The organism is Bradyrhizobium sp. WSM2254 (assembly GCF_000472645.1).
Classification (GTDB): domain Bacteria; phylum Pseudomonadota; class Alphaproteobacteria; order Rhizobiales; family Xanthobacteraceae; genus Bradyrhizobium; species Bradyrhizobium niftali.
Window position 1 is genome coordinate 1 of record NZ_AXAB01000017.1, and the last position, 56,283, is coordinate 56,283.

General features: G+C 65.4%; 52 protein-coding genes, 1 other RNA gene and 1 pseudogene (1 of these 54 only partly in view). 26 read left to right on the top strand and 28 right to left on the bottom strand.

Annotation, left to right across the window (positions count from 1 at the left end; genetic code table 11):
- The coding region (locus tag A3M7_RS0112000) for a transposase (RefSeq protein WP_027544172.1) at positions 1 to 182 on the top strand (182 nt) is incomplete at its 5' end.
- Between the two features lie 143 nt (positions 183 to 325).
- On the opposite strand, the gene A3M7_RS0112005 is transcribed toward A3M7_RS0112000, so the two are convergent.
- The 5 genes from A3M7_RS0112005 to A3M7_RS0112020 form a co-directional block, all read right to left on the bottom strand.
- Entirely contained in the window at positions 326 to 1,150 is an 825-nt protein-coding gene (locus tag A3M7_RS0112005) for a TIGR00282 family metallophosphoesterase (RefSeq protein WP_027544173.1), read from the bottom strand.
- The gene (locus A3M7_RS0112010; protein WP_027544174.1) at positions 1,128 to 1,724 is read right to left on the bottom strand and encodes a 5-formyltetrahydrofolate cyclo-ligase; all 597 of its coding nucleotides are present in this window, start codon (positions 1,722 to 1,724) and stop codon (positions 1,128 to 1,130) included. Before A3M7_RS0112010 ends, A3M7_RS0112005 begins: the two co-directional genes overlap by 23 nt.
- A gap of 171 nt (positions 1,725 to 1,895) precedes the next feature.
- Positions 1,896 to 2,056, bottom strand: a non-coding RNA gene (gene ssrS, locus A3M7_RS45855) — 6S RNA.
- 214 nt (positions 2,057 to 2,270) lie between these two features.
- Complete coding sequence (locus A3M7_RS0112015) at positions 2,271 to 2,654, bottom strand: cell division protein ZapA (RefSeq protein ID WP_027544175.1); 384 nt, start codon at positions 2,652 to 2,654, stop codon at positions 2,271 to 2,273.
- On the bottom strand, positions 2,651 to 2,971 hold the full coding sequence (locus A3M7_RS0112020; protein WP_020608063.1) for a DUF4164 domain-containing protein: 321 nt from the start codon (positions 2,969 to 2,971) through the stop codon (positions 2,651 to 2,653). The genes A3M7_RS0112015 and A3M7_RS0112020 overlap by 4 nt, the downstream gene beginning before the upstream one ends.
- A 366-nt stretch (positions 2,972 to 3,337) precedes the next feature.
- On the opposite strand from A3M7_RS0112020, the gene tkt reads away from it, so the two are divergent.
- The 9 genes from tkt to A3M7_RS0112065 all read left to right on the top strand — a co-directional run bounded on the left by tkt (position 3,338) and on the right by A3M7_RS0112065 (position 12,941).
- Entirely contained in the window at positions 3,338 to 5,353 is a 2,016-nt protein-coding gene (tkt, locus tag A3M7_RS0112025; protein WP_084302058.1) for a transketolase, read from the top strand.
- 149 nt (positions 5,354 to 5,502) lie between these two features.
- Positions 5,503 to 6,510: a type I glyceraldehyde-3-phosphate dehydrogenase gene (gap, locus tag A3M7_RS0112030; protein ID WP_027544177.1), complete on the top strand. Its 1,008-nt coding sequence runs from the start codon at positions 5,503 to 5,505 to the stop codon at positions 6,508 to 6,510.
- Between the two features lie 10 nt (positions 6,511 to 6,520).
- On the top strand, positions 6,521 to 6,649 hold the full coding sequence (locus A3M7_RS51030; protein ID WP_256374866.1) for a hypothetical protein: 129 nt from the start codon (positions 6,521 to 6,523) through the stop codon (positions 6,647 to 6,649).
- Positions 6,650 to 6,676: 27 nt separating this feature from the next.
- Complete coding sequence (gene pgk, locus A3M7_RS0112040; RefSeq protein ID WP_027544178.1) at positions 6,677 to 7,870, top strand: phosphoglycerate kinase; 1,194 nt, start codon at positions 6,677 to 6,679, stop codon at positions 7,868 to 7,870.
- Between the two features lie 55 nt (positions 7,871 to 7,925).
- A complete protein-coding gene (fba, locus tag A3M7_RS0112045) occupies positions 7,926 to 8,993 on the top strand; it encodes a class II fructose-bisphosphate aldolase (protein ID WP_027544179.1) in 1,068 nt (355 codons plus the stop codon).
- A gap of 263 nt (positions 8,994 to 9,256) precedes the next feature.
- The gene (locus A3M7_RS0112050) at positions 9,257 to 10,297 is read left to right on the top strand and encodes a class I fructose-bisphosphate aldolase (protein ID WP_027544180.1); all 1,041 of its coding nucleotides are present in this window, start codon (positions 9,257 to 9,259) and stop codon (positions 10,295 to 10,297) included.
- 3 nt (positions 10,298 to 10,300) lie between these two features.
- A complete protein-coding gene (locus tag A3M7_RS0112055; protein ID WP_027544181.1) occupies positions 10,301 to 10,984 on the top strand; it encodes a thiamine phosphate synthase in 684 nt (227 codons plus the stop codon).
- Between the two features lie 8 nt (positions 10,985 to 10,992).
- On the top strand, positions 10,993 to 12,057 hold the full coding sequence (locus tag A3M7_RS0112060) for a tetratricopeptide repeat protein (RefSeq protein WP_027544182.1): 1,065 nt from the start codon (positions 10,993 to 10,995) through the stop codon (positions 12,055 to 12,057).
- 98 nt (positions 12,058 to 12,155) lie between these two features.
- Positions 12,156 to 12,941: an inositol monophosphatase family protein gene (locus A3M7_RS0112065; protein ID WP_027544183.1), complete on the top strand. Its 786-nt coding sequence runs from the start codon at positions 12,156 to 12,158 to the stop codon at positions 12,939 to 12,941.
- Between the two features lie 139 nt (positions 12,942 to 13,080).
- Here A3M7_RS0112065 and A3M7_RS0112070 read toward each other — a convergent pair whose 3' ends face one another.
- The 3 genes from A3M7_RS0112070 to A3M7_RS0112080 form a co-directional block, all read right to left on the bottom strand.
- Positions 13,081 to 16,236 (bottom strand): multidrug efflux RND transporter permease subunit, encoded by a 3,156-nt coding sequence (locus A3M7_RS0112070; protein ID WP_027544184.1) that lies wholly within the window; start codon positions 16,234 to 16,236, stop codon positions 13,081 to 13,083.
- A gap of 156 nt (positions 16,237 to 16,392) precedes the next feature.
- The gene (locus tag A3M7_RS0112075) at positions 16,393 to 17,586 is read right to left on the bottom strand and encodes an efflux RND transporter periplasmic adaptor subunit (RefSeq protein WP_084302095.1); all 1,194 of its coding nucleotides are present in this window, start codon (positions 17,584 to 17,586) and stop codon (positions 16,393 to 16,395) included.
- A gap of 261 nt (positions 17,587 to 17,847) precedes the next feature.
- Positions 17,848 to 18,759 (bottom strand): LysR family transcriptional regulator, encoded by a 912-nt coding sequence (locus A3M7_RS0112080; protein ID WP_027544186.1) that lies wholly within the window; start codon positions 18,757 to 18,759, stop codon positions 17,848 to 17,850.
- 102 nt (positions 18,760 to 18,861) lie between these two features.
- On the opposite strand from A3M7_RS0112080, the gene A3M7_RS0112085 reads away from it, so the two are divergent.
- On the top strand, positions 18,862 to 19,512 hold the full coding sequence (locus A3M7_RS0112085) for an SRPBCC family protein (RefSeq protein ID WP_084302060.1): 651 nt from the start codon (positions 18,862 to 18,864) through the stop codon (positions 19,510 to 19,512).
- Between the two features lie 42 nt (positions 19,513 to 19,554).
- Here the strand turns inward: A3M7_RS0112085 and A3M7_RS0112090 are convergent, their stop codons facing one another.
- The gene (locus tag A3M7_RS0112090; protein ID WP_027544188.1) at positions 19,555 to 20,583 is read right to left on the bottom strand and encodes a cyclopropane-fatty-acyl-phospholipid synthase family protein; all 1,029 of its coding nucleotides are present in this window, start codon (positions 20,581 to 20,583) and stop codon (positions 19,555 to 19,557) included.
- Positions 20,584 to 20,915: 332 nt separating this feature from the next.
- Between A3M7_RS0112090 and A3M7_RS0112100 the strand changes: the two genes are divergently transcribed.
- From A3M7_RS0112100 to A3M7_RS0112110, 3 genes are all read left to right on the top strand, one after another.
- Positions 20,916 to 21,932, top strand: a complete 1,017-nt coding sequence (locus A3M7_RS0112100; RefSeq protein ID WP_027544189.1) for a hypothetical protein — start codon at positions 20,916 to 20,918, stop codon at positions 21,930 to 21,932.
- Positions 21,933 to 21,936: 4 nt separating this feature from the next.
- Entirely contained in the window at positions 21,937 to 22,965 is a 1,029-nt protein-coding gene (locus A3M7_RS0112105; RefSeq protein WP_027544190.1) for a peptidoglycan -binding protein, read from the top strand.
- 117 nt (positions 22,966 to 23,082) lie between these two features.
- Positions 23,083 to 23,523 (top strand): GNAT family N-acetyltransferase, encoded by a 441-nt coding sequence (locus tag A3M7_RS0112110; protein ID WP_027544191.1) that lies wholly within the window; start codon positions 23,083 to 23,085, stop codon positions 23,521 to 23,523.
- Positions 23,524 to 23,722: 199 nt separating this feature from the next.
- On the opposite strand, the gene A3M7_RS0112115 is transcribed toward A3M7_RS0112110, so the two are convergent.
- Complete coding sequence (locus A3M7_RS0112115) at positions 23,723 to 25,573, bottom strand: ABC transporter ATP-binding protein/permease (protein WP_027544192.1); 1,851 nt, start codon at positions 25,571 to 25,573, stop codon at positions 23,723 to 23,725.
- Between the two features lie 202 nt (positions 25,574 to 25,775).
- Here A3M7_RS0112115 and rpmE point away from each other — a divergent pair, with 202 nt between their 5' ends.
- Positions 25,776 to 26,003, top strand: a complete 228-nt coding sequence (rpmE, locus tag A3M7_RS0112120; protein ID WP_025034016.1) for a 50S ribosomal protein L31 — start codon at positions 25,776 to 25,778, stop codon at positions 26,001 to 26,003.
- 310 nt (positions 26,004 to 26,313) lie between these two features.
- On the opposite strand, the gene A3M7_RS0112125 is transcribed toward rpmE, so the two are convergent.
- Positions 26,314 to 26,823 (bottom strand): DUF1465 family protein, encoded by a 510-nt coding sequence (locus A3M7_RS0112125; RefSeq protein WP_027544193.1) that lies wholly within the window; start codon positions 26,821 to 26,823, stop codon positions 26,314 to 26,316.
- Between the two features lie 502 nt (positions 26,824 to 27,325).
- Positions 27,326 to 27,517 (bottom strand): DUF1192 domain-containing protein, encoded by a 192-nt coding sequence (locus A3M7_RS0112130; RefSeq protein ID WP_027544194.1) that lies wholly within the window; start codon positions 27,515 to 27,517, stop codon positions 27,326 to 27,328.
- 113 nt (positions 27,518 to 27,630) lie between these two features.
- Between A3M7_RS0112130 and A3M7_RS0112135 the strand changes: the two genes are divergently transcribed.
- From A3M7_RS0112135 to A3M7_RS0112145, 3 genes are all read left to right on the top strand, one after another.
- Positions 27,631 to 28,629, top strand: coding sequence for an NAD(P)H-quinone oxidoreductase (locus A3M7_RS0112135; protein WP_027544195.1), 999 nt, complete (start codon positions 27,631 to 27,633; stop codon positions 28,627 to 28,629).
- 139 nt (positions 28,630 to 28,768) lie between these two features.
- The gene (locus tag A3M7_RS0112140; RefSeq protein WP_027544196.1) at positions 28,769 to 31,645 is read left to right on the top strand and encodes an EAL domain-containing protein; all 2,877 of its coding nucleotides are present in this window, start codon (positions 28,769 to 28,771) and stop codon (positions 31,643 to 31,645) included.
- An 80-nt stretch (positions 31,646 to 31,725) separates the two neighbouring features.
- Entirely contained in the window at positions 31,726 to 32,148 is a 423-nt protein-coding gene (locus A3M7_RS0112145; RefSeq protein WP_027544197.1) for a hypothetical protein, read from the top strand.
- A 71-nt stretch (positions 32,149 to 32,219) separates the two neighbouring features.
- Here the strand turns inward: A3M7_RS0112145 and A3M7_RS43965 are convergent, their stop codons facing one another.
- Together A3M7_RS43965 and A3M7_RS0112155 are read right to left on the bottom strand one after the other, a co-directional pair.
- Positions 32,220 to 32,468, bottom strand: a complete 249-nt coding sequence (locus A3M7_RS43965) for a hypothetical protein (RefSeq protein WP_049823336.1) — start codon at positions 32,466 to 32,468, stop codon at positions 32,220 to 32,222.
- A gap of 8 nt (positions 32,469 to 32,476) precedes the next feature.
- Entirely contained in the window at positions 32,477 to 32,740 is a 264-nt protein-coding gene (locus tag A3M7_RS0112155; RefSeq protein WP_027544198.1) for a hypothetical protein, read from the bottom strand.
- 153 nt (positions 32,741 to 32,893) lie between these two features.
- Between A3M7_RS0112155 and A3M7_RS0112160 the strand changes: the two genes are divergently transcribed.
- Positions 32,894 to 34,390, top strand: coding sequence for a diguanylate cyclase (locus A3M7_RS0112160; protein WP_027544199.1), 1,497 nt, complete (start codon positions 32,894 to 32,896; stop codon positions 34,388 to 34,390).
- A gap of 227 nt (positions 34,391 to 34,617) precedes the next feature.
- Here A3M7_RS0112160 and A3M7_RS0112165 read toward each other — a convergent pair whose 3' ends face one another.
- Entirely contained in the window at positions 34,618 to 35,493 is an 876-nt protein-coding gene (locus tag A3M7_RS0112165; RefSeq protein WP_027544200.1) for a UTP--glucose-1-phosphate uridylyltransferase, read from the bottom strand.
- A 203-nt stretch (positions 35,494 to 35,696) separates the two neighbouring features.
- On the opposite strand from A3M7_RS0112165, the gene A3M7_RS0112170 reads away from it, so the two are divergent.
- Together A3M7_RS0112170 and A3M7_RS0112175 are read left to right on the top strand one after the other, a co-directional pair.
- Positions 35,697 to 37,091: a lytic murein transglycosylase gene (locus A3M7_RS0112170; RefSeq protein WP_371090182.1), complete on the top strand. Its 1,395-nt coding sequence runs from the start codon at positions 35,697 to 35,699 to the stop codon at positions 37,089 to 37,091.
- 169 nt (positions 37,092 to 37,260) lie between these two features.
- Complete coding sequence (locus A3M7_RS0112175; RefSeq protein WP_027544202.1) at positions 37,261 to 38,982, top strand: SGNH family hydrolase; 1,722 nt, start codon at positions 37,261 to 37,263, stop codon at positions 38,980 to 38,982.
- Between the two features lie 113 nt (positions 38,983 to 39,095).
- On the opposite strand, the gene A3M7_RS0112180 is transcribed toward A3M7_RS0112175, so the two are convergent.
- The gene (locus A3M7_RS0112180; protein ID WP_027544203.1) at positions 39,096 to 39,470 is read right to left on the bottom strand and encodes a CsbD family protein; all 375 of its coding nucleotides are present in this window, start codon (positions 39,468 to 39,470) and stop codon (positions 39,096 to 39,098) included.
- 72 nt (positions 39,471 to 39,542) lie between these two features.
- Positions 39,543 to 40,280, bottom strand: coding sequence for an SDR family NAD(P)-dependent oxidoreductase (locus tag A3M7_RS0112185; RefSeq protein ID WP_027544204.1), 738 nt, complete (start codon positions 40,278 to 40,280; stop codon positions 39,543 to 39,545).
- A 98-nt stretch (positions 40,281 to 40,378) separates the two neighbouring features.
- Here A3M7_RS0112185 and A3M7_RS0112190 point away from each other — a divergent pair, with 98 nt between their 5' ends.
- Together A3M7_RS0112190 and A3M7_RS0112195 are read left to right on the top strand one after the other, a co-directional pair.
- Positions 40,379 to 41,158 (top strand): SDR family NAD(P)-dependent oxidoreductase, encoded by a 780-nt coding sequence (locus A3M7_RS0112190; RefSeq protein WP_027544205.1) that lies wholly within the window; start codon positions 40,379 to 40,381, stop codon positions 41,156 to 41,158.
- 245 nt (positions 41,159 to 41,403) lie between these two features.
- Positions 41,404 to 42,291: a TauD/TfdA family dioxygenase gene (locus tag A3M7_RS0112195; RefSeq protein WP_027544206.1), complete on the top strand. Its 888-nt coding sequence runs from the start codon at positions 41,404 to 41,406 to the stop codon at positions 42,289 to 42,291.
- A gap of 177 nt (positions 42,292 to 42,468) precedes the next feature.
- On the opposite strand, the gene A3M7_RS0112200 is transcribed toward A3M7_RS0112195, so the two are convergent.
- The gene (locus tag A3M7_RS0112200) at positions 42,469 to 43,113 is read right to left on the bottom strand and encodes a YqgE/AlgH family protein (protein ID WP_027544207.1); all 645 of its coding nucleotides are present in this window, start codon (positions 43,111 to 43,113) and stop codon (positions 42,469 to 42,471) included.
- Between the two features lie 142 nt (positions 43,114 to 43,255).
- Here A3M7_RS0112200 and A3M7_RS0112205 point away from each other — a divergent pair, with 142 nt between their 5' ends.
- From A3M7_RS0112205 to A3M7_RS0112215, 3 genes and pseudogenes are all read left to right on the top strand, one after another.
- On the top strand, positions 43,256 to 44,098 hold the full coding sequence (locus A3M7_RS0112205; protein WP_027544208.1) for a protein-disulfide reductase DsbD domain-containing protein: 843 nt from the start codon (positions 43,256 to 43,258) through the stop codon (positions 44,096 to 44,098).
- A gap of 246 nt (positions 44,099 to 44,344) precedes the next feature.
- Entirely contained in the window at positions 44,345 to 45,712 is a 1,368-nt protein-coding gene (locus A3M7_RS0112210; protein WP_027544209.1) for a flippase, read from the top strand.
- Between the two features lie 188 nt (positions 45,713 to 45,900).
- A pseudogene (locus A3M7_RS0112215) lies at positions 45,901 to 46,714 on the top strand (sulfite exporter TauE/SafE family protein).
- Between the two features lie 128 nt (positions 46,715 to 46,842).
- Here A3M7_RS0112215 and A3M7_RS0112220 read toward each other — a convergent pair.
- From A3M7_RS0112220 to A3M7_RS0112265, 10 genes are all read right to left on the bottom strand, one after another.
- Positions 46,843 to 47,631: a 3-hydroxybutyrate dehydrogenase gene (locus A3M7_RS0112220; RefSeq protein ID WP_027544210.1), complete on the bottom strand. Its 789-nt coding sequence runs from the start codon at positions 47,629 to 47,631 to the stop codon at positions 46,843 to 46,845.
- A 1-nt stretch (position 47,632) separates the two neighbouring features.
- Entirely contained in the window at positions 47,633 to 48,808 is a 1,176-nt protein-coding gene (locus tag A3M7_RS0112225; protein WP_027544211.1) for a patatin-like phospholipase family protein, read from the bottom strand.
- A gap of 78 nt (positions 48,809 to 48,886) precedes the next feature.
- The gene (locus A3M7_RS0112230) at positions 48,887 to 49,390 is read right to left on the bottom strand and encodes a CAP domain-containing protein (RefSeq protein ID WP_027544212.1); all 504 of its coding nucleotides are present in this window, start codon (positions 49,388 to 49,390) and stop codon (positions 48,887 to 48,889) included.
- Between the two features lie 177 nt (positions 49,391 to 49,567).
- A complete protein-coding gene (locus A3M7_RS0112235) occupies positions 49,568 to 50,602 on the bottom strand; it encodes a sulfate/molybdate ABC transporter ATP-binding protein (RefSeq protein ID WP_027544213.1) in 1,035 nt (344 codons plus the stop codon).
- Entirely contained in the window at positions 50,592 to 51,503 is a 912-nt protein-coding gene (gene cysW, locus A3M7_RS0112240) for a sulfate ABC transporter permease subunit CysW (protein WP_027544214.1), read from the bottom strand. Before cysW ends, A3M7_RS0112235 begins: the two co-directional genes overlap by 11 nt.
- A gap of 10 nt (positions 51,504 to 51,513) precedes the next feature.
- On the bottom strand, positions 51,514 to 52,320 hold the full coding sequence (cysT, locus tag A3M7_RS0112245) for a sulfate ABC transporter permease subunit CysT (RefSeq protein WP_027544215.1): 807 nt from the start codon (positions 52,318 to 52,320) through the stop codon (positions 51,514 to 51,516).
- A gap of 70 nt (positions 52,321 to 52,390) precedes the next feature.
- Positions 52,391 to 53,392, bottom strand: a complete 1,002-nt coding sequence (locus A3M7_RS0112250; RefSeq protein ID WP_084302067.1) for a sulfate ABC transporter substrate-binding protein — start codon at positions 53,390 to 53,392, stop codon at positions 52,391 to 52,393.
- Positions 53,393 to 53,500: 108 nt separating this feature from the next.
- Entirely contained in the window at positions 53,501 to 54,232 is a 732-nt protein-coding gene (locus A3M7_RS0112255) for a phosphoadenylyl-sulfate reductase (protein ID WP_027544217.1), read from the bottom strand.
- Complete coding sequence (locus tag A3M7_RS0112260) at positions 54,229 to 54,744, bottom strand: DUF934 domain-containing protein (protein WP_027544218.1); 516 nt, start codon at positions 54,742 to 54,744, stop codon at positions 54,229 to 54,231. Before A3M7_RS0112260 ends, A3M7_RS0112255 begins: the two co-directional genes overlap by 4 nt.
- Positions 54,731 to 56,283, bottom strand: the 3' portion of a protein-coding gene (locus tag A3M7_RS0112265) for a nitrite/sulfite reductase (RefSeq protein WP_027544219.1). It continues 103 nt past the right edge of the window; 1,553 of the gene's 1,656 nt are visible here — the last part of the coding sequence; its start codon lies off the right edge, out of view; it ends in the stop codon at positions 54,731 to 54,733. Before A3M7_RS0112265 ends, A3M7_RS0112260 begins: the two co-directional genes overlap by 14 nt.

Below are 56,283 nucleotides of genomic sequence, written 5' to 3' on the forward strand. Positions count from 1 at the left end.
TCAAACGCTACAACCTCCTCATCGCGCGCCGACGAGCCCAGGTCGAAACCACCTTCGCTACTCTCAAACGCCGCATGCGGCTGACCTGCATCCGCTACGTCGGTCTGATCAAGGCGACCGGACAAGTCCTGCTCGCCTCGATCGCCTTCAACATGAGGCGGTGGGCCACGATCGCCGCGTGAGCCGCCCTCCGAGGGCGACAACTACAGATATTGGCAGGCAATTGCCGCGACCAAGGCCTTCTCTCGTGACGTCTTCAGCCTCAAAAGCCAATAACGCAACAGGCCCACAAGGGGAGAAGGTGCAGCAGCGTTTGCCGCGCGAGCTAGCTCAACCAGAACCTCGGCGTTGCCGGCTCCAGCCGGCCGCCGACGCGCACCGGCGCGATGCGCAGTGCGAGGCCCGTCGCATCGTCGGTCTCGATCGCCACGCCGCTGAGGGTCGCAACGCCTGCCGCCGGTTCGAACCGGCCCGACGGAATCCCCGACGTGAACCGCCGCAGCGGTTCTTCCTTCTGCATGCCGATGATGGAATCGTAGTCGCCGGTCATGCCGGCATCCGTCATGTAGGCGGTGCCGCCGGTGAGGATCTGGTGATCGGCGGTCGGCACATGGGTGTGGGTGCCGACGACGAGGCTGGCGCGGCCGTCGCAGAAGAAGCCGATGCCCTGCTTCTCGCTGGTCGCCTCGCAATGGAAATCGACGACGATCGCATCGGCGGCGACACCGAGGGGGCAGGCGCCGAGCTCGCGCTCCAGCGCCGCAAAGGGATCGTCGAACGGGGTCATGAAGACGCGGCCCAAGGCGTTGACGACCAGCGCATGCTTGCCGTTCTTGGTCTCGACCAAAGCGGCGCCGCGGCCGGGCGTGCCGCGCGGATAGTTCGCGGGCCGCACCAGGCGATCGGCGCGCTCGATGAACACCAGGGCCTCGCGCTGGTCCCAGGAGTGATTGCCGAGCGTCACCGCGTCGGCGCCGGCATCGAGAAACTCCTGATAGATCGCTTCTGTGATGCCGAAGCCGCCGGCGGAATTTTCGCCGTTGACGACGACGAAATCGAGCGACCAGTCCTTGACCATGCCGGGCAGATATTCGGCGATGGCGTTGCGGCCGCTACGACCGACGACATCACCCACGAAGAGAATGCGCAACTTCAGAACTCCGGAAATCGAACACGTCCGATTCCGTTAGCACATAATCCAGCGCGACGTCGTGGGATAGTGCCGGAACCGCCTCGATCTCCTGCGCGGCAAACGCAAGACCGATACCGACGATTTGCTTGGTCTTGCGCAAGTGCGCGAAGGTGAAATCGTAATGCCCCGCACCGTAGCCGATGCGGTGGCCGAGGCGGTCGAAGGCCGCGAGCGGCGTCAGCATGATGTCGGGAATGACTTCGGCGGCGGCCGGCGACGGCTCGGGAATGCCGAGCGGGCCGAGCATCAGCCGGTCGCTCGGATGAAAGATACGGAAGACCAGCGACTGGCCGCGCGCGGTGACGCAAGGCAGCGCCAGCCTTGCGCCCTCCTCGGCGAGCTTCCTCAAGAGCGGCATCGGATCGATCTCGCTGCGGATCGGCGAATAACCGGAGACGATGCTGCCGGGCAGCAGCTTGAACGGCAGCCCGCGCTTGGCGAGCTTGGTGGCCGCGGCAGTGCGCTTCTTCTCGCTCAGCGCGTCGCGTTTGGCGAGGGCCTTGGCACGGAGTTCGGCTTTCGAATTCGACATGCGCTTTGGTCCCCCACGTCATCACCCGCGAAGGCGGGTGATCCAGTATTCCAGAGGCGGTGGTGATTCACACAAAGGCCGCGGCGTACTGGATGCGCCGCCTGCGCGGGGCATGACACCTGTTGAACAGGCCGCAGTCGTCTCAACAAGCACAAACCAAGCAAACAAAAGTGCGAAGCCGCGGACGCCGTTGAAGCACTCGATCCCGGAGTTCCCTACGAAAGTAGGTGGGCACCATATGTCCGAGCCCACGGGCCCGGCCAGGGACAGTTCCCTAAAGGATCGATAAGGCCCCGGGGATATATGGCTCCGGACGCGCGTCGCAGCCTCGCCTGCGCAATGTAACAACGATACTGACGAATCACCAGAGCGATCCCACGTGGCCGCCGGGATACGGCGATAATGCTCGGCCTGCATGGTTCGAGACGCCCGCTTGGGGCGGGCTCCTCACCATGAGGGTCTACCCTTTTCACCGCAAAACAAGACCTCATCCTGAGGAGCCCGCAAAAAGCGGGTGTCTCGAAGGATGGCAGGAAGAGCCAACGGTCAGCCGATCGCGATCCCGTTGCCGACGGTCCGGTTCAGGACCTGGGTCGATTTCTCGATGCGTTCGGCGGCGGCGTTCAACGCATTCACCACCGCGTTCTGCGTCATCCTGGCGCGCTCGACGGCGGCATTGCGGAAATCCCGCAGCTCGGTCAATTCCTGCTCCATGGCGCGGACGCGGTTGCCGGCGTCGACCAATTCGTCGCAGACGGTCAGCGCCGCCATCACCGTGAGCCTGGCATCACCGATCTCGCCGAATTTTCCGCGCAGCGACTGAATCCGCGTCTCCAGGCTTTCGGCGAGCTTGAGCAGCCGCACCTCCTGGCCCTCCTCGCAGGCCATGCGGTATTGCCGGCCATTGATGGTGACGTTGATGTGGCTCATCCATCCTCTCCGGTATCGAGCACCGAGCGTATCGTGACGATTGCGGAATCCAGCCGGTCGGAGATCTCGCGATTGGTGCGCTCCAGCTTGCGCGCCTTCACCAGCGCACCATCGAGCTCATCCGCAAGCCGCGAGCGGTCCGCGCCGAGTGCCTGGATTCGCGCAGCGAGTTCGTTCTCGTCGCGATCGGCATCGCGCCGCCGCTCGACCGCGCTTTCGAGCGCGTCGAGCGCCGCCATGAGCCTGCGGGTCGCGATCTCGATCTCGACAGCAGAGGACTCGGTCATGGCGGAACTGTTGGAAACGCGATCGTTCATGCGGTCAGCGGCGGACCTTGGTGGCCTTTGCATCGGGGCTTGCCGCCCGGCAAAAGACTCGGTTCGGCAAGCGGTTAGAAGCAGAAATTTACGTGGCAAGCTAGCAAATCGCAACGTCGCCGCGAAACTATGCACCGATAGATCGGCCCTCGGCATGCCGGCGGGCTGGTTCCGGATCTGCATGATCCGCGGCTACGGCTTTTCCGGATCATGCCGTAAGCAACTTTTGCGGCCAAACCGGCGTTTGATTGCCTTGGACTCCCGGAACCGAGATGCTATCCAGCCCCCAACCTCCCGTGACCGCCAGGCTCGATCCAGCGCGGCGCACAGGGCCATCAAGCACCTCATTCCAGACGGATTTTCATCATGATGCAGCTCGATGCCACCCGTATGGCCCAGACGCAGGTCGACCACACCCGCATGGCCAACGCGATCCGCGGCCTTTCGATGGACGCTGTCGAGAAGGCGAAATCGGGTCATCCCGGCCTGCCGATGGGCGCCGCCGACATCGCCACGGTGCTGTTCACGCAATTCCTGAAATTCGACGCCGCCGCGCCCGCCTGGCCGGACCGCGACCGCTTCGTGCTCTCGGCCGGCCACGGCTCGATGCTGCTCTATTCGCTGCTGTATCTCACCGGCAATGCCGAGATGACGCTGGACCAGCTCAAGCAGTTCCGCCAGCTCGGCGGGCTGACGCCTGGCCACCCTGAGAACTTCCACACCAAGGGCATCGAGACCACCACCGGCCCGCTCGGCCAGGGCATCTCGACCGCGGTCGGCATGGCGCTCGCCGAGAAGATGCTCGCCGCCGAGTTCGGCAAGAAGATCGTCGACCACCACACCTTCGTGCTCGCCTCCGACGGCGACCTGATGGAAGGCGTGTCGCAGGAAGCGATCGCGATGGCCGGGCACTGGAAGCTCAACAAGCTGATCGTGCTCTACGACGACAACGGCATCTCGATCGACGGCCCGACCTCGCTCGCCGATTCCGTCGACCAGGTGAAGCGCTTCAAGTCCGCGGGCTGGGCCGCCGAGAAGATCGACGGCCACGATCAGGCCGCGATCGCCGACGCCATCACCCGCGCGAAGAAGTCGAACAAGCCGACGCTGATCGCCTGCCGCACCACCATCGGCTTCGGCGCGCCGCACAAGGCCGGCACGTCGAAGGTGCATGGCGAAGCGCTCGGCGCCGAGGAGCTCAAGGCCGCCAAGGAAAATCTCGGCATCTCGCTCGAGCCGTTCTCGGTGCCCGACGACGTGCTGAAGGCCTGGCGCGCGGCCGGCAGCCGCGGCGCTGTGGCCCGCCAGGAATGGGAAGGACGGCTCGGTGAGCTCGGCAGCCGCAAGCGCGCCGAGTTCGAGCGCCGCCTGCGCCATGAGCGTCCGGCCTCGCTCGCAAAGGCGGTGCGCGCGTACAAGAAGGAGCTGCTGGAAAAGCCGCTGGTTGCGGCCACCCGCAAATCCTCGGAAGCCGTGATCGAGGTCATTGCCGGCGCCATGCCGATGGAGTTCCTCGCAGGCTCGGCCGACCTCACCGGCTCCAACAACAACAAGGCGAAGTCGGCGACCGCCTTCTCCGCCAAGACGCCGAAGGGCCGCTTCATCCATTACGGCATCCGCGAGCACGGCATGGCCGCCGCGATGAACGGCATCTTCCTGCATGGCGGCTTCGCGCCGAACGGCGCAACCTTCCTGGTGTTCACCGACTATGCGCGTCCGGCGATGCGCCTTGCCGCGCTGATGGGCACCGGTGTCGTCTATGTGATGACGCACGACTCCATCGGCCTTGGCGAGGACGGCCCGACCCATCAGCCGGTCGAGCATCTCGCCGCGCTTCGCGCCATTCCCAACATGCGCGTGTTCCGTCCCTGCGACTCCATCGAGGTCGCCGAGTGCTGGGAGCTCGCACTCAACCGCATCGACGGCCCGACCGTGCTGGCGCTGACGCGGCAGAACCTGCCGCAGCTCCGCACCACCGTGCCGAACGACAATCCTTGCGCGGCCGGCGCCTACGAGCTGGTTCCGGCGCAGGGCGAAGCCAAGGCGACGCTGTTCGCTTCCGGCTCCGAGGTCGAGATCGCGGTCGCCGCCCAGAAGCAGCTCGCCGAGCGCGGCATCGCGTCACGGGTGGTCTCGGTGCCCTCGCTCGAGCTGTTGTTAGCGCAACCAGAGGCGAAGCGCGCCGAGATCATCGGCAACGCGCCGGTGAAGGTCGCGATCGAGGCCGCCGTGCGCTGGGGCTGGGATGCCGTGATCGGCCAAGATGGCGAATTTGTCGGCATGCATTCCTTCGGCGCGAGCGCGCCGGCGAAGGACCTTTACAAGCATTTCGGCATTACCGCCGAGGCTGCGGTTAACGCCGTGCTGAAGCGCGTTTCCTGAGAGTTGAGCTTGCCAAAAAAAAGGACTACGTAACGTCCCATATGATCAAGCACCGCCCGGCCGAACCGGGCGTCCGCCCTAAAAAACCCTCGCTGACGCGTTAGCCGCGCGTCCGGCGGGATGACAACGGTCATTGAAGGAGACGAAAGATGGCAGTCCGCGTTGGAATCAACGGTTTTGGTCGTATCGGCCGCAACATCCTGCGGGCGATTGCCGAGTCAGGCCGCAAGGACATCGAGGTGGTCGGCATCAACGACCTCGGCCCGGTCGAGACCAATGCCCATCTGCTCCGTTTCGACAGCGTCCATGGCCGCTTCCCCGGCACCGTCACCGTCGACGGCGATTCGATCAACCTCGGAGGCGGCAAGATCAAGGTGACCGCCGAGCGCGATCCCTCGAAGCTGCCCTGGAAGGATCTCGGCGTCGACATCGCGCTGGAATGCACCGGCATCTTCACCTCGAAGGACAAGGCCTCCGCGCATCTGACCGCCGGCGCCAAGCGCGTGCTGGTCTCCGCGCCCGCCGACGGCGCCGACGCCACCATCGTCTACGGCGTCAACCACGACACGCTGACCAAGGATCACCTGGTCGTCTCCAACGGTTCCTGCACGACGAACTGCCTCGCGCCCGTCGCCAAGGTCCTGAACGAACTCGTCGGCATCGAGACCGGCTTCATGACCACGATCCACGCCTATACCGGCGACCAGCCCACGCTCGACACCATGCACAAGGATCTTTATCGCGGCCGCGCGGCGGCGATGTCGATGATCCCGACCTCGACCGGTGCCGCCAAGGCGATCGGTCTGGTGCTGCCGGAACTGAAGGGCAAGCTCGACGGCGTTGCGATCCGCGTGCCGACCCCGAACGTCTCGGTCGTCGACCTCAAGATCATCGCCAAGCGCGCCACCGACGTGAAGGAAATCAACGCGGCGATGAAGCGCGCCTCCGAGCAGCAGCTCAAGGGCATCCTCGGCTACACCAATGCGCCGAACGTCTCGATCGACTTCAACCACGATCCGCACTCCTCGACCTTCCACGAGGACCAGACCAAGGTGCAGAACGGCACGCTGGTGCGCGTGATGTCCTGGTACGACAACGAGTGGGGCTTCTCGAACCGCATGGCCGACACCGCGGTCGCGATCGCGAAGGTGATCTAAGGGGAGCGTTATGCTTCCTGCCTGGATCGGAATTCCTGGCGTCATTCTGCTGTTCGCATTGATCGCGTATGGCATGCGCCAGGGAAGCAAAGTGACGACCAGGCAGGAAGGCAATCCACCCGAGCGCGATGCGCAGTAGCGTCGCCAGCGAACGAGTGATCAGGACATGGCCAAATTCCGCACCCTCGACGACGTCGATGTGAAGGGCAAGCGCGTGCTGCTGCGCGTCGACCTCAACGTGCCCATGGAGAACGGGCGCGTCACCGACGCAACCCGGCTCGAGCGCGTCGCGCCGACCATCACCGAGCTCGCCGACAAGGGCGGCAAGGTGATCCTGCTCGCGCATTTCGGCCGGCCGAAGGGACGCGACGCCAAGGAGTCGCTCAAGCCCGTCACCGAGGCGCTGTCGAAGGTCCTGAACAAGCCCGTCGCGTTTGCCGACGACTGCATCGGCGAGCCTGCGGCCACGGCCGTGGCGGCACTCGAGGATGGCGACATCCTCTGTCTGGAAAACACCCGCTTCCACAAGGAAGAGGAAAAGAACGATCCCGCCTTCGTCGCGGAACTGGCCAAGCTCGGCGACATCTGGGTCAACGACGCGTTCTCGGCCGCGCACCGCGCCCACGCCTCGACCGAGGGCCTCGGCCACAAGCTGCCGGCCTATGCCGGCCGCACCATGCAGGCAGAGCTCGTCGCGCTGGAGAAGGCGCTGGGCTCGCCGACCAAGCCGGTCATCGCGATCATCGGCGGCGCCAAGGTCTCGACCAAGATCGACCTGCTCGAAAACCTCGTCAGCAAGGTCGACGCGCTGGTGATCGGCGGCGGCATGGCCAACACCTTCCTGCACGCCCAGGGCGTCGGCATCGGCAAGTCGCTGGCCGAGAAGGATCTCGCGCCGACCGCGCTGCGCATCATGGAAAAGGCGGAAGCCGCCAACTGCGCCATCATCCTGCCGGTCGACGCCACGGTCGCCTATCATTTCGCGGCCAACGCGCCGTCCCACGCCTACGGCCTCGATGCGATCCCGGCCGACGGCATGATTCTCGACGTCGGCCCGCAATCGGTCGCCCGCGTCCACGCCGCGATCGACGACGCGGCGACGCTGGTCTGGAACGGGCCGCTCGGCGCCTTCGAGATGCAGCCGTTCGACCGCGGCACGGTCGCGGCCGCCAAGCATGCCGCCGAGCGCACCAGGGCGAAAAAGTTGATCTCGATCGCGGGCGGCGGCGACACGGTCGCGGCCCTCAACCAGGCCCATGTGGCCGGTGACTTCACCTATGTCTCGACCGCCGGTGGCGCATTTCTTGAATGGATGGAAGGCAAGCCACTGCCCGGCGTCGAGGTCCTGCGCGTCAAGTAGTCAGTCGACAAGTAGCTAGCGGGGCCCTGAAGGCCCAAACCGGAGAAAAAGACACATGGCTCGGATCACGTTACGTCAATTGCTCGACCATGCGGCTGAGAACGATTACGGCGTACCGGCCTTCAACATCAACAACATGGAGCAGGCGCTGGCGATCATGGACGCCGCCAACCAGGTCGATGCGCCCGTCATCATCCAGGCTTCGCGCGGTGCGCGCTCCTACGCCAACGACGTCATGCTCAAGCACATGATGGACGCGGTGACCGAGATCTATCCGCACATCCCGGTCTGCGTGCATCTCGACCATGGCAACGAGCCCGCGACCTGCATGACCGCGATCCAGGCCGGCTTTACCTCGGTGATGATGGACGGCTCGCTCAAGGCCGACGGCAAGACCCCCGGCGACTGGGGCTACAATGTCGGCGTCACCAAGACCGTGACCGACATGGCCCATCTCGGCGGCATCTCCGTCGAGGGCGAGCTCGGCGTGCTCGGCTCGCTCGAGACCGGCATGGGCGACAAGGAAGACGGCCACGGCGCCGAAGGCAAGCTGAGCCACGACCAGCTCCTGACCAATCCGGACGAGGCCGTGAAGTTCGTCCAGGAGACCAGGGTCGACGCACTCGCGATCGCGATGGGGACTTCTCACGGTGCTTACAAATTTACCCGCAAGCCGGACGGCGACATCCTCGCCATGAACGTGATCGAGGAGATCCACCGCAAGCTGCCGAACACGCATCTCGTCATGCACGGTTCGTCCTCGGTGCCGCAGGACCTTCAGGACATCATCAACACCTATGGCGGCAAGATGAAGCCGACCTGGGGCGTGCCGGTCGCCGAGATCCAGCGCGGCATCAAGAACGGCGTGCGCAAGATCAACATCGACACCGACAACCGCATGGCGATGACCGGCCAGATCCGGAAGGTGCTCAAGGACAATCCGGAAGAGTTCGACCCGCGCAAGTACCTGAAACCGGCGATGGAAGCGATGACCAAGCTGTGCAAGCAGCGGCTCCAGGAGTTCAACACCGCAGGGCGGGCCTCCAAGATCAAGAAGGTCCTGACCACCGCCGAGATGGCCAAGCGCTACGCCAAGGGCGAGCTCAACCCCCGCGTTGCGTAACGATCGCGCGGTGGCGTGATCCAGTACACGCCCTCTCCGTCATTCCGGGGCGCCGCAACGCGGCGAGCCCGGAATCCATAACCACAGCCTGGGGTTATGGATTCCGGGCCTGCGCCTTCCGGCGCATCCCGGAATGACGACCTTTCTAGTGGCACGACATTCCCTCCCGCCCCTTTACCCTGCGACGAACGTTAACTCGGCAATTGCCCGAGAACGGTCTATTTTCACGGGCAAGGGCAGAATCGTTTTGGGAGGACCTCTCGATGAATCTGACTGAGCTCAACAGGATCGCGACCGCCATGGTCGCGCCCGGCAAGGGCATTCTTGCCGCCGACGAATCCTCCGGCACCATCAAGAAGCGCTTCGACGCGATCGGCGTGGAATCGACGGAATCAAACCGCCGCGACTACCGCGAGATGCTGTTCCGATCCAGGGAAGCCATGAGCCAGTACATCTCCGGCGTGATCCTCTATGACGAGACGATCTGGCAGGATGCGAAGGACGGCACGCCGCTGGTGAAGCTGATCGAACAAAGCGGCGCCATCCCCGGCATCAAGGTCGACGAAGGCACGCAAGCCCTGCCGATGTGCCCGGGTGAAACAGTCACCGTCGGGCTCGACAAGCTCGCCGAACGCCTGAAGAAATATTACGAGCGCGGCGCGCGCTTTGCCAAATGGCGCGCGGTGATCGACATCGGCAGCGGCACTGACGGCCGGGGCATCCCCTCGATGACCGCGATCGGCGTCAACGCCCACGCGCTGGCGCGCTATGCCGCGCTGTGCCAGGCCGCGCAGATCGTGCCGATCGTCGAGCCGGAGGTCCTGATGGACGGCGACCACGACATCGACCGCTGCTATGAAGTAACCCAGCGCGTGCTCAACAAGACCTTCCAGGAATTGCGCGTGCAGCGCGTCGCGCTCGAAGGCATGGTGCTGAAACCGAACATGGCGATCTCAGGCAAGAAGTGCGCGAAGCAAGCCTCCGTCGAGGACGTCGCGGAGAAGACGATACGGCTGCTCAAGGCCTGCGTGCCGGCCGCCGTGCCCGGCATCGCCTTCCTCTCCGGCGGCCAGTCGGACGAAGAGGCAACCGCACATCTCAACGCCATGCACAAGCTCGGTCCGCTGCCCTGGGGCCTGACCTTCTCCTACGGCCGCGCGCTGCAGGCCGCGCCGCAGAAGGCCTGGTCGGGCAAGGCCGAGAACGTCGCCGCCGGCCAGCGCGCCTTCAGCCATCGTGCACGAATGAACGGCCTCGCCTCCAAGGGCGAATGGCAAAGCAGCCTGGAAAAGAAAGCGGCCTAGATCTTGTCGAACAAATCGCCTCCGCCGCGCCCGGCGCCGCGCCTTTATCTCGCGACGCCTGTCGTCGATGACCCGGCTTCGCTCGTCGCCGAACTGCCGGGCCTGCTCGCCGCCGCCGACGTCGCGGCCGTGCTGGTGCGGCTGAAGGAGACCGACCAGCGCACCATGATCTCGTGGATCAAGGCACTCGCGCCGCCGGTCCAGAAGGCGGGCGCTGCACTACTGATCGACGGCCATGCCGAACTGGTCGCGCGCGGTGGCGCCGACGGCGCGCACCTGCCCGGCATCGCCGCGCTGAAAGAGGCCCTGCCATCGCTCAAGCCCGATCGCATCGCCGGCGTCGGCGGGCTGACGACGCGGCACCATTCCATGGATGCGGGCGAGGTGGGCGCGGACTATTTGCTGTTCGGCGAGCCCGACGCGAAGGGCCAGCGGCCGTCGTCCCAGGCGATTGCCGAGCGGCTGGACTGGTGGGCCGAGCTGTTCGAGCCGCCCTGCGTCGGCTTTGCGACCTCGCTGGAAGAGGCCTACGACTTCGCCGCCAGCGGCGCCGATTTCGTGCTGGTCGGCGAGTTCATCTGGGCCGATCCGCGCGGGGCCAAGGCCGCGCTGATCGAGGCCGACGCTGCGATCAAGAAGGCCCATGCGACTGCGCCCGCAAGCCAAAATCCCGCGGGCGACGGCTAGCGCCCGACATGAAGCTCCCGCGCATCACCATCCTGGCGACGCTGCTGCTCACAGTGCCCGCGGCCGCGCAACTCCAGATCACACCGCCGGCCACAACGCCTAGCCCGCCCGCCGAAAAGCAGAAAGCCAAGCCACCCGCGCCCGCCAAGAAGAAGGAGGCCGCGCCGGCGCCGAAGCCGTCCGCCTCCCCCAAGCCGGCGCTGCCCGCGACCGTGATCCCGGCGCCTCCAACCGACAATTCCAACGTCGACCTGGTGTACGGCGCCTATCAGCGCGGCCAGTACAAGACCGCGTTCGAGCTCGCCACCGCCCGCGCACAAGCCGGCGATCCCAAGGCGATGACCATGCTCGGCGAGCTCTACTCCAACGCCATGGGCATCCGCCGCGACTACGCCAAGGCGCTGGAATGGTACAAGCGCGCTGCGGACGCCGGCGACCGCGAGGCGATGTTTGCACTCGCCATGCTGCGCATCTCCGGCCGCGGCGGCCCCGTCGACAAGGGCGAGGCGGTGAAGCTGATGGCCTCCGCCGCCAAGCTCGGCGAGCCCAAGGCGGCCTATAACCTCGCTTTGCTCTATCTCGACGGCCAGACCCTGCCGCAGGACGTCAAGCGTTCCGCCGAGCTGCTGCGCCAGGCGGCCGATGCCGGCCTTCCCGAGGCGCAATACGCGCTGGCGACCTTCTACAAGGAAGGCACCGGCGTGCCGAAGGACCCCGAAAGGGCGGTGCGGTTGCTCCAGGCGGCCTCGCTGACCGACAATGTCGATGCCGAGGTCGAATATGCCATCGCGCTGTTCAACGGCACTGGCACGCCGAAGAACCAACCGGCTGCTGTCGCGTTGCTCCGCAAGGCGTCCCGCCAGGGCAGCGCGATCGCGCAGAACCGCCTGGCCTGGGTGCTGATCAACGGCATGGGCACGTCCGTGGACAAGGTCGAGGGGTTCAAATGGCACCTGGTGGCGAAGACCGCCGGCAAGGGCGATCCGGAGCTCGACAAGCAATTGTCCGATCTGCCGGCCGAGGACCGGGCCAAGGCGGAGGCCGCCGCCAGGAAATGGCTCGGGACCAAATGACTTGACGCAATGACTTGACGTTAGCCCCCTCACAGGGCACCCAATCCCCCAAACAGGCGCGTTTTAGCGCCATTTCCCCCGATCAAGACCGGAAGCTCATGCTGTATTCCGCAACTATCAACGTCATGGTCAAGGCCGCGCGCCGCGCCGGCCGCAGCCTCAAGCGCGATCTCGGCGAGATCGAGCATCTCCAGGTCTCGCTGAAGGGGCCGGCCAATTTCGTCTCGCTCGCCGACAAGCGCGCCGAGGAGATCCTCTACCAGGACCTCGCCAAGGCCCGGCCCGGCTACGGCTTCATCGGCGAAGAGGGCGGCACCCGCGAGGGCACCGACAAGAGCCACACATGGATCGTCGATCCCCTCGACGGCACCACCAACTTCCTGCACGGCATCCCGCAATTCGCCATTTCGATCGGCCTCGTACGCGAGGGCACGGTGATCGCCGGCGTGATCTACAACCCAGCCAATGACGAGCTCTACATCGCCGAGCGCGGCAAGGGTGCCTTCCTGAACGACCAGCGCCTGCGCGTGGCCGGCCGCCGCCAGCTCAACGAATGCGTGGTGGCCTGCGGCCTGCCCCATATCGGCCGCGGCGACCACGAGGAATTCCGCCGCGAGATGACCGCGATCCAGGACCGCGTCGCGGGCCTGCGCCGCTTCGGCGCCGCCTCCCTCGACCTCGCCTTCGTCGCCGCCGGCCGCCTCGACGGCTACTGGGAGCGCGATCTCCAGTCCTGGGACATCGCCGCCGGCATGATCATGGTGCGCGAGGCAGGCGGAACGGTGACCGACATCCCGACCCCGGGCGATCCGCTGGTGACCGGGCACGTCGTGTGCGGCAATGAGTTCGTGCACGGGGAATTGGTGAAGGTGCTGAGGAAGTAGGCGTAGCGCGAAGGCCCCTCCACGTCGTCATTCCGGGGCGCGCCTCTTGGCGCGAGCCCGGAATCCATTCATCCGCAGCGATTGTCTCGCGATGGATTCCGGGTTCGCGCTGACGCGCGCCCCGGAATGACGACGGAGGCTACGTCGGTCGCACCGGCGCCGGCGGCCCGTAGCCCTCGCCTTCCTCCGCCACCGTCTCCCGATCCCCGGCCAGCACGCGCTGCACCGAGACGAAGAACACCGGCACCATCAGCAGCGCCAGGATCACCACCGCGATCATGCCGCCCATCACGATGCTGCCGAGCGCTTGCTGGCTGGCGCCGCCGGCGCCGTGGGCGATGGCCATCGGCAGCACGCCGCAGATGAAGGCAAGGCCGGTCATCAGGATCGGGCGGAAGCGCAGGCGGCAGGCCTCGATGGTGGCGTCCACCAGCGGCTTGCCTTCCTTGCGCAGGTCCTTGGCGAACTCGATGATCAGGATCGCGTCCTTCGCGGCGAGGCCGATGATGGTGATCAGGCCGACGGTGAAATAGACGTCGTTGGGCAGGCCGCGCAGCATCGCCGCGATCACGGCGCCGACGATGCCGAGCGGCACGGTGAGCAGCACCGCGAGCGGAATGGTCCAGCTCTCGTAGAGCGCGGCGAGGCACAGGAACACCACGAACACCGACAGCGCGAGCAGGAACGGCGCCTGCGAGCCCGACAGCTTTTCCTGGAGCGACTGGCCCGTCCATTCATAGCCGAAGCCGCGCGGCAATTTGCCGGCGAGGCGCTCCATCTCGGCGATGGCATCGCCCGAGGTGAAGCCGGGCTTGGCTTCGCCGGAAATGCGCACCGCCGGATAATAGTTGAAGCCGGCGATCTGCGTCGGGCCGCGCGCCCATTCCACCGTGGTGAAGGACGAGAACGGCACGAGCTGGCCGCGGCTGTTCTTGACGTTGTAGTTGAGGATGTCCTCGGTGCGCATGCGGTCGCGGGCGTCGGCCTGCACCACGACGCGCTGCATGCGGCCGCGGTTGGGGAAGTCGTTGATGTAGTTCGAGCCGAGATTGGTCGAGATCGTGTTGTTGATGTCCTCGAAGGTGACGCCGAAGGCGCCGGCCTTCTCGCGGTCGATCACCAGATTGACCACGCCGGCCTCGGGCAGGCCTTCGACATAGACCTTCTGCAGCACGGCGCTGGCATTGGCCTCCGCGATCAGCTGGTCGGCGGCGCGCATCAGGGCCGGATAGCCCTTCTGGCCGCGATCCTGGAGACGGAACGAGAACCCCGAGGAGTTGCCGAGATTGTCGATCGGCGGCGGCTGCAGCGCGGAGATCTTCGCGTCGCGGATCGACGACGACAGATCCCGGTTGATGTCGGCGACGATCGCTGCGGCCGAATCCTTCGGCCCGCGCTCGGACCAGTCCTTCAAGGTGATGAAGGCCTGCGCGGTGTTCATGCCCTGACCGGAGAAGCTGAAGCCGGTGAGGAAGGTGACGTTGTCGACGCCCGGCCGCTGCGCCAGATATTTTTCCACCTTCTCGATCACGGCTTCGGTGCGGGGGTAGGACGAGTCCGACGGCGTCTGCACGTCGGTGGTGACGAAGCCCTGGTCGTCAACGGGCAGGAAGCCGCCGGGCAGGTTGACGAAGGCCCAGGACAGGCCGACCAGCAACGCGACATAGACCAGCATGAGGCGGCCGGTGCGCTTCAGCGAGAAGCCGACGGTGCGGGAATAGCCCTCCCTGCCGCCTTCGAGCATGCGGTTGAACCAGCCGAACACGCCCTTCTTCGCATGGCCGTGGCCGGCCGCGACGGGCTTGAGCAGGGTCGCGCACAGCGCCGGCGTCAGCGACAGCGCGAGGAAGGCGGAGAAGCCGATCGCGGCCACCATGGTCACCGAGAACTGGCGATAGATGATGCCGACCGAGCCCGGGAAGAACGCCATCGGCACGAACACCGCCATCAGCACCAGCGTGATGCCGATGATGGCGCCTGATATCTGCGACATCGCCTTGCGTGTCGCCTCCTTCGGCGGCAGGCCTTCCTCGCTCATGATGCGCTCGACGTTCTCGACCACGACGATGGCGTCGTCGACGAGGATGCCGACCGCGAGCACCATGCCGAACATCGAGAGCATGTTGATGGAATAGCCGGCGAGCAGCAGCGTGGTGCAGGCGCCCAGAAGCGCCACCGGCACCACGATGGTCGGAATGATGGTGTAGCGGATGTTCTGGAGGAACAGGAACATCACCACGAACACCAGCACCACCGCTTCGACCAGCGTCGACAGCACCTTCTTGATCGAGGCCTCGACCACGGGCGTGATGTTGTAGGGGATCTCGTAGGAGATGTTGGCCGGGAAGAAGCGCGACAGTTCCTTCATCTTCGCTTCGACCGCGCTCGCGGTCGCCAGCGCATTGCCGGTCGGCGACATCAGCACGGAGAGGCCCGCGGTCGGCTTGCCGTCGAGGCGGGTGTTGAACTGGTAGCTGAGGCCGCCGACCTCGATGCGCGCGACGTCGCGCAGGCGCACGGTCGAACCGTCGGCATTGGCGCGCAGGATGATGGCGCCGAATTCGTCGGGCGAGGAGAGCTGGCCCTTGACCAGCACCAGCGCGGAGGTGCGCTGGGTCGACGTCGACGGCTCGGCCCCGATGCTGCCCGAGGCGACCTGCGCATTCTGCGCTGATATCGCCTTGTTGACGTCGTCGGCGGTCAGTCCATAGCCGACGAGCTTGGCCGGATCGACCCAGACGCGCAAGCTGCGCTCGGTCGAATAGAGCGTGGCGCGTCCGACGCCGGGAATGCGGCGGATCTCTCCGAGCACGTTGCGGATCATGAAGTCGCCGAGGCCGACCTCGTCGAGGCTGCCGTCGGTCGAGTTCAGCGTGATGATCTGGAGCACCGCGCTCGAGGCTTCCTCGATCAGAATGCCCTGCTGGATCACCGCGCGCGGCAGGCGCGCCTCGACGCGCTTGATGCGGTTCTGCACCTCGACGGACGCCGCGCTGGTATCGGTGCCCGGCACGAAATTGGCGATGATCTCGACCTGGCCGAGCGAGTCGCTGGTCGATTCGAAATTGAGGATGCCGGCGGCGCCGTTGAGCTCCTCCTCGATCAGGCGCGTGACGCTGTTGTAGAGGTTTTCCGGAGAGGCGCCGGGATAGCTGGTCGAGATCGAGATCGAGGGCGGCGCGATGATCGGATATTGCGCGATCGGCAGCAGCGGCACCGAGATCGCGCCGATCAGGCAGATGAAAAGCGCGACCACCCAGGCGAAGATCGGCCTGTCGATGAAGAAACTCGCCATTTGGCGCTTACCCTCGTTGTTTCATTAATCCTCATGGTGAGGAGCGCGGAACGCGCGTCTCGAACCATGAAGGCCCGGCTTTCTCCCGCGGCCATCCTTCGAGACGCCCGCTTCGGCGGGCTCCTTAGGATGAGGACGACACTTGCGGCGCGAGCGTTATCGCGTGAGCTTCTGGGCGTGCCGATTGTCCGCGGTCGCGTCCGCCTCCGACCAGGATTGCGGCTTGACCTTGTCGCCGGCCGCGAACTTCTGGAAGCCTTCGACCACGACCTTGTCGCCGGCCTTGAGGCCGTCGGTGACGAACCAGATGCCGTCCTGCACCGAGCCGGTGCGCACCGGCTGCACCGCAACGTGATTGTCGTCCTTGACGACGAACACCTCGCTGCCGCCGCCACCGTTACGCTGGATCGCCTGCTGCGGTACCGCGATCGCGTCGGAATCGAGGCCCTGGTCGATGCGGACGCGGACATACATGCCCGGGAGGAGCTCGCGCTTGGGATTGCGGAACTCGCCGCGCAAGGTCACCTGGCCGGTGTGGGCATCGACCTTGGCATCGGAGAACAGCAGCTTGCCGTCGAGCGAATAGAGCGTGTTGTCGTCGAGCACGAGGCGCACCTTGGCGGCATCGGCGGCGATGCGCTCGAGGTCGCCGCTCTCGAAGGCGCGGCGGAGCTGGTTGAGCTCGTTCACCGACTGGGTGAAATCGGCATAGATCGGATCGAGCTGCTGGATGGTGGCGAGATTGGTCTCGTTCTGCACCGCGAGCGCGCCTTCGCTGACGAGCGCAGCACCGACCACGCCGTCGATCGGCGCGCGCACGGTGGCATAGTCGAGATTGAGCTTGGCGCGCGCGAGGTCGGCCTTGCGGCCTTCGACCTCGGCATGGGCCTGGCGTTCGGTCGCGATCGCCTTCTCGTTCTCGGCCTCCGGCGCAGCGCGATCCTTGGTGAGGGTGGCGACGCGGTGCGCCTGCTGCCTCGCCTGCATCAACGCAGCCTCGGCCTTGGCCAGCGCCGCCTCGTTGGCCATCACCTCGACCTCGAACGGACGCGCGTCGATGCGATAGAGCGCATCGCCGGCCTTCACCTCGCTGCCCTGGCGGAACAGGCGTTCGACCACGATGCCGGAGACGCGCGGCCGCACGTCGGAAACGCGCGTCGGCGCGATGCGGCCAGGAAGTTCGCGCACCACGGCACGCGGCTGCGGTTTGACGACGACGATGCTGACGTCAGGGTCGGCCGGCGGCGCGGAGGACGCCGCGGAGCTGGATTCGTCGCAAGCCCCCAGCAGCGGCGCAAAGGCCGCGAGCATCATTGCAACGCATGCCGATCGCGCACGAAGTCCTGACATGAAGTGGGGTGCCCCGATGTTGTTGAAACTGATCACGCTCCGCGCGGGCCCATTCTGGGCCATTCCACGCGGCTGACGCACTCAAAATAGAGTGGACGTGCTGCGATGCAACGCATGGTGCAGGCGGCCCAATGTCACACGACCTATCGTGCTGAGTTCAGGGCGCTTTCCGGGTCTCACCGGATTGTGAGTCGAGTTCCATCGCGGCGTGCTGCGACAGAAGATCGCAATCAGGGTGCGCGCTCTCTACGCTGGACTCATTCAGGCATTCTCTCTTGCAATCACGCCGAGGCAAAAGTCGATGAAGCTGCGCACTTTCGCGGGCTGATGCTGGCGTGATGGAAACAGCGCATAGAGCGGGAACATCTCGCCGGACCATTCGGGAAACAGGTCGATCAACGACCCGCTTTCCATGAGGTGACTGCTACCGAGTTGGAGAATCTGCGCGATGCCCGCGCCGGCTTCGCAAGCCGAAAGCATGGCGCCGACATCCGAGACCAGAACGCGGGCGGATACCTTCACAGGAAGTATCTCTTTTCCCTTGTGGAACTCCCAATCGAAAGGTCGCTGGTTTGCCGCGTCATAGAAACCGATGCAATCGTGGTCCGACACCTCGGACGGATGTCGTGGCCGGCCGTGCTGGGCAAGATAAGCGGGCGCCGCAACCGTGAGAACACGGGTTTCCACGAGCTTGCGCGCAACCAATGAACCGTTCGGAGGGTCTCCGAACCTCAGCGCCAAATCGAAGCCGCCAGCCCCGAGATCTCCGACCGCGTCACGCATCAGAAGCTCCAGTGACACTTCGGGATGCTGCTCCAGAAATTCCCTGATGTGGGATGACAAGACGATCCGCGAGAAGAACGGATCGACGTTCACCCGAAGCCGCCCGCGCACGATGCCGGCAGAGCCCGATGCCTCGATCGCCGCTTCTTCGATGCCGGCAAGGTGCGGTCCGACGCGCTCGTAAAAGCGCCGCCCCTCGTCTGTCAACGAGAGTGAGCGCGTCGTGCGTTCGAGCAGCCTGACCCCGACGCGCGCTTCCAGGCGCGATATGGCGCGGCTTACCGCAGAGGCGGTGAGGCCCAGCGCATCGGCCGCGCGCGCGATGGTGCCGGCCTCGATCACGGCCGAGAGGACAGTAACACCCGACAGCAACCGTCCATCGAAGGGCATCGCAATTCCTGATTTGTATGAACGTCTATTCTGACATAACGGAAATTGGATCAGCAATCATGATCTGTCATCAGTGTCGCCATCGAAGACGCGGAGGCGAACATGACGAAACGGCTTTACTTTCCGAGCACTGAATCTTGCGCGCGCTGGATGCTGCTAGGCGCGTCCATGGCGTCTCTGCTTTCGATCGCAACTTCTGCCGGAGCGCAAACGAACACCCTTCACACCGGCACAAAAAAGGAAGCGATCATGACGATGAAGCAAGACCTTGCGATGCGCTCGAAGGAGATTCATTGGCCGGAGGGCTTCAATCCCGCGACTGCCGATCTGTTTTCGCACAACGAGCTTCTCATCAATGCGTCATGCGAGAAGATCTGGGGCCACATCGTGGACGCCAGGAAGTGGCCGCAATGGTATCCGAACTCTGGCGGCGTCGAACTTCCCGAGGGCACGAAAGTACTGGGCGACGGTACGACGTGGCGCTGGAGCACGTTTGGCCTGTCGATCGAGAGCAAGGTACAAGAGTATGTGCCGCATACGCGCCTCGGCTGGTACGGTTACGCGCCGGGAACGCGGCCGAGCTTCTATCATACCTGGTATCTGGCCCCTCAAGGCACGAGCTGCCTGGTCATAACGGATGAAGTTGGCGTGGGCAAAGATGCCGCCCACCTGCGAGAGACCGATGAGAGCCTGCTGCATCGTGGCCACGATCTATGGCTGGCGACATTGAAATGGGTCTCTGAGAGCAATTGACCGGTCACCGGGGACCGTGCGCGGCATTCATGCGTGCGCGCCCTACCCCGCCGCCTTCATCCGGTAGTGGCTGACGCCCCATTCCGTTCCGTCGGCGTAGCCGAACAAGCCCGATGTCGCGAGGAAGAACCAGCGCCAGCGCCGCATCCACAAGGCGGTCTCGTCGCCATGGACCTTGCGCAGGGCCGCCTCGATCGCATCGCGATGGGCATCGAAATTGACGAGCCAGTCATTGGCGGTGCGCTGATAATGCGTGCCGCTCCAGCACCATTCCTTCTCGACCGTGAAGATGTCGTCGAACTGCCTGACGAGGTGATGGCTCGCCATCACCCCGCCGGTGAAGACGTGCTGCGCGATCCAGTCCTCGCGATTGGCCCGGTCGAACAGGTGGGAGCCGGAGCGATGGGTGACGATGTGCATGAACAGGCGCCCCTCGGGCGCGAGCCATGACCGCACGCGCGTCATCAGCTTGCGCCAGTTCATCACGTGCTCGAACATCTCGACCGAGACGATGCGATCGAACTGGCCCTCGGGCGCGAACACGTTCATGTCGGCGGTGACGACGCGCAGGTTCAAGAGCCCGCGCAGCCGCGCCTCCTCCTCGACATAGGCCCGCTGCGCCTGCGAGTGCGACACCGCCGTTACCTTGGCATGCGGAAACTGCCGCGCCATCCAGAGCGACAGCGAGCCCCAGCCGCAGCCGAGCTCGAGGATGGTCTGCCCGTCGGCGAGACCTGCATGCGCAACGGTCTGGCGCAGCGCCTCCTCCTCCGCCTCCTGCAAGGTGGTCGCCTCGGTCGTGTAGAAGCAGGACGAGTATTTGCGGTTGGGGCCGAGCGCCTGCGCGAGGAAGCACGCGGGCGCCTCGTCATTCCCGGCATTGGCGGCATCGATGTCCTCGGCGATCGGCCGCAGCATCATGCGCCCGGCGAAGGCGGCCTCGTCGTCCGCGCCCAGGGCGGAGATGCGGGTCGCCGTCCGCGAGCACAGGCGCTGGATCGCGGCGCGAATCACCACATCAGGCAGCGGCACGCGTTCGGCCGTCCCGATGATCGCGGAAACGACGCTCATGCGGCCACTCCCCTGGTCATGTCTGGTTCGGGACGCGAAAGAAGGAGCGGGCAGGTTCGGGCGTCGCCGCCTGGCCGGATGCAGGCGAACGCCATCAGGACCGCGAGCAAGGGCGCGATGACGTCCAGTCCCCCGAGATCCGTCACCATGCAAAAAATCCGACCTAAACCTGCGGAATGCCGAAGTTTTGCAAAATAAGTCCTTATCAAAGCGCGGCTTCGGCTTTGGGTTCCGGAAGCTCTCCCCGAAATCGGCGCATCCGGCGCTTTTTTTGGGCCGGCGCTGTGCCATAGTGCGCACCGCAATCACGTTCGTAACGGATGACACCGGCCATGCCGTCTGGCGCCTCGCCCCGCTCCCCCATGGACATCGAGTATACCAAGCTATCCTCGCCCAGCGTGTTCCTGGTGCGGATGCTGGTCTTCCTGGTGCTGTGCACGCTGGTCGGCGTGGTGCTCTACAAGCAGATCATCCAGGCTTTCTTCGCCAATCCGGGACTCAACGCCCTGATCGGGGCGGTGCTGTTCATCGGCATCGTGCTGGCCTTCCGCCAGGTCATCCGGCTCTATCCCGAGGTCTCCTGGGTCAACAATTTCCGCATCGCCGATCCCGGCCTCGCCCCTGCCCGGCACCCAAAACTACTGGCACCGATGGCGATGATCCTGGGCGGCGAGCGCACCGGGCGGATGTCGATCACCCAGACCACGATGCGGCACCTGCTCGATTCGATCGCGACCCGCCTGGACGAGGCCCGGGACATCTCCCGCTACATGACCGGCCTGCTCGTCTTCCTCGGCCTGCTCGGCACCTTCTGGGGCCTGATCGAGACGGTCGGCTCGGTCGGCAAGGTGATCGACGGGCTCAAGGTCGGCGGCGATTCCGGCGCCCTGTTCGACACGCTGAAGGAGGGCCTCGCCGCCCCGCTCGGCGGCATGGGCATCTCGTTCTCCAGCTCGCTGTTCGGCCTCGCGGGCTCGCTGATCCTCGGCTTCCTCGACCTGCAATCGAGCCAGGCCCAGAACCGCTTCTACACCGACCTCGAAGACTGGCTCGCGACCACCGTGCGCGAATACGGCCGGGGCGATGTGACCGTGGCCGCCGGCGGCGGCGTCGCCAGCGGCGAGCTTCAGGCCGCCGTCGAGCGGCTGCGCTCCGTGCTCGAGGAGGGCAGCTCCAGCCGCGGCACCACGGCGGCGATGGCGAGCCTTGCCGAGGCCATCCAGGCGCTGGTCTCGCACATGCGCACCGAGCAGCAGATGATCCGCGAATGGGCCGACGGCCAGGGCGAGCAGAACCGCGAGATCCGGCGCCTGCTGGAGCGGCTCGCGCGCCAGCCCGAGAAGGGCTAGCGACATGGCTCTAGCGCGCGGCCGCCGCAGCGACGGCGCCTTCAACTACTGGCCCGGCTTCGTCGACGCGCTGTCGACGCTGGTGCTGTCGATCGTGTTCCTGCTGTCGGTGTTCCTGGTCGTGCAGTTCTTCCTGTCGCAGGAAGTGACCGGCAAGGACAAGGCGCTGGAGCAGCTCAACGCCAAGATCGCGCAGCTCAACGAGCTCTTGTCGCTGGAGAAGCTCGGCAAGCTCACGCTCGACGACCAGGTCTCGCAATTGAAGGCCGGCCTCGCCTCGGCGGAGTCCGAGCGCGACCGCATCAAGGGCCTCTATGACGGCTTGGCTGCCGCCGGCAACGACGCGCAGGGCAAGTCCACCGAGCTTGGCAAGGCGCTGGATTCGGAGAAGGCGGTGTCGGCGCGGGCGCTGGCGCAGATCGAGGTGCTGAACCAGCAGATCAGCGCGCTGCGGCGGCAGCTCGCGGCGCTGGAAGAAGCGCTCGACGCCAGCGAGAAGCGCGACAAGGAATCGCAGAACCGGATCGCCGATCTGGGGTCTCGCTTGAATGTCGCGCTGGCGCAGCGCGTGCAGGAATTGTCGCGCTACCGCTCGGAATTCTTCGGCCGCCTGCGCGCCATCCTCGGCAACCGCCCCGACATCCGCGTCGTCGGCGACCGCTTCGTGTTCCAATCCGAAGTCTTCTTTGACACCGGCCAAGCAACCTTGCTGCCAGAGGGGCGCGCCGAGCTCGACACCGTGGCGAACGCGCTGATCGAGCTCGACAAGAAGATCCCGGCCGAGATCGCCTGGGTGCTGCGCGTCGACGGCCATACCGACGTCCGCCCGGTGAGCGGCGCGAACTTCAAGTCGAACTGGGACCTGTCCGCGGCGCGCGCGATCTCGGTGGTGCAGTACCTGATCTCGCTCGGCGTGCCGGCCCAGCGCCTCGTCGCCGCCGGCTTCGGCGAATTCCAGCCGCTCGACACCGCCAACACGGAGGACGCCTACAAGCGCAACCGCCGCATCGAGCTGAAGCTGACGGAGCGGTAGGGTGTCGGATACACCACAGCTCGTCATTGCCGGGCTTGACCCGGCAATCCATCAAGGAAGATTCTTTCGACGTGGATGGATGGCCGGGTCGAGCCCGGCCATGACGAGTGTCCACCGATGATCCACCTCCGCCCCTACCGCCCCGAGGACGAGGCCGCCGCCATCGACCTCTGGCATCGCACCTGGCAGCAGGCCTATCCGCAGATCGACTTCGCCGCGCGGCTGGACTGGTGGCGCGAGCGCTGGCGCAAGGATCTGGTGCCGAAGGCCTCGATCGTCGTCACCGAGCAGGATGGCGCGCTGACCGGCTTCGTCACCATCGACGGCGAAGGCTATCTCGACCAGCTCGTGGTCGATCCCGCGCATTGGGGCTCGGATGCGGCCAGGCTGCTGGTGGACGAGGCCAAGCGCCTGTCGCCTTCAGGCGTCACGTTGCTCGTCAACAAGGACAACGCCCGCGCCATCCGCTTCTACGAGCGCAACGGCTTTGCCCATGCCGGCGACGATTTGAATCCGACCTCGGGACGGCCGGTGCTGAAGATGGTGTGGAGGCCGTAGTCGCTACGCGCCAGTCTCTCGCCAACGTCGTCCCGGCGAAGGCCGGGACCCATACCGCGTGATCTATCGATGCGCGCAGGTGGTCGTACCGCGGGAAGACTCATCACGACGAGCCTTCGCCAAACTTCTCCCTGTGGTTATGGGTCCCGCCCTTCGCCGGGACGACACCGAATTTGGGGCTGCCGGCGGGTCTCGCTCGTTACGCCCCCTCGAACTGCAGCCTCGCCAGCCGCGCATAAAGCCCGTTCGCAGCCACCAGCTCCGCATGCGTGCCCTGCTCGACGATCTTGCCGTGGTCCATCACCAGGATGCGGTCGCAGGACAAGACGGTTGCGAGGCGGTGCGCGATCACCAGCGTGGTGCGGTGGCGCATCAGCTCTTCGAGCGCGGTCTGCACCAGCGTCTCGCTTTCGGCATCGAGTGCGGAGGTGGCCTCGTCGAGCAGCAGCAGCGGCGCATCGCGCAGGATCGCGCGCGCGATCGCGATGCGCTGGCGCTGGCCGCCGGACAGCGTCACGCCGCGCTCGCCGAGCGGGCTATCAAAACCTTCGGGCAGGCGGCGGATGAACTCGGTGGCATGCGCGAGCTCGGCGGCGCGCTCGACCTCGGCATCGGTCGCATCGGGCCGGCCGAAGCGGATGTTCTCGCGGGCACTCGCGGCGAACACGTTCGATTCCTGCGGCACCAGCGCGATGCGGGAGCGGAAATCCCGCGGATCGGCCGACCTGACCGGCACGCCGTCGAGCGAGATCGCGCCGCTGCGCGGATCGTAGAAGCGCAGCAGCAGATGGAAGATCGTGCTCTTGCCGGCGCCGGACGGACCGACGATCGCGACCTTCTCGCCGGGGCGCACGGTGAACGACACGGCGTCGAGCACCTTGACGTCGAGCCGCGCCGGATAGGCGAAGCTGACCTGGTCGAACCCGACCTCGCCGCGCGCCGGCACCGGCAGCGCGCGCGGGGTCGCGGGCGCCTTGATGTCGGGCTGCACATGCAGGATCTCGAACAGGCGCTCGGCAGCGCCGGACGCCGCCGAGACCTCGCCCCAGACCTCGCTGAGCTGGCCGAGGCCGGCGGCCGCGAACGCGGCATAGAGCACGAACTGGCCGAGCCGGCCCGGCGAGATCGCGCCGGTGAGCACGTCATGCGAGCCGATCCAGAGGATCGCGACCACGCTCGCGAACACGATGAAGATGATGATGGCGGTGAGCACCGCGCGCGCCTGTGTCGAGGTGCGCGCGGCCTCATAGGCCTGCTCGACCTCGCCGCCGAACCGCTTCTCGGCAAACCGCTCGCTGGTATAGGCCTGCACGGTGCGGATCGCGCCGACGAGCTCGCCCGCATAGGCGGAGGCCTCGGCGAGCGTGTCCTGCGCATTGCGCGACAGACGCCGCACCCAGCGCCCGAAGGCGACCAGCGGCAGCACGATCAGGGGAATGGCCAGCAGCACGAAGCCCGACAGCTTCGGGCTGGTGATCACCATCATCGCCGCGGCGCCGAAGAACATCATCAGGTTACGCAGCGCGATCGACACCGAGGCGCCGACGGCGGATTTGATCTGGGTGGTGTCGGCGGTGAGCCGCGAGATCAATTCGCCGCTGCGCGCGGAATCGAAGAAGGCGGGCGAGAGCGACAGCAGATGAGCGAAGACGTCGCGCCTGAGGTCGGCGACGATGCGCTCGCCGATCGTCATCACGAGATAGTAGCGCGCCGCGCTCGCCAGCGCGAGCACGGCGACGACCGCGATCATCACCGAGAAGTAGCTGTTGATCAGCTCGATGCCCTCGGGCGTCAGGCCGAAATCGATCATCCGGCGCACCGCGACCGGTACGAGCAGCGTGGTCAGCGCGGCAATCGTGAGCGCGACGAAGGCCAGCCCGGCCCGGCCGCGATAGCGGGCCACATAGGGCGCGAGCGTCAGCAGCGGCCGCAGCTTGGCGCGGCCCTTGGCGGGCTGCTCGATCAGCTCGGCTTCGATGGACGGGGCCTCAGGCGGCGCGGCATCGCGCTCGTCGCGGTACTGGTCGTCAAGCCGTTCCACAGCGCTCATGAGATCGGACCCAGGGAGACAGATCTGATCCACATAGGCCGGTGCGGGGGGAGTGGCAAATCCGGGATGTCCCTTAGGGGACGGCCCGGTTCTCCTTTGCCCACAATGGCTTGTTTTGAAGGGTCCTGTGGGGTATAGAGCCGGCCAAATCCGTCATTCGATAGCCACTCAAGCAAGGCGCCGGTCGCCCCAGGGAATTGCCATGAAAGCCGAAATTCATCCGAATTATCATACGATTAAGGTCGTGATGACCGACGGAACCGAGTACCTGACCCGCTCCACCTGGGGCAAGGAAGGCGACACGCTGAACCTCGACATCGACCCGAAGTCGCACCCGGCCTGGACCGGCGGCAACGCCCAGATCATGGATCGCGGCGGCCGCGTCTCGCGCTTCCAGAAGAAGTTCTCGGGCTTCCTCAAGAAGGATTGATCCGGCCGTTTCGGCCGCGACGAAAAACGCCCCCGGGAAACCGGGGGCGTTTTTGTTTTTTTGGCTGTCATTCCGGGGCGCGCCTCTTGGCGCGGGCCCGGAATCCATACTCCCGATCGTGGTTATGGATTCCGGGCTCGCGACTTCGTCGCGCCCCGGAATGACCGCGTGACCTTATTGCTCGAACGCGGCCTTCAGATTCGCAGGGTGGGCAAAGCGAAGCGTGCCCACCACTTCTTGTCACAAGCACGAAAGACTGATGGTGGGCACGGCGCTACGCGCCTTTGCCCACCCTACAGCGCCTGCGAGCTTACCGCTCGAACGCGGCCTTCAGTGCGTTGAGGTGCGGCACCAGCGGGTTGCCGATCGCGATGTGCTCTGCCGGCGGGGTGTGGATGGTGGTGTCGAGGCGGCGCACGCGGGTCTGCAGGCTCATCGAGCGGTGGATCAAATCCTGCAGCTGCAAGGGCAGCTTCTCGATGGTGTCGGCGGGGCCCGGATCGGCCGCGCTGAGCTTGACCTTGGTCTTCTCGCGGTTGGCCTGGACCAGCGTCATCTCGCCTTCCTTCACCGCGCGGTGCAGCAGCAGCCAGGAGGCGAGCTGCATCAGGCGGGTGGTCAGGCGCATGCTCTCGGTCGCGTAGGTGAGGCTGACGGCGCGATCGAGCGCCTTGGCCTCGGTGCGGCCGGCACCGTCGAGATAGGCGGCGGTCTCTTCGACGAGGTCCATGCCCTCGCGGAACAGCGTGCCGAACGCCGCAGAATTGGTGAACCGCTCGCTAAGTTGAACGAGAGCGCCGTCGGCCTGCAAACGTTCCATGGTTAACGCCCCTTACGCAACTGTTTACCTGTCCGGCTTTGCGCCGGCTTATGATGAACAAATCATTGCGCGGGCGGGACGCGGAGTCCAGCGACAAGCACGGATATGGTTTCCGCGGGTCTTTCCTCGGAATTCAACCGCAACGAGACGCAAAAAAGAGCCGCCGGAAGACCGGCGGCTTTGAAAGTTGATAACAGGGAGGCGTCAAACAGAGTGGACAGGAGCCACTCGGTGTCCAAACGAGGACAGTTCCAGTCATAAACCCGAAAGCTTAATCGACCGTAAACGAACTAATTTTTTGAGATTTCGTTAGCCATGTCGGTCAGTGGCCGAGTGCACTGCGGAACAAACTCTCCGTCGCCCCGGCGAAGGCCGGGGCCCATGACCACAGGGTGGAGTTGTCGCGCCAGCTGGTAATTACGAGTGATCGCCAAATGACTTGCACGGAGTATGGGTCCCGGCCCCCCGTGCGCAATTGCGCACTAGGCCGGGACGACAACGATTACGACTTGAAAATACTGTTCGCCGCATCGCGCGAGGCGCGCTTTTTCGCGGCAGCTTCTTCCAGCCTTGCGATCTCGGTCTTGAGCAGGGCGACGCGCTCGGTCAGTTCCTCCACGGACAACAGTGAGAGATCCTGTCCGATTTCGTGCATGATCTTCTTGCGCGGGCGGTCGTCGTCTTCCGTCGCCATGATCGTTCCTCCTGCGTTCGCACCGGTCACACGGCTGAGGCGGTTGCCAGCTTGGACCGCGCTGGCTAAGCAATGGCCTCGTTTCCTCCCGCACCTTTGCTCAAGGACACATCATGGACAAGCTGCCCGCGCAAATGACCGTGGTCGCCATCTCCAAGCCCGGCGGACCGGAGGTGCTGGTGCCGGAACAGCGGGCGCTGCCGCAGCCCGGTCCCGACGAGATCCTGGTCAAGGTGCAGGCCGCCGGCGTCAACCGGCCCGACGTGGCGCAGCGCTCCGGCGCCTATCCGCCGCCGCCCGGCGCCAGCGATCTGCCGGGCCTCGAGATCGCCGGTGAAGTCGTCGCCGTCGGCAGCAATGCCAAGCGGCACAAGATCGGCGACAAGGTGATGTCGCTGGTCGCCGGCGGGGGCTATGCGCAGTACTGCATCGCACAGGACGCCCAGGCGATGAGCGTGCCGCCGGCGCTGTCGATCAAGGAAGCCGGCGCATTGCCGGAAACCCTGATGACGGTCTGGCACAACGTGTTCGAGCGCGGCGGCCTCAAGGCTGGCGAGACGCTGCTGATCCATGGCGGCTCCTCCGGCATCGGCACCATGGCGATCCAGCTTGCGAAAGCCTTTGGCGCGAAAGTGTTCGTCACCGTGGGATCGCAGGACAAGATCGATGCCTGCCTCAAGCTCGGGGCCGACCGCGCCATCAACTACAAGACCGAAGACTTCGTCGCCGTGGTGAAGGCAGAGACCGGCAATGCCGGCGTCAACCTGATCCTCGACATGGTCGCTGGCGAGTATGTGGACCGCAACTACGACGCCGCCGCGGTCGACGGCCGCATCGTCCAGATCGCGACCCTCAACGGCCCCAAGGTCAGCGTCAACATCGCCAAGGTCATGGTCAAGCGCCTGACCCATACCGGCTCGACGCTGCGCCCCCGTAGTAATGCGGACAAGGCGGCGATGGTGGCCGCGATCGAGGCGAAAGTGATGCCGCTTCTGCGCGAAGGCCGGGTCAAACCGGTGATGGACAGCGCTTTCCCGCTGGAAAAGGCGGCCGATGCCCACCGGCGCATGGAGACGAGCGCACATATTGGCAAAATTGTGTTGGAGGCATAGGCCTCTGACCCACAGGGCAAGGCGGAAACCCTTTGATTTTCCTCGCTTTCGTGGCATCTATCGCGACGCACCGAACCAATTCTGTCCGGTCTGAAATCGCCTTGCACACGAAGTTTGCGTCGAACGCGGAGAACTGACCTTGCGTCTGATCAGGTGCCTCGCGCCCATCGCGCTGGGCCTCATGATTGTTGTCGCCGCGCTCCCGGCGCGCGCGCTCGACGCCGTCAGCGTCCGCGGTGACGCGCCCGCGATCGACCTCACCGGCGTGCTCGAGCATCAGCGCAGCGATGCCGACCGCATCCAGGTCTCGACCGCGCCCGGCACCGACGGCATCGTCCGCCGCATCGAGGTGCGCGCCCGCGAGGGCGGCCAGAACTGGGTGGTGTTCGCGCTCGCCAACAATACCGACGACCAGCTCGACCGCCTGATTGTCGCCCCGCATTACCGCATCGTCTCGTCAGGCCTGCTGTGGCCCGACCTCGGGCTGTCGCGCATCGCGACCATCACGCCCTCGACCGGCGACCGGCCGGAGCGGCAGGAAAGCCCGACCGCCGACGTCTTCCGCGTCACGCTCGACCCCGGCGCGGTCATCACCTTCGTCGCCGAGCTGCGCACCGACAAGCTGCCGCAGCTCTATCTGTGGGAGCCCGAGTCCTACAAGGACAAGGTCAACTCGTTCACGCTCTACCAGGGCATCGTGATCGGCATTTCGGGGCTCCTGGCTCTCGTCCTCACCATCCTGTTCGTCGTCAAGGGCAGCATCATGTTCCCGGCGGCCGCGGCGCTGGCCTGGGCGGTGCTGGTCTATATCGGGGTCGATTTCGGCTTCTGGGGCAAGGTGCTCGACATGTCGAACAACGCCGAGCGCATCTGGCGCGCGGCGGGTGAAGCGATCCTGGCGGCGACGCTGCTGGTGTTCCTGTTCGCCTATCTCAACCTCAGTCGATGGCATGTGCGCTATTCGCACATTACGGTGGGCTGGCTCGCCTTCCTCGGCTCGCTGGTCGCACTCGCGCTGTTCGACCCGGCGGTGGCCTCCGGCATCGCGCGCATCTCGCTGGTGCTGATCGCCTTCGCCGGCTTCGCGCTGATCGTCTATCTCTCCACCCACGGCTTCGACCGCGCGGTGCTGTTGATCCCGACCTGGTTCCTCCTCGTGGTCTGGGTGGTCGCGGCCGGCATGACGGTGGCAGGCTCCGTCACCAACGACATCGTCGGCCCGGCGCTGCTGGGCGGCCTCGTGCTGATCGTGATGCTGATCGGCTTCACGGTGATGCAGCACGCCTTCGCCGGCGGCGGCGCCACCACCGGCGTCGTCTCCGACATCGAGCGGCGCGCACTGGCGCTCGCCGGTTCCGGCGATCTGATCTGGGACTGGGACGTTTCCGCCGACAAGGTCTTCACCAGCCCCGAGACCGAAGCCCTGCTCGGCCTCAAGCGCGGCACGCTGGAAGGCCCGGCGGCATCGTGGCTGGAAGTGCTGCATCCGCTCGACCAGGACCGTTTCCGCGCCGCGCTCGACAGCGTGCTCGACCAGCGCCGCGGCCGCCTGGTGCAGGATTTTCGCCTGCGCACGCCGGACGGTCACTTCATGTGGTTCGCGCTGAAGGCGCGGCCGGTGGTCGGCTCCGACGGCGAGGTCTCGCGCGTGGTCGGCACGCTCACCGACGTCACCGAGCTGCGCAACGCCGAGGAGCGCCTGCTGCACGATTCCGTGCATGACAACCTCACCGGCCTGCCCAACCGCAAGCTGTTCATGGACCGGCTGGGTGGGGTCGCGCATTTCGCCAAGACCATGCCGACGCTGCGGCCGACGCTGATGGTGATCGACCTCGACCGCTTCAAGCAGGTCAACGATTCCGTCGGCATCGCGGTCGGCGATTCCATCCTGCTGACGCTGGCCCGCCGCCTCACCCGCATCCTGAAGCCGCAGGACACGCTGGCGCGGCTCGCCGGCGACCAGTTCGGCCTGATCCTGCTCTCGGAGCAGGATCCCGCCCGCATCACCGCCTTCGCCGAGACCATCCGCAAGACCATCCGCGCGCCGATCGCCTTCAACGAGCGCGAGATCTTTCTCACGGCCTCGATCGGGCTCGCGCTTTCCGATCCTCAGACGCAGTTGACGGACGAGATCATCAAGGATGCCGAGCTGGCGATGTATCACTCCAAGCGCATCGGCGGCGACCGCATCGACGTCTACAAGCCGGCGATGCGCGCCCGCAAGACCGACCGCCTGACGCTGGAGAGCGAGCTGCGCCGCGCCATCGAGCGGCAGGAGCTCACCATCCTCTACCAGCCGATCGTGCGGCTGGAGGACCGCTCCGTCGCGGGCTTCGAGGCGCTGGCGCGCTGGGACCACCCCAAGCTCGGACGCATGGCGCCGTCGGAATTCATCACCATCGCGGAAGAGACCGGCCTGATCGTCGACCTCGGCATGTTCGTGCTCGACCAGACCGCAAAGCAGCTCTCTATCTGGCAGCGCGCGATGCGCTCGCGCGAGCCGATCTTCGCATCCGTCAACGTCTCCTCGCGGCAGTTGCTGCGCCATGACCTGATCCACGACATCCGCACCGTGCTGTCGCGCTCCTCGGTGGCGCGCGGCACGCTGAAGCTCGAATTGACGGAATCGCTGGTGATGGAGAACCCGGAGCACGCGGCGCAGATGCTGACGCGGATCCGCGAGCTCGGCACCGGGCTGTCGCTCGACGATTTCGGCACCGGCCATTCCTCGCTGGCCTATCTCCAGCGCTTCCCGTTCGACACCATCAAGATCGACCAGTCGTTCGTGCGCACCACCAACCGCGGCACCCGTCCGGTGATCCTGAAGTCGATCATCGCGCTCGCGCACGACCTCGGCATGGACGTGGTGGCGGAAGGCGCCGAGACCGATTCCGACGCGGTCGAGCTCTACCAGATGGGCTGCGAATACGCGCAGGGCTTTGCCTTCGGCGAGCCGATGGACGCCGATGCGGCGATGCGCCTGCTGACGGAAGTGCGGCTGGAAGCGGCGAGCTAACCTCCCTCTCCCTTTTTTGAGGCGCCGCCCGCGAAGCGCGCGGGGTGAGGTGCCGATGAGGCCGTGCTTGATCCAGATCAATGGGCCTCTGCTCAACCGCCGCGAAAAATGGCGCGCAGCATTCGATCCAGAACGGTTTCGTCATCGAGGTCGTTGGGCTCACCACTGTCGTTCTCGGCGTGCCCACACGCGTCAAGCGCAACGGCTCGGATGAGCAAACCAGGCGTCCTTCTCAGGAGTCACGGATGACCCGGCACCTTTTCTACGCGATCACCCTCATAGGCACCGGAATGTTCCTCGCCTCGTCGGCCGAAGCAGTGACGGCTGCACGATGCGAGGATCGAGGCGCAAACTGCGTCGGCACATGTGCCGACTACACCGGCGGGGCCGGTGACGTTCGGGGCCGCCACAACGTGTGCGTGCGCGCCTGCGACCGGCAGACGACCCGATGTCTGATACGAGCACACGCCGCCGACGAACGCTGGCCCCGTGAGCGCCAATGAAGGCCTTGGTTCGGCACCGCGGCTAGCGGCAACCGTTCTCACGCTCGCGGCGGATCGCGCGTCCACCTGATCTAGCTCGGCCTGCGGCGCAACCCCATGACCAAGCCGAGACCAACCAGTAGCGAAATCGCCGCAAGACCGCCCCAGACCATTCCCGCCTGCTCGAGATAGACGTCCTGCGAGACCGGGTCGTAGCAGCGGCCGAGCTCGTTAAAGCAGCTGCGCCAGCGCCAGTAGCGGGCCTCGAAGGCCAGCGCGAAGAGCACGCCCAATCCGGTCAGCGCTGCGCCAGAAATCCCCCTCAGCCAGCGCAGGATCATGCGGCTCGCTACCACCGTTTCTGCGACTTCTTCTTCGTGAACCGCACGCTCTGGCCGTCCGGCATCCGTGTCGCCACGAACCCGGCGGCGAGGCAGGCCTCGCGCTGCGGCATCTGGATGTCGGGGCTGCGCAGGCTGTCCCACCACGAGGCGCGGTTCGCCGCGCGCGGCAAGGCCGCGCCGATGATCTCCTCGATCTGTTCAAAGCTCAGCACGAATTCGTCCTGCTTCTGCCGCAGCAGATAGTCGCGCAACGCGTCGTAATCGTTCACCGTCGTCCTCTCGTCCGAAGCCGGGTTTGCCCGATCAGGCCTGCCCAAAACCGTGAGCCGCATCAACCGTTTCTTAACTCATTGCGGCAGTGCCGTCCTACCTTAAACACTACTCAAGCTTTCGGGCGCATCCACTAGGATCGGGAGCAAACGATGCTGTCTGGATGGCGCGAAGTCATGGCCCGCCGGCCGTGGCGAGTCTCGGCGAAATTGCTGATCATCTCGTCCGTGGTGACGGTGATCGGCTTTTCCGCCATTTGCGTCAACGTCATGCTCGACATGCGCCGCGGCGAGGAGGCGCTCGCCCGCCAGACGCTGGAGAACCTGGCGACGACCATCGATTCCGATGTCAGCCGCAACATCGAGATCTACGACCTGTCGCTGAAGGCGGTCGCCAACAACATGCTGCTGCCCGAGCTCGCCACGGTCTCCAAGACGGTCCGCCACCTCATCCTGTTCGACCATGCGACCACGGCACGGCATTTCGGCGCCATCCAGGTATTCGATCCCGACGGCAGGCTGACCATCGACGCCTCCTCGCTCGATCCCCTGCCCGAGGTCAGGAGCGACGAGGATTACTTCAGGGTTCATCGCGACAATCCGGAAGCCGGGCTCTTCATCAGCCGGCCGATGCTGTTCCGCGGCGCCTATTCCATCGTGCTCAGCCGGCGCATCAGCGACACCGACGGCGGCTTCCTCGGCGTCGTCGCCGGCTCGATCCGCTTCAGCTATTTCCACGAATTGTTCGAGCGCCTGAGCCTGGACCCTGAAGACACCATCACCGTGCTCAGGCGCGACCGCACCATCATCATGCGGCGGCCGTTCGATCTCGATGTGATCGGCAAGAACCTCGCCGAGCGGCCGGCCTGGAAGGCCGACAATCTGAAGGTCGGCAGCGCGTTCGCCGGACAGGGCCCGGTCGACGCGACCCCGCGGCTCTACGTCCGCAGCAGCGGGTCCAGTCCGCTGTTCGTGGTGGCCGGCAAGCCGCTGAGCGCCGTGTTCGCGCTGTGGCAGAAGGAGGCAATCCGCATCGGCGCCGTGGTGCTGGCGCTTGCGCTGTTCGTGCTGGGATCGACGCTCGTGCTCGCACGCGAGATCGGCCGGCGCGCCGAGGCCGAGCGCAAGCTCGAGGAGATGGCAACGACGGACGCGCTCACCGGCCTGAAGAACCGCCGCAAGTTCGATGCTGTCATCGACGTCGAATGGCGGCGCGCGATGCGCCAGAAGACGCCGGTCGCGCTGCTGATGATCGATGCCGATCACTTCAAGACCTACAACGACACGTTCGGCCACCAGGCCGGCGACCAGCTGCTGGTCGGCATCGCCATCTGCGTTTCCGATTCGGTGAGCCGCGCCGGCGACTGCGCCGCCCGCTATGGCGGCGAGGAATTCGCGGTGCTGCTGCCGAACACCTCCATCACCGAGGCCTTCAGGATCGCCGAGGCGATCCGCGGCAAGGTGCTGGGCTGGTCCGACGATACGGCGACGTCGACGGTCTCCTGCGGCATCGCCAGCCTCGTCCCCGCCGCCGGCATGGACTGGTCGATCCTGGTCGCCGCCGCCGACAAGGCGCTCTATGCCGCCAAAGCCGGCGGCCGCAACCAGTCCGTGGTCGCGAGCCTTCCGAAGCTGTCGCTGGTGGCCTGAGGAGCGGCTCGTCGTAAGCGGTGCCGCACACCACACTCACGGTGTCGTCCCGGCGCAGGCCGGGACCCATACCGCGTGATCTATCGTTGCGGACGATAGCAGTACCGAACGACGAATCTTCGCCAAACCACTCCCTGGGGTTATGGGTCCCGGCCTTCGCCGGGACGACATCGTGGAGGGATGGTGGCTTCCCAAACTCGAGATGCGTGCGCGGAAATAGCCCCGCGCTACTGCCCCAGATACTTCTTCATCTCCGCGATCAGTCCGTCGCGCAGCTCGGGGCGCTTCAGGCCATAGGCGATGTTGGCGCGGAGGAAGCCGGGCTTGGAGCCGCAATCATGGCGCTCGCCCTCGAACTCGACGCCGTAGAATTTCTGCGACCTGGCGAGGCCGATCATGGCGTCGGTGAGCTGGATCTCACCGCCGGCGCCGCGCTCCTGGGTCTCCAGGATCTTGAAGATTTCCGGCTGGAGGATGTAGCGGCCGGTGATGGAGAGGTTGGAGGGCGCGGTGCCCTTGGCCGGCTTCTCGACCATGCCGTCGACCTCGAACATCTTGCCGCTGCGCTTGCCGACGCCGCAGATGCCGTATTGATGGGTGAGATGGTCGGGCACCGCCTCGACCGCAACCAGGTTGGATTTCTCGCCGAGCGAGGATGCCATCTCGATCATCTGCTTCAGGCAGCCCGGCGTGTTGAGCACGAGCTCGTCGGGCAGCACGACCGCGAACGGCTCGTTGCCGACGATGTCGCGCGCGCACCAGACCGCGTGGCCGAGGCCGAGCGGCGCCTGCTGGCGGGTGAAGCTGACGGCGCCGGCTTCCGGCTGGTTCTGCGCCAGGATCTCCTGCTCGGCCTTCTTGCTGCGCGCAGCCAGCGTCGCGTCGAGCTCGAACATCTTGTCGAAATGATCTTCGATGACATTCTTGTTGCGGCCGGTGACGAAGATGAAGTGCTCGATGCCGGCTTCCCTCGCCTCGTCATAGACGTACTGGATCAGCGGCTTGTCGACGATGGTCAACATTTCCTTCGGCATCGCCTTAGTGGCGGGCAGGACGCGGGTGCCGAGGCCGGCGACGGGGAATACGGCTTTGCGAATTTTCATGGGATCGATCGAATACCTGAGGACGTGAACGGAGCAATGTGATCTTGCTAGCTTGTTTGCAGCCGCTAACAAAGGCGGATGTGGGGCCTCGCCCTCACGGAGTTGAGAAAAAGGCCGACACCAAAATTTCATCTTTGTTAAGCTATTGGCAACCGCAACCGGGCCTCCTGATGGCGGATTTTTGGCCGGACAGGTGGGACATGATGCAATCAGTGGCAGGGCTGGCAAAACGTGCTGGATCCGTGACCAGCGGAGCGTTGGTTGCGGCTGCCTTGCTGCTGCCGGCTTGCGCGCAGGCCCAGGCACAGAACGGCCTGTCGAACCTGTTCGGCGGTATTTTCTCCGGCTCGAATCCGGCGCCTGCGCAAGCCCCGCCAGGCCCCGGCGGCGCGCAAACAGGAGCCCAACCTTGGAGCGGCGAGGACGGTGCCTCCGGCCATCCGCTGATGACGGCGGCGGCGATCCGCGAGGCGGCCTCCAATTTCAACAATTGCGTTGCAGGGATGTGGCCCGATGCCGCACGGCGCGGCATCACCCAGGAAAATTTTCAAAGCTTCACCGCAGGGCTCGCGCCCGACCTGCGCATCATGGACCTGATGGACTCGCAGCCGGAGTTCACCAAGTCGATCTGGGACTATCTCGACATCCTCGTGAACGACAACCGCCTCGCCAAGGGCCGCGAGGTGCTCGCCAAGTACAAGGCGCAGTTCGATGCCACCGAGAAGGCCACTGGCGTCGATCGCTACATCATCGCCTCGATCTGGGGCATCGAGTCCAATTACTCGACGCAGATGGGCGACCGCAGCGTGCTGCAATCCACTGCGACGCTCGCGTGCATCGGCCGCCGCCAGGCCTATTTCAAGGACGAATTCCTCTCCGCGCTGGAGATCCTCAATCGCGGCGATCTGCGCCCTGAGCAGATGCGCGGCTCATGGGCCGGCGCCTTCGGCCCGACCCAGTTCATGCCGACCGCGTTCAAGCGCTTTGCCGTGGACGGCGATGGCGATGGACGGCGCGACGTCGTCGACAATCCCACCGACCTGATCGCTTCCACCGCCAACAACCTGAAGAAGGACGGCTGGCAGGCCGGCCAGACCTGGGGCTTTGAGGTCGTGGTGCCCCAGGGATTCAACTACATGCAGGCCGACCGCGCCAAGGCGATGACGATCGCGCAGTGGGAGAAGCTCGGGCTCAAGCGCCCGACCGGCCAGCCCTTCCCGCATCCGGCCGAGAAAGCCTATCTGCTGGCGCCGGCGGGCGCGCAAGGGCCGGGCTTCCTGATGCTCCAGAACTACCGGGTCATCATGAAGTACAACCCGGCCGAGGCCTATGCGCTGGCGATCGGTCATTTCGCCGACCGGCTGCGCGGCGGGGCGCCCTTCGTGCAGCCCTGGCCGCGGCAGGAACGCGAGCTGTCGCGGACCGAGCGGCTGGAGCTCCAGCAACTGCTGGCCCAGCGCGGCTTCTACAAGGGCACCCCGGACGGCCAGTTCGGCGGCCAGACCCGGGAGGCGCTGCGCAATTTCCAGGCCTCGATCGGGGTCCCCGCCGACGGTTTTGCCTCCTCGGACGTGCTGGAACGGCTGCGCGGACGGTAGAATCGGGCCGAAAGTAACCCTGAACAGGGATTTTGCCTGCCGGCCTTGACGGGAGCGGCTGTTCCCCGGTGTATGGCCAAAGAATCTGCAACGGAATCTGCCCGTTTGGCGCCTGATTCCGTTATTATATCGAGCCTATCCAGACCCCGTTGCGCGTGCCCGAGATCGCATGTCGAAGAAGTCCCTGTTCAAAGCGCTGACCGAGACCGGCCCGTTGATCGCGCTGGGGACGGCGCTTGCGATTCTGGTGTCGGTCGCAGGACCCGCCTCGGCGCAGTTCTTCAACTTCCCCGGCTTCGGCGGTCCGCCGCAGCGCTCGGCGCCGCCGCCACCGCGTAGCGGTGGAGGCGGAGGCGGCGGCGGCTGGTTCGGCGGCGACTTCTTCGCGCCGTTCCAGCAGCAACAGCCGCAGGCGCCGCGCCAGGATTTTTCGCGCGCGCCGGCACCTAGCAAGCGCGACACCATTCCCGACAAGAACGTGCTGGTGATCGGCGATGCCATGGCCGACTGGCTCGCCTACGGCCTGGAAGACGCCTACAGCGAGCAGCCCGACATGGGCGTGATCCGCAAGCACAAGACCACGTCCGGCCTGATCAAGTACCAGCCGAAGGGCGAACCTTCGGACTGGGCGGCTGCTGCCAAGGGCATCCTCGAGACCGAGAAGCCCGACATCATCGTCGTCATGCTCGGCCTCAACGACCGCATCGCCATCCGCGAGCCCGTCGCCGACAAGCCGGCAGACAAAGACAAGAAGAACGAGAAGAGCGAGAAGAACGACAAGGGTGCGCGCGCCAAGCCGCAGGGCAAGCCGGGCGATGCAAAACCCAACAGCCCCGACACCGCCGCCAAGCCGGACGACAAGCCGGCGGATACCGATCTGCCGCAGGATGACGCCGACAACGCCGACGCGCCGCAGACCGCGGCTCCCGAGAAGACCGCGCGCAACCCGAACGGCCTCTACGAATTCCGCGACGATCGCTGGGTCGAGCTCTACGGCAAGAAGATCGAGGAGCTGGCCAACGTCCTGAAAGCCAAGGGCGTGCCGGTGCTCTGGGTCGGCCTGCCCGCGATCCGCGGCCCGAAGGGCACGGCGGACATGCTGTTCCTGGATTCGCTCTACCGCGAGGGCGCGGCCAAGGCCGGCATCACCTATGTCGATGTCTGGGACGGCTTTGTCGACGAAGCCGGCCGCTTCCTCCAGAAGGGCCCGGACTTCGAGGGCCAGATCCGTCAGCTTCGCACCTATGACGGCGTCTTCTTCACCAAGCCCGGCGCGCGCAAGCTGGCTCACTATGTCGAGCGCGAGATCACGCGCCTGCTCGCCGGCCGCTCCGGCCCGATCGCGTTGCCGAGCGAACCGGCAACGCCCGACACCAGCGCCGAACCCGGCAAGCCCGCACCGCGGCCGCTCGCCGGCCCGATCGTGCCGCTGGTTGCCGCCTCGATCTCGACCGATCAATTGCTGGGCGGCCCCGGCTCGCGTCCTGCCGCCGTCGATGCGCTCGCTGCGAAGACGATGGTGAAGGGCGAGCCGCTGGCGGCCCCCGCAGGCCGCGCCGACGATTATGCCTGGCCGCGCCGCGAAGTCGGCCGCGAGCAGGCCAAGGGCGATACCCCGATGGCCGCGACCACGCCTGACGGCAGCGCTGCTGTTCCCGGCACACCGAGTGCGGCCGCCGCGATCGCGCCGCCGAAACTCGCACCGAAGAAGCCGCCGGTGGTGCAGCAACCGGCCCAGGCGGCGCCGTCGTTCCGTGATTTCTTCGGCTTCGGCTCGCCGCAGCCAGCGCCGCGTCAGCTGGCGCCGGCGCCAGGGCCGCGCAATCCAGCTCAAAACCCCGCAATCCCGCGTCCGCCGGGCAATGTCGGGCGAGCGGCGGAAGTCCGGTAGTCCTTGCTCTGAATTGAGGTATCATTCCGGGGCGCGCCTCTTGGCGCGAACTATGGTGCACAATTGCGCACCGTAGCTCGCGCTTCGCGCGCGCCGGAATGACGGCACGGTTTCTAGCCGTAATAGCGCCAGCGTGGCGGCGGGCGACGTGCGGGCCGTGACATCAACAGCGCGAGCGCGAAGCCGATGCCGCCGGCGATCAGCAGTGAGCCCAGCGGATTGTCCTGCACCTTGCGCGCAATCGCCTGCGTGCCATCGCGAAAAGTCTCGCCGCTGTTGTCGTAGGCATCCTTGGCGTAGCCGGCCGCAACCTCGCCGGCGTCACGCACGGCGTCCTTGGCCTGGCCGTAGAGATTCTGCACGGTGCCGGCGGCCTCGCGCGCCTTGCCCGATGCTTCTGTCTGCGCATCGCCCACCAGATCTCCGACTGCGCCTTCCGCGCGGCCAGCGAATTCCTTGGCCGATCCGACAATTCGATCCTTGTCCATGTGGTCCTCCTCGGGGGTCAGCCGGAGTAACCGATCAGGCGCAGCGCAGTTCCAAACGCCGAGAGCAATCGCCTACAGAATGAGCCCGCCATCGACGACCAGCGTCTGGCCGATGATGTAGGACGACAGCGGGGAGGCCAGGAACAGCGCCGCGCCCGCCATGTCGGCCGGCGTGCCCAATCGCCGCAGAGGAATGCGCGACAAGGCACCTTCGAGCCGCTTGGGATTGTCGGTCGTGACCTTCGTCATCTTGGTGTCGACGAGGCCGGGCGCGATGCCATTGACGCGAATGCCGTCCTCGGCCCAGGCCTCCCCTAACGTGCGCGTCAATCCGACCGCGCCGGTCTTCGACGCGTTGTAGGCGGGGTTGCCCATGGTGGAATGATAGGCCGCGGTCGACGACACCATGATCAGCGCGCCCTTCGCATCCCGCAACATGGAATGAAACCGCGTCGCACAGGCCATCAGGCTCATCAGATTGACCTCGACCACCTTGCGGAAACCGCTCATCTCGAACTCGCCACGACGATAGATCACCGCGCCCTGTGCCAGCACCAGGATGTCGAGCCGATCGAAGGACGGCTTGAAGGCTTCGATCGCACTGGGGTTGCTGACGTCGAGCTGCGCGTAGGCAAGATCGGCGAGATCGGAGCCTTCCTCCGCCGAATATTCCGCAGGCTGAGCACGCGTACCGCAAACCGCGACATGCGCGCCCCTGACGCGAAAGGCCTGTGCGATGCCGTTGCCGATGCCGCTTGAGCCGCCGACGACCAGCACCTGCTTGCCTGTGAAATCGAGCTCGTTCGCCATCGCGGCCTCCCATTTTATTTTGCTTGTTTGACCTGTCTGCGGATCGATGCCAGCCTTGTCCATCTCATAACAAGAAACAAGAGACGCGAGGAAACGGCATGTCCGAATTCAAGGAGCTCAGCCGGTCGGTGAAGGGCCTGACCGTTCTCGTCACGGGTGCGGCGAGCGGCATGGGGCGCGCGACGGCGCGCGTGTTCGCCGCCGAGGGCGCGAATGTCGCGGTGACCGATTACGACGAGCAAGGCGCGATCGCCGTCGCGAAGGAGATCGCAACGAGCGGCGGGTCGGCGAAGGCCTGGAAGCTCGACGTCGCCGACGGCGGCGAGATCAAGCGCGTGGTCAATGACGTTGCAGCGCATTTCGGCGGGCTCGACATCGTCGTCAACAATGCCGGCATCTCCGTGCGCGTCGCGATCGATGACGAGACGTACGAAAGTGCCTGGGCCAAGGGCATCGCGGTGATGCTGACGGCGCATCCGCGTATCATCCGCGCGGCGCTGCCTCACTTGCGCAAATCGAAGAGCCCGCGCATCGTCAACATCGCCTCGACCGAGGCGCTCGGCGCAACTGCATTGCACAGTCCCTATTCGGCGGCGAAGGGCGGCGTGGCGAGCCTGACCCGTTCGCTCGCGGTCGAGTTCGGCCGCGAAGGCATCACCGTCAACTGCATCTGCCCGGGCCCGATCCGCACGGCGATCACCGACCGCATCTCGGAGGAGCACAAGACCATCTATGCCAAACGCCGGACGGCACTCGGCCGCTACGGCGATCCCGAGGAGGTCGCACATATGACGCTGAGCCTGTGCCTGCCGGCCGCGTCGTTCCTGACCGGCGCGGTGATCCCGGTCGACGGCGGCCTGATGGCGCGGAACGCGTGAGAGGCATCCAAGGGGGCGTAGCCTGGATGAGCGAAGCGACATCCGGGACTTTGCCTGCACCGTTCCCGGGTATCGCGGAGCCTGTCATCGGGCGGCGCTTCGCGCCGACCCGTTGGCTCACCCGGGCTACATCTTGCCTGCTACTGGCTGCCATGCGCCCCGAGCGTTGACAACTACGAGTGCGGGAGTAGCTTTTTTGCCAACAGAGCGGGAGCAACCGCTCGCGGTCCGCGGGAGAAAACGCCATGACGATCGCCATCCGGCAGCTTCAGACGCATTTTGCCGGCGAGATTTCCGGCCTCGATTTGCGAAAGCCGCTCACGCCGGATGAGGCGCGCGAGGTCGAGTCCGCCATGGACAAATACGCGGTGCTCGTTTTCCACGACCAGGACATCACCGACGAGCAGCAGATGGCTTTCGCGCTGAACTTCGGCCAGCGCGAGGATGCACGCGGCGGCACGGTCACCAAGGAGAAGGACTATCGGCTGCAATCCGGCCTGAACGACGTCTCCAATCTCGGCAAGGACGGCAAGCCGCTGGCCAAGGGCAGCCGCGCGCACCTGTTCAACCTCGGCAATTGCCTGTGGCATTCCGACAGCTCGTTCCGCCCCATTCCCGCAAAGTTCTCGCTGCTGTCGGCGCGCGTGGTGAACCCGAAGGGGGGCAACACCGAATTCGCCGACATGCGCGCCGCCTATGACGCACTGGACGAGGAGACCAAGGCCGAGATCGAGGACCTCGTCTGCGAGCATTCGCTGATGTATTCGCGCGGCTCGCTCGGCTTCACCGAATACACCGACGAAGAGAAGCAGATGTTCAAGCCGGTGCTGCAACGCCTCGTCCGCACCCATCCCGTCCACCGCCGCAAGTCGCTGTATCTCTCGTCGCATGCCGGCAAGATCGTCAGCATGAGCGTGCCGGAGGGACGGCTGCTGTTGCGCGATCTCAACGAGCACGCCACGCAGGCCGAGTTCGTCTACGTCCACAAATGGAAGCTGCATGACCTCGTGATGTGGGACAACCGCCAGACCATGCACCGCGTCCGCCGCTACGACCAGTCCCAGCCCCGCGACATGCGCCGCGCGACGGTGGCGGGGACGGAGCCGACGGTGCAGCAGCAGGCGGCGGAGTAGCGCCGAACATTCCGCCGTCGTCCCGGACAAGCGCAGCGAAGCGGAGCGCCGATCCGGGACTCATAACCACAGGAAGTAGTTTGGCGAAGACTCGTGGTTGAGAGTTCGCGCCGCAACTCCTCCCTGGGGTTATGGGTCCCCGCCTTCGCGGGGACGACACCGAGAGAGTGGCACCAGCTACGCGTGTCCCGCCTCGTTCGAGAGCATGCCGGGATCGATGCCGATCTTGCGCAAGGCGCGGCCGTATTTTTCGTCGACGTCGTCGCCGAAGATCAGGTCCGCATCCGCATCGCAATGCAGCCAGCCATTGCTCTGGATCTCGGTCTCGAGCTGGCCCGGCGCCCAGCCGGCATAGCCGAGCGCGAGGATGGCGTGCTTGGGGCCGGAACCGTTGGCGATCGCGCGCAGGATATCGACGGTTGCAGTGAGGCAGACGCCGTCGTCGATCCGGAGCGTCGCGTTCTCGATGTAGAAATCGCTGGAATGCAGCACGAAGCCGCGCCCGGTATCGACCGGACCGCCGCGCAGCACCTTCATGCTTTCGGCGTTCTCCGGCAGCTTGATGTGCTCGCCCTTCCTGATGATGCCGAGCTGCTGCAACAGCTCGGGGAAGTCGATGCTGCCGGCGGGATGGTTGACGATGATGCCCATCGCGCCTTCGGCCGAATGGGCACAGAGATAGATCACCGAGCGCTCGAAGCGCGCATCACCCATCACGGGCATGGCGATCAGGAGGCGGCCGTCGAGGTAGCCGGCCGAACTGGGGGGCGCGGGACCCGTGCTGCGGGTGCTTTCGCCCGTCCTCTTGCCTGTGGGAGCCATCGGTGAAGCACTCCGGTTTCAATTCCTATCCTGATGTTGGGCCCGGCCGCTGTCAAATCAAGGCTTGCAGAGACCTGATTCGAGTGCATCCATCACAAGCAATTCAATGGTTTGCCCCGGGTTGCCCCTGTAAAGACGTACCATGCTCACAAGAGTTCCCCTGCGTGCGGCGATCGGCGTCGCGACAACCCTGCTTGCGTCGTCGCTGACCCCCGCAGCTCGCGCCGACGACGCCTCGCCCTGGCAGCGCGACGGACATTCCGCGGTGCGCCTATTGGCGGGATCACGCAGCGGCGCCGTATTGCTCGGCGGTATCGCCTTCCAGCTCCAGCCGGGCTGGAAGACGTACTGGCGTACGCCCGGGGATTCCGGCGTTCCTCCCCGGTTCGACTTCTCGAAATCGGAGAATGTCGAAGCGGTGACGGTCATGTGGCCGGCGCCGCTGAAATTCGACGACGGCGCGGGCGGCCACTCGATCGGCTATCGCGACCAGGTCGTGCTGCCCCTGCGCATCGTCGCCAAGGCCGCCGACAAGCCGGTGACCTTGCGCGCCGAGATCAACTACGCGGTGTGCGAAAAGCTCTGCATTCCTGTCGAGGCCAGCGCCGAGCTCGGCTTCAACAGCGTCGCCTCGACCGAGGACGCGAACTTGCGTGCAGCGCTCGACACCGTGCCGAAGCCGGCCAATATCGGCGACCCCAATCCGCTGACCATCCGCGACGTCAGGCGCGACGGGCCCAAGAACGTGGTGGTCGACGTCGTCGCGCCGGCGGATGCGCGCAAGGTCAATTTGTTCGTCGAGGGGCCGACGCCGGATTGGTCGCTGCCGATCCCGGCACCGGTCGAGCCCAGCCCGCCCGGTGTGAAACGCTTCTCCTTCGAGCTCGACGGGCTGCCGCCGGGCGCCAAGCCCGACGGCGCGGCGCTGAAATTCACGCTGGTCGCGCCGGATAAGTCGTACGAGTTCAATACGAATTTGGAGTGACTGTCGTCCTGGCCTAGTGCGCAATTGCGCACGGGGGCCGGGACCCATAGCCACCGAGCCTGGTTTGGCGAAGACTTGTCGTACGGGATTGTCACCGCACCCCATCGATAGATCACGCGGTATGGGTCCCGGCCTTCGCCGGGACGACACCGGTGACCCAACCGAATCTTAACGAATGGTTGCTAATTCCCAGGGTTACTGCAGCAAGGCTGCCGCTGCATGCGGGACGCCTGGGGACTCTTCGAATTGGCCGTGATGGATGCAGAACCCGCAACGAGCGGACCGGCCGGGCTGATCGCGCGGCTGCGGGCCAAGCTCTCGGGCGGATCGAGCGAAGCGTCGCTGACGCGGCGGCTGGCCGGCACCATCTTCATCATCCGCGTCATCAGCGCGGGCCTTGCCTATTTTTCGCAGGTTCTGCTCGCGCGCTGGATGGGCACGTCCGACTACGGCATCTATGTCTATGTCTGGACCTGGGTGCTGCTGCTCGGCAGCATGATGGACTTCGGCATCTCGGCCTCCGCACAGAAGATCATTCCGGAGTATCGGACCAGCGGCGAGCTCGCGCTGCTGCGCGGCTTTCTCTCCGGCAGCCGCTGGCTGACCTTTGCCGCCTCCACGCTGATGTCACTCGGCCTCGCCGGCATCGTCAAGCTGCTCTCGCCCTGGATCGATCCGGCCGAGGTGCTGCCGCTCTATATCGGCTGCATGACGCTGCCCGCCTTCGTCGTCGCCAACACCCAGGACGGCATCGCGCGCTCGCATGACTGGATGCAGCTCGGCCTGATGCCGCAATTCATCATCCGCCAGGCGCTGATCATCGGCATCACGGCCTCTGCCTTCCTGCTCGGCTATCATCTCGGCGCGAGCGCCGCGATGATCGCGAGCCTAGGTGCGGTGTGGATCGCGATGACCGGGCAGATGGTGGTGCTGAACCGCAAGCTCGCCGGCCATGTCGGGCCCGGACCGAAGGCCTATGATGTCGGCGGCTGGCTCGCCGTCTCGCTGCCGATCCTGCTGGTGGAGAGCTTCTACCTGCTGCTGTCCTACACCGACGTGCTGGTGCTTCAGCAGTTCCGCCCCTCCGACGAGGTCGGCGTCTACTTCGCGGTGGTGAAGACGCTGGCGCTGGTCTCGTTCATCCACTACGCGATGTCGGCGACGACAGCGCACCGCTTCGCCGAATACAACGCTAGCGGCGACAAGGCACGGCTGTCGGCCTACGTCGCGCATGCCATCAGCTGGACGTTCTGGCCGTCGCTGGCGGCGACCATCGTGCTGCTGGCGCTCGGCAAGCCGCTGCTCTGGCTGTTCGGGCCGCAATTCGTGGTCGGCTACGACATCATGTTCGTCGCCGCAATTGGCCTGGTCGTGCGCGCCGCGATCGGACCGGTCGAGCGACTGCTCAACATGCTCGGCCAGCAGAAGATGTGCGCGCTGGCCTATGCGCTGGCCTTCGTGATGAACGTCGTGCTCTGCATCGCGCTGGTACCGCGCTACGGCGGCCATGGCGCCGCGGCGGCGACCTCGATCTCGCTCAGCTTCGAGACGGTGCTCCTGTTCTGGATCGTGCGGCAGCGCCTCGGCCTGCACGTGCTGGCGTTCGGCAAATAGACCCCTCGCCTGCCCTGCCCCTTGGGGAACGCCTGTTGCGTAACAGGCTCGGGAACGAGGCGAAACGACTGCCGATCGGCAGTCGGTAGCATGATTTTTCTTATTTGGTCCAGGTGGTTGCCACCCAGGGAAAATTTATTCTACGTCGTATTGCCCAACCGACAAGATAAACCTAAGATTCCCGGGACATGATTGATCCACTCTACGTCGCCTCCGGCTTCGGCGTCGGCCTGCTTGTCGGGATGACCGGCGTTGGTGGCGGCTCGTTGATGACGCCGCTGCTGATCCTGCTGTTCGGCGTCCATCCGTCCACGGCGGTTGCTCTATGCCGCGGCCACCAAGACCGGCGGCAGCTTCGTCCATGGCTGGTCGCGCAGCGTGCACTGGCCGGCGGTGCTGCGGCTCGCCTGCGGCAGCCTTCCGGCAAGCGCCCTGACGCTGTTCGTGCTGTGGAAGCTCGATCTCAGAAGCGATTCCGAGCGCAGCCTCGTCAATCTCGTGCTGTGCTTCGCCCTGCTGCTGACCGCAACGTCCCTGATCTTCCGCAAGGCGATCATGGAACGCTACCGCAGGAAGCTGGAGCGCGTCGACGAGCGCACCACGGCGATTGCGACCGTGGTCACCGGAATCGTGCTCGGTGTGCTGGTGTCGATTTCATCCGTCGGCGCCGGCGCGGTCGGCGTGACCGTGCTGCTGCTGCTCTACCCGCGCCTGCCGATGGCGACCATTGTCGGCTCCGACATCGCCCATGCGGTGCCGCTGACGCTGGTCGCGGGCATCGGACATTGGGCGCTTGGCGACGTCGATTGGGCCCTGATGGGCGTGCTGCTGCTGGGCTCGCTGCCCGGCATCATCGTCGGCAGCTTCAGCGCGACGCGCGTCCCCGAGACGGTGCTGCGCCTGACGCTTGCCAGCGTGCTGTTCGTGGTCGCCGGCAAGATCATGTTTGCGGAGCTGAACCTGTCATCCGCGTTCGTGACGGCTCTGGCCTGGACGCATTGAACGGAAACGTCGTGCCGGAACTAGTAGGGTGGGCAAAGCGAAGCGTGCCCACCCGCCTTTCGTCAATCTGAGAAAGTATGGTGGGCACGGCGCTGATGCGCCTTTGCCCACCCTACGGCACCGAGTGTCTACTCCGCGGTCCAGCCACCGTCGATCGAGAGGTTGGTGCCGGTGATCTGCGCGGCATCGTCGCTGCACAGGAACAGCGCCAGTGCGGCGACCTGCTCGGAGGTGACGAACTCCTTGGTCGGCTGCGCGTCGAGCAGCACGTCGTTGATGACCTGCTCACGGGTGAGATTGCGCGCCTTCATCGTGTCGGGAATCTGCTTCTCGACCAGCGGCGTCCAGACATAGCCGGGGCTGATGCAGTTGCAGGTGATCTTGTGGGTCGCGACTTCCAGCGCCACGGTCTTGGTGAGACCGGCGATGCCGTGCTTGGCCGAGACGTAGGCCGACTTGAACGGCGAGGCGACCAGCGAATGCGCGGAAGCGGTATTAATGATGCGGCCCCAGCCCTTCTTCTTCATGCCGGGCACCGCGGCGCGGATGGCATGGAAGGCCGAGGACAGGTTGATGGCGATGATCTGGTCCCATTTCTCCGGCGGGAATTCCTCGATCGGCGAGACGAACTGGATGCCGGCATTGTTGACGAGGACGTCGACCGAGCCGAAGGTCTTCTCGCCGAGCGCGATCATCCCGGCGATCTCGGCCGGCTTGGTCATGTCGGCGGGCGAGTAGATCGCCTTCACGCCAAAGTCCGACTCGATCTTCGCGCGTTCCTTCTCGATGTCCTCGGGCGAGCCGAAGCCGTTGATGACGACGTTTGCACCGGCCGCCGCGAAGGCGCGGGCATAGGCGAGCCCGATGCCGCTGGTCGATCCGGTCACGACGGCGTTCTTGCCTGACAGACTACCCATTCTATTCGCTCCTTTTTGCCGGGGGTGCGGAGACGTCCCCCGTGAGATCGTAGGTCACCATGGTCTCGCCGGATTGCGGCTGATCGAGCGTGTCCTTGTGGCGCATCGACATGTGCACGTCGCGCACGCCGGCTTCCCAATGCTCGACCATGGCCACGTGCGAGAAATCGTAGTCCTTGGACGAGGATTCGTAGTTCTTGCTGCGGTAGATCAGGTGCACCACGGTGACCGTGCTCTCACGAGCTGCCTTCGCAAGGAATTCGACGGAAGGGTCGTTCTTGAGATAATCGGGCAATTTGGAAATCAGGTCGCGCACCGCCCTGCGGGCGTTGTGGATCTGCTTGTTCTTGTCGGTGTTCATCCGCGTGCGGCTGGAGAAGCGGATGTCCTTCTCGCGCTCGGTGGCCTCCAGCAGCGAATTCGGCAGGTCGCCGCGGGCGCTGAACAGATCGACCTGGAAGATCAGCATGTCGCGAGCCAGCTCGGCATCGAGCACGTAATCGAGCGGCGTGTTGGAGGCGATGCCGCCGTCCCAGTAATGCTCGCCGTCGATGACGACGGACGGAAAGCCCGGCGGCAGCGCGCCGGAGGCCATGATGTGCTCGGGACCGATCTTCTTGCCGAGCTTCTTGAACTCGTAATTGTCGAAATACTTGAAATTGCCCGAGGTGACGCCGACGGCGCCGACGGAGAAGCGCGTCTTGAGGTCGTTGATGCGGTCGAAATCGACCAGCCGCTCCAGCGTCTTCTTCAGCGGCGCGGTGTCGTAATAGCTTTCCGCCTCGGGATGGCCCGGCGGCCACATCGGCGCGGGCGGCACGCGCGGGACGAAGAAGCCGGGCACGCCGAAGGTCGCGATCAGCGCGGCGCTGGTGGAGTTGAACAGCTCGCGGCTGTGATCGCTCTTGCCGATCGGCTTCCACGGCACCGGGGCCGACACCATCTCCCAGAATTCCTTCAGCCGCTTGACGCGGGTGTGGCCCTCATTGCCGGCGATGATGGCGGCGTTGACCGCGCCGATGGAGATGCCGGCGACCCATTCGGGCTCGAAGCCATAGCCGCACAGCGCCTGATAGGCGCCGGCCTGGTACGAGCCAAGCGCGCCGCCGCCCTGCAAGACGAGGACGCGTTGCGCATTCGCGGGGACGCTGGCGGATTGCGGACTATGATCTGTCATCGGGGAACAATAGCAAATGGCGAGCCACCGTGGCGACAGTCGGCCGCGGCGTCAATGCATCCCGGGATCAAGTCTGGCTTATCGGGGATCCGTCGAGGCCAGGATCATGGTCCAGAACACCTTGTACTTGGTGTTCGGAGCATAGCCGGCCGCTATGCCCAATTTTGTGACACCGCTCTTGAGCATGTTGGCCCGGTGCGGGGGCGAGTCGCGCCAGCCGGAAAACGCTTCCGCCAGCGTATGATAGCCCGCCGAGACGTTTTCGACCGCCACGGTCGCCGGATAGCCGCCGGCACTGAGCCGCTTGGCCAGGGGCGCGCGGACGTCATGGTCCATCTTGTTGGCCGCAGCCATCGCCTGGGACTGGGATTCGGCGAGCAGCATCAAGTCGGGGTCGATCACGACGGTGCCGAGGGCGTTGTTCTGACGGTATTGCGAGATCATCACCGCGGCCGCCTGCGCGTCGAGCTTGGCACCCGGGACCGCCATATCGGCATACATCGACGGCTGCTGGACCGGCGCTTCGTTGCCGGCACAGCCGGCGAGCAGCAAAGTGATTGATATTGCGGCCGCAGCGCGCATGAATCGGGGCCCCCAAATGAAGGGCCGTTGTTGCATACCAACCGTGGCTGAAAGGTGAATTTTGAGGAAAATCGTGCCCGTCATTCCGGGGCAGTGCGCAGCACTGAACCCGGAATTTCGCTCTATCATCTCGGGATTCCGGGTTCGCGCTGATGCGCCCCCCGGAATGACGGGGCGTTAGCCCGCAAATATCCGGTAGCGGCGAGGCTCGAGGCCAATCCTGTCGCCGACATGCAGTTCCCTGCCGCGGGGAGCATCGATCTCGATGGTCTCGCCGCCCGATAGCGCCACCTCCGCGCGCTGCACCGGCCCGAAATTTCGGACGTGCTGCACGGCGCCCTCGAAGGCGCCGGTGCCGGGCGGGCCGACCAGCATGTCATGTCGCCGCACGAACAGTTTTGACGCGCCAGGCGCAAGGCCGTCTGCCGCAAGCTGGAGCGGCCGGTCGCCGAGCTGGACCACACCGTTGGCAATCTGGACCGGAAGCTCGATGGATTCGCCGATGAAGCCGTGGACGAAGGCGGTCGCGGGGCTCTCGTAGACGTCATCGGGCGAGCCGATCTGCTCGATCCTGCCCTTGTCCATCACCACGACGCGGTTGGCGACTTCCAGCGCCTCCTCCTGGTCGTGGGTGACGAAGATCGAGGTGACGTTGATCTCGTGATGCAGCGAGCGCAGCCATCGGCGCAGCTCCTTGCGCACCTTGGCATCGAGCGCGCCGAACGGCTCGTCGAGCAGCAGGATGCGCGGCTCGATCGCGAGCGCACGGGCAAGCGCAATGCGCTGGCGCTGGCCGCCGGAGAGCTGGCTCGGATAGCGATCGGCAAGCCAGTCGAGCTGCACGAGATCGAGCAGCTCCTTCACCCGGGCGCGGATCTTGGCCTCCTCTTTCCGGACCGCGCGCGGCTGCACGCGCAGGCCGAAGGCGACGTTCTCGAACACCGTCATGTGGCGGAACAGCGCGTAGTGCTGGAACACGAAGCCGACGTGCCGCTCACGCGCGCCTTGCGCCAGTGCGTCCTCACCGTTGAAGGAGACTTCGCCCGAATCCGGCCAGTCGAGGCCGGCGATGATCCGCAGCAGCGTGGTCTTGCCGGAGCCCGAGGGTCCGAGCAGCGCCAGCAGCTCGCCATTGTCGACCTTGAGGTCGACGCCGTCGAGGGCTTTGAAGTTGCCGAACTTCTTGACGAGATTCCTGACTTCAATGGTCACTTGCGTCCTGCCCTTCGTCCAGATGACGTTCGAGAACGGTTTTTGCGATCAGCGTGATCAGCGCCAGCATCGCCAGCAGCGAGGCGATCGCGAAGGCGGCGACGAACTGGTACTCGTTGTAGAGAATCTCGACCAGCAGCGGCATGGTGTTGGTCTCGCCGCGAATATGGCCCGACACGACCGACACCGCACCGAACTCGCCCATCGCGCGCGCGTTGCAGAGCAGGACGCCGTAGAGCACGCCCCATTTGATGTTCGGCAGCGTGACGCGGAAGAAGGTCTGCAGGCCGGAAGCGCCGAGCGAGATCGCGGCTTCCTCCTCCTGCGTGCCCTGCTCCTGCATCAGGGGGATCAGCGCGCGTGCGACGAAGGGGAAGGTCACGAAGGTGGTCGCGAGCGCGATGCCGGGCACCGCGAACAGGATCTGGATGTCGTGATCCCTAAGCCAGCCGCCGAAATAACCCTGCGCGCCGAACAGCAGCACGAAGACAAGGCCCGAGATCACCGGACTGACCGAGAACGGCAGGTCGATCAGCGTGATCAGGAAGGTCTTGCCGCTGAAATCGAACTTGGCGATGGCCCAGGCGGCGACGAGGCCGAATACGAGATTGAGGCCAACCGAGATCGCCGCCACCAGCAGCGTCAGCTTGATTGCCGCCAGCGCCTCGGGCTCGGCAAGCGCGGCGAAATAGGCGAGGATGCCCTTTGAGAACGCCTGCGCGAACACGACGACCAATGGCAGCACGACGAAGACCGAGAGGAACAGCACCGCCAGCGTGATGATGGCGATGCGCACCGCCCTCGGCTCGGTGCGAAGGTTGTCACGCGCCGCCGCCGCGTGCGCGCGCGCCTTCGCATCGGGCGAGGAGAGCGAAACCGAATCTGCGATCTGCATCGTCATCGCATCCTCCTCAACGCGCCGGGATCCGGCTCTGCGTCCAGCGCTGGAGCCGGTTGACGGCGAAGATGGTGACGAAGGACACGACGAGCATGACCACCGCGATGGCGGTCGCATCAGCGTAGCGGAATTCGGAGAGGCGGATCACGATCAACAGCGGCGCAATCTCGGAGACGTTCGGCAGATTGCCGGCGATGAAGATCACCGAGCCGTATTCGCCAACGGCGCGCGCGAAGGCGAGCGCGAGGCCGGTGAGCAGCGCCGGTCCGAGCGAGGGCAGGATCACGCGGCTGATGGTCTGCCAGCGGCTCGCGCCCAGGCTGCCCGCGGCCTCCTCGATCTCGGGGTCGAGATCCTGGAGCACCGGCTGCACCGTGCGCACCACGAAGGGAATGCCGATGAAGATCATGGCAACGAAGATACCGACCGGCGTGAACGCCACCTTGATGCCGAGCGCCGCGAGCGGCGCGCCCAGCCAGCCCTTCTCGGCGAACAGCGAGGTCAGCGCGACGCCGGCGACCGCCGTCGGCAGCGCGAAGGGCACGTCGACGATGGCATCGAAGATTCGCCGGCCGGGAAAGCGGTAGCGCACCAGCGCCCAGACGATGATGCTGCCCATCACCAGATTGACGCAGGCCGCCGCGAAGGCGAGGCCGAACGAGACCCGCAGCGCGTTCAGGGTGCGGCGGCTCGAGAGGATGTTCCAGAACTGCTCGGGGCTCAGCTCGAGCGATTTCAGGAACAGGCCGGCGAGCGGAATCAGGATGATAATCGATAGCCAGGAAAGCGTCAGTCCCATGGTGAGACCAAAGCCCGGCAATGTCCGGCGTCGTGCTGCTGCAACTGCGCTCACCAGGCCCCCTGCTAAAGCCTCCTAAAACGGCGCCCGATCAGTTCTTGTAGATCTGATCGAAAATGCCGCCGTCGGCAAAATGTTCCTTCTGCGCCTTGCTCCAGCCGCCGAAAACGTCGTCGATGGTGAAAAGCTCGACCTTCGCGAAGGAGTTTTCATATTTTTTGGCGATCTCGGCGTCGCGCGGACGGTAGAAATTGCGCGCGGCGATCTCCTGGCCCTCCTTGGTGTACCAGTACTGGAGGTAGGCGTCGGCCGCGTTGCGGGTGCCTTTTTTATCGGCAACCTTGTCGACGATCGCGACCGGCGGCTCCGCAAGGATCGATTGCGGCGGCGCGACGATCTGGAATTTTTCCGGACCGAATTCCTTGAGCGCGAGATAGGCCTCGTTCTCCCAGGCGAGCAGCACGTCGCCGACGCCGCGCTCGACGAAGGTCACCGTGGCGCCGCGCGCGCCGGTATCGAGCACCGGCACCTGCTGGTAGAGTTTGCCGATGAAATCCTTGGCCTTGTCGGCTGATCCGTATTTCTTCTGCGCGAAGCCCCAGGCCGCCAGATAGTTCCAGCGCGCGCCGCCCGATGTCTTCGGGTTCGGCGTGATCACGGCAACGCCCGGCTTGAGCAGGTCGTCCCAGTCCTTGATGCCCTTCGGGTTGCCCTTGCGCACCAGGAACACGATGGTCGACGTGTAGGGCGATGAATTCTGCGGCAGACGCTTCTGCCAGTCGGCCGTCGTGAGGCCCTTGCTCGCGATCGCATCGATGTCATAGGCGAGCGCGAGCGTCACCACATCGGCCTGCAATCCGTCGATCACCGCGCGCGCCTGCGAACCGCTGCCGCCATGCGACTGCTTGATCTCGACGCTCTTGCCGGTTTCCTTCTGATAGGCACCCGCAAACGCCTTGTTGAACTCGGCATAGAGCTCCCGCGTCGGATCGTACGAAACGTTCAACAGGTTGATGTCGGCGGCGAGAGCCGAGCTTGCCCAAAGCAGTCCTGCCACGAGCGGAACGATACGGCGCAGCATGTCCATCTCCATTCACCTCGACGACATCGGCGTCATCGATGGCAGGCATAACTCGGGGCGAAACGCGCTTAAGTCAACGGAACCGGATTTTCTTGTTCGCGGCGTCGCAGCCTGACTGTGCTACGAAGTCTTCATCGTGTGGATGCCGCATTCTGTCTTGGCCCGGCCGCGCCAGCGACCGGCGCGTGCATCCTCGCCTTCGGCCGTTCTGCTGGTGCAAGGCATACACCCAACCGACAGGAAACCGGAGGCAGCCAGTGGATGACGCGGCAATTTGGCGCGGACGAAAATCGCATCGAGTTCCTCGCGCGAGACGTTGGCGAAGGGGTTGAACTTCAGCCGCGTGCCGTCGTCCTCGACCACCGGAATGTCGGCGCGCGCATTGCCCTGGAAGCGCTTGCGGCCGTTGATCCAGGCATCGAACGGCTTCAGCGCGCGCGCCAGCGGCTCCACCTTGCGGATGCGGCAGCAGGCGTCGGGATCGGAGAACCAGAGGTCGCGCTCGGGATCCTCGCGCGACAGCGTCTCCTCCGCCGGCTTGATCGAGCGGACGTCCTTGAGACCCAGCGTCGCGACCAGCGTGTCGCGATAGGCGAGCGTCTCCTCGAACAGCCAGCCGGTGTCGAGGAAGATCACGGGGATCGCAGGATCGACGTCCGCCATCACCTTCAGAAGCGTCGCCGATTCCGTGCCGAAGGACGACACCACCGCAAGCTTGTCGCGGCCGACCGACTTCAGGGCCGCGGCGATGATCTCCGCGGGCGAGGCGTCGCGCAACGCGCGATCGAGCACCTCGGCCGAGGGCAGCGCGGAAACGGACACCGGAGATAGCTGAGGCGCAATGGCGTTCACGTGCCGACACCTTCCGAGTGACGCAACTGCATGCGCCGGTGCAGCGCCGTGATGCGGCCGTCGCCGGTCGGCTGGTAGAACACCGAATAGCGCTTTGCGGTCTGCATGAAGGCTTCCGCATCGGCCTGCTTCTTGACCTCGAAGGAATCGAAGCCCGCGCGCAGCATGAACACGAACTGGTCGCGCAGCACCTGTCCCGTCGCACGCAATTCACCGCGATAGTTGTAGCGCTCGCGCAGCAGCCGCGCCTGACTGTAGGCACGCCCGTCGCGGAAGCTCGGGAACACCAGCGCAACGGCGGCGACCTTGCCGAGATACGGCACGAGCTCGTCGATGTCGCGATTGTTCGGCCAGATCACGCCGACCTTGCCGGCACGCTTGAGCAACGCATCCGCCTCGCCGACGAAGCGCTCGGCCGGCACCAGGATGTCGCCGCCCTCGGGCAGCGGCGTGTCGACGGCCAGCTTGACGAAGCTGTCGTCGGCGATTTTACCGCCGTTAACGAGTGGCATAGACACGCTCCTTGAAGGGTTCGACGCCGAGGCGCTTCACCGTGTCGATGAACAGCTCCTCCGGGCGCTCGCGCAACGCGAGATAGGCTTCCACGATGTCCTCGACGACGTCGGCGACCTCGTCGAACTTGACGCCGGGGCCGATCAGATTGCCGAGCGCGGCGCCCTCGTCGGCGCGGCCGCCGATGGTGATCTGGTAGACCTCCTCGCCGTTCTTCTCGACGCCGAGAATGCCGATATGGCCGACATGGTGATGGCCGCAGGCATTGATGCAGCCCGAGATGTTGATGTGCAGCCGGCCGATCAGGTTGGCGAGCTCGTGATTGGCGAAGCGCCGCGTCAGCTCCTGCGCGATCGGGATCGAGCGCGCATTCGCCAGCGAGCAATAGTCGAGCCCCGGGCAGGCGATGATGTCGGTGATCAGATTGACGTTCGGCGTCGCCAGCCCGAGCTTGTCGAGCGCCTTCCACAGCGCCGGCAGGTCGCGCTTGGCGACGTGCGGCAGCGCCAGATTCTGCTCGTGGCCGACGCGGATTTCGCCGAAGGAATATTTGTCGGCGAGATCGGCGAGCGCATCCATCTGCTCGGCGGTGGCATCACCCGGAGGCGCGCCGATCGGCTTCAGCGAGATCGTGACGATGGAATAGCCCGGGTTCTTGTGCGCGGCGACGGAGTTCTTGCGCCACGCTTCGAAATCAGGATCGGCCGCGGCCTGCCGCAGCTCGTCCGGGATGTGCGGCAGCTTCTCGTACGCCGGATAGATGAAGCGCGAGCGGATGTCCTCGATCACCTCGTCGTCGATCTGGAGCGAGGAGTTGCGGATGTGCTGCCACTCGTCCTCGACCTCGCGGGAGAATTTCTCGATGCCGAGCTCGTGCACCAGGATCTTGATACGGGCCTTGTAGATGTTGTCGCGGCGTCCGTACTGGTTGTAGACGCGCAGGATGGCCTCGATGTAGCTGAGGAGATCGCGGCCGTGCACGAAGTGCTTGATGGTCTTGCCGATGAACGGCGTGCGGCCGAGACCACCGCCGACCAGGACCTCGAAGCCGGTTTCGCCCTTCTCGTTCTTGATCAGGCGCAGGCCGATATCGTGGACCTTGATCGCGGCGCGGTCGTGGTCCGACGCGGTGATCGCGATCTTGAACTTGCGCGGCAGGAACGAGAATTCCGGATGCAGCGTGGTGTGCTGGCGGATCAGCTCCGACCAGATGCGGGGATCCTCGATCTCACCGGGCGCGACGCCGGCCCACTGGTCAGAGGTGACGTTGCGCATGTTGTTGCCGGAGGTCTGCATCGCGTGGATGCCGACCTCGGCGAGATCCGCCAGCGCGTCCGGCAGGTCCGACAGCTTGATCCAGTTGAACTGGATGTTCTGGCGCGTGGTGAAATGGCCGTAGCCGCGGTCGTATTTGCGCGCGACATGGGCCAGCGCCCGCAGCTGGTTCGACGCCAGCGTGCCGTAGGGAATCGCGACGCGAAACATGTAGGCGTGGAGTTGCAGATAGACGCCGTTCTGCAGGCGCAGCATCTTGAACT

What these genes read in the sequence shown, in the direction of transcription:
- A3M7_RS0112230 (WP_027544212.1), bottom strand. Translation starts at nt 49,390, where the DNA reads ATGCGCGCTGCGGCCGCAATATCAATCACTTTGCTGCTCGCCGGCTGT.
- A3M7_RS0112200 (WP_027544207.1), bottom strand. Translation starts at nt 43,113, where the DNA reads ATGGCTCCCACAGGCAAGAGGACGGGCGAAAGCACCCGCAGCACGGGT.
- rpmE (WP_025034016.1), top strand. Translation starts at nt 25,776, where the DNA reads ATGAAAGCCGAAATTCATCCGAATTATCATACGATTAAGGTCGTGATG.
- A3M7_RS0112165 (WP_027544200.1), bottom strand. Translation starts at nt 35,493, where the DNA reads ATGAAAATTCGCAAAGCCGTATTCCCCGTCGCCGGCCTCGGCACCCGC.
- A3M7_RS0112060 (WP_027544182.1), top strand. Translation starts at nt 10,993, where the DNA reads ATGAAGCTCCCGCGCATCACCATCCTGGCGACGCTGCTGCTCACAGTG.
- A3M7_RS0112020 (WP_020608063.1), bottom strand. Translation starts at nt 2,971, where the DNA reads ATGAACGATCGCGTTTCCAACAGTTCCGCCATGACCGAGTCCTCTGCT.
- A3M7_RS0112105 (WP_027544190.1), top strand. Translation starts at nt 21,937, where the DNA reads ATGGCTCTAGCGCGCGGCCGCCGCAGCGACGGCGCCTTCAACTACTGG.
- A3M7_RS0112130 (WP_027544194.1), bottom strand. Translation starts at nt 27,517, where the DNA reads ATGGCGACGGAAGACGACGACCGCCCGCGCAAGAAGATCATGCACGAA.
- A3M7_RS0112050 (WP_027544180.1), top strand. Translation starts at nt 9,257, where the DNA reads ATGAATCTGACTGAGCTCAACAGGATCGCGACCGCCATGGTCGCGCCC.
- A3M7_RS0112080 (WP_027544186.1), bottom strand. Translation starts at nt 18,759, where the DNA reads ATGCCCTTCGATGGACGGTTGCTGTCGGGTGTTACTGTCCTCTCGGCC.
- gap (WP_027544177.1), top strand. Translation starts at nt 5,503, where the DNA reads ATGGCAGTCCGCGTTGGAATCAACGGTTTTGGTCGTATCGGCCGCAAC.
- A3M7_RS0112090 (WP_027544188.1), bottom strand. Translation starts at nt 20,583, where the DNA reads ATGAGCGTCGTTTCCGCGATCATCGGGACGGCCGAACGCGTGCCGCTG.
- A3M7_RS0112085 (WP_084302060.1), top strand. Translation starts at nt 18,862, where the DNA reads ATGACGAAACGGCTTTACTTTCCGAGCACTGAATCTTGCGCGCGCTGG.
- A3M7_RS0112110 (WP_027544191.1), top strand. Translation starts at nt 23,083, where the DNA reads ATGATCCACCTCCGCCCCTACCGCCCCGAGGACGAGGCCGCCGCCATC.
- A3M7_RS0112015 (WP_027544175.1), bottom strand. Translation starts at nt 2,654, where the DNA reads ATGAGCCACATCAACGTCACCATCAATGGCCGGCAATACCGCATGGCC.
- A3M7_RS0112190 (WP_027544205.1), top strand. Translation starts at nt 40,379, where the DNA reads ATGTCCGAATTCAAGGAGCTCAGCCGGTCGGTGAAGGGCCTGACCGTT.
- A3M7_RS0112260 (WP_027544218.1), bottom strand. Translation starts at nt 54,744, where the DNA reads ATGCCACTCGTTAACGGCGGTAAAATCGCCGACGACAGCTTCGTCAAG.
- A3M7_RS0112220 (WP_027544210.1), bottom strand. Translation starts at nt 47,631, where the DNA reads ATGGGTAGTCTGTCAGGCAAGAACGCCGTCGTGACCGGATCGACCAGC.
- A3M7_RS51030 (WP_256374866.1), top strand. Translation starts at nt 6,521, where the DNA reads ATGCTTCCTGCCTGGATCGGAATTCCTGGCGTCATTCTGCTGTTCGCA.
- A3M7_RS0112125 (WP_027544193.1), bottom strand. Translation starts at nt 26,823, where the DNA reads ATGGAACGTTTGCAGGCCGACGGCGCTCTCGTTCAACTTAGCGAGCGG.
- A3M7_RS0112065 (WP_027544183.1), top strand. Translation starts at nt 12,156, where the DNA reads ATGCTGTATTCCGCAACTATCAACGTCATGGTCAAGGCCGCGCGCCGC.
- A3M7_RS43965 (WP_049823336.1), bottom strand. Translation starts at nt 32,468, where the DNA reads ATGATCCTGCGCTGGCTGAGGGGGATTTCTGGCGCAGCGCTGACCGGA.
- A3M7_RS0112205 (WP_027544208.1), top strand. Translation starts at nt 43,256, where the DNA reads ATGCTCACAAGAGTTCCCCTGCGTGCGGCGATCGGCGTCGCGACAACC.
- A3M7_RS0112225 (WP_027544211.1), bottom strand. Translation starts at nt 48,808, where the DNA reads ATGACAGATCATAGTCCGCAATCCGCCAGCGTCCCCGCGAATGCGCAA.
- cysW (WP_027544214.1), bottom strand. Translation starts at nt 51,503, where the DNA reads ATGACGATGCAGATCGCAGATTCGGTTTCGCTCTCCTCGCCCGATGCG.
- A3M7_RS0112100 (WP_027544189.1), top strand. Translation starts at nt 20,916, where the DNA reads ATGCCGTCTGGCGCCTCGCCCCGCTCCCCCATGGACATCGAGTATACC.
- A3M7_RS0112145 (WP_027544197.1), top strand. Translation starts at nt 31,726, where the DNA reads ATGGGCCTCTGCTCAACCGCCGCGAAAAATGGCGCGCAGCATTCGATC.
- tkt (WP_084302058.1), top strand. Translation starts at nt 3,338, where the DNA reads ATGATGCAGCTCGATGCCACCCGTATGGCCCAGACGCAGGTCGACCAC.
- pgk (WP_027544178.1), top strand. Translation starts at nt 6,677, where the DNA reads ATGGCCAAATTCCGCACCCTCGACGACGTCGATGTGAAGGGCAAGCGC.
- A3M7_RS0112075 (WP_084302095.1), bottom strand. Translation starts at nt 17,586, where the DNA reads ATGTCAGGACTTCGTGCGCGATCGGCATGCGTTGCAATGATGCTCGCG.
- A3M7_RS0112180 (WP_027544203.1), bottom strand. Translation starts at nt 39,470, where the DNA reads ATGGACAAGGATCGAATTGTCGGATCGGCCAAGGAATTCGCTGGCCGC.
- fba (WP_027544179.1), top strand. Translation starts at nt 7,926, where the DNA reads ATGGCTCGGATCACGTTACGTCAATTGCTCGACCATGCGGCTGAGAAC.
- A3M7_RS0112115 (WP_027544192.1), bottom strand. Translation starts at nt 25,573, where the DNA reads ATGAGCGCTGTGGAACGGCTTGACGACCAGTACCGCGACGAGCGCGAT.
- A3M7_RS0112250 (WP_084302067.1), bottom strand. Translation starts at nt 53,392, where the DNA reads ATGGAGATGGACATGCTGCGCCGTATCGTTCCGCTCGTGGCAGGACTG.
- A3M7_RS0112160 (WP_027544199.1), top strand. Translation starts at nt 32,894, where the DNA reads ATGCTGTCTGGATGGCGCGAAGTCATGGCCCGCCGGCCGTGGCGAGTC.
- A3M7_RS0112195 (WP_027544206.1), top strand. Translation starts at nt 41,404, where the DNA reads ATGACGATCGCCATCCGGCAGCTTCAGACGCATTTTGCCGGCGAGATT.
- A3M7_RS0112185 (WP_027544204.1), bottom strand. Translation starts at nt 40,280, where the DNA reads ATGGCGAACGAGCTCGATTTCACAGGCAAGCAGGTGCTGGTCGTCGGC.
- A3M7_RS0112175 (WP_027544202.1), top strand. Translation starts at nt 37,261, where the DNA reads ATGTCGAAGAAGTCCCTGTTCAAAGCGCTGACCGAGACCGGCCCGTTG.
- A3M7_RS0112135 (WP_027544195.1), top strand. Translation starts at nt 27,631, where the DNA reads ATGGACAAGCTGCCCGCGCAAATGACCGTGGTCGCCATCTCCAAGCCC.
- A3M7_RS0112070 (WP_027544184.1), bottom strand. Translation starts at nt 16,236, where the DNA reads ATGGCGAGTTTCTTCATCGACAGGCCGATCTTCGCCTGGGTGGTCGCG.
- A3M7_RS0112010 (WP_027544174.1), bottom strand. Translation starts at nt 1,724, where the DNA reads ATGTCGAATTCGAAAGCCGAACTCCGTGCCAAGGCCCTCGCCAAACGC.
- A3M7_RS0112170 (WP_371090182.1), top strand. Translation starts at nt 35,697, where the DNA reads ATGCAATCAGTGGCAGGGCTGGCAAAACGTGCTGGATCCGTGACCAGC.